The organism is Bounagaea algeriensis, assembly GCF_054491375.1.
This window is the reverse complement of sequence record NZ_CM137102.1, coordinates 2,915,713-2,971,483: the sequence shown is the minus strand read 5'-3', so window position 1 is coordinate 2,971,483 and position 55,771 is coordinate 2,915,713. Positions and strand designations below refer to the sequence as shown.

The window sequence follows — 55,771 nt, the reverse complement described above, 5'->3', positions numbered from 1 at the left end:
CACCGGCCCTCGCAGATGGATCCGGGGGGCGGCGATTCGGTGAACGACCGCTCCAACAACGTTTGACCTTCACCCACCCGCCCGGAAGGCCCGCTCGTCGGCCTTCCGGGCGGGTGACCCCACCGACGCGCGGGGGGCGTGCTGCGCAGCCCAGCAGGTGCGACGCGGTCCGCGCGGATATGAAAGCCTGGGGGACGTGGCAAGCCGCCGTACTGTTAGCGATGAACCCTCCCCGGCCGAGGCGTACGCGGCGCACCGCACGCGCCAGAGCCATCCGCGGCTCGCCGAGTTCGCCGGGGAGATGTCCTTCCCGTTCGACCCCTTCCAGCGCACCGCCTGCCAGGGTTTGGAGGACGGTCGGGGCGTGCTGGTGTGCGCGCCCACCGGCGCGGGCAAGACCGTCGTCGGTGAGTTCGCCGTGCACCTGGCGCTGAGCGAGGGGCGCAAGTGCTTCTACACCACCCCGATCAAGGCGCTGTCCAACCAGAAGTACACCGACCTGTGCGAACGCTACGGCGAGGACGCGGTCGGGCTGCTCACCGGCGACACGTCGATAAACGGCGAGGCCCAGGTGGTCGTGATGACCACCGAGGTCCTGCGCAACATGCTCTACGCCGGCTCGCACAGCCTGGACCTGCTCGGCTACGTGGTCATGGACGAGGTGCACTACCTCGCCGACCGTTTCCGCGGGGCCGTGTGGGAAGAGGTCATCCTGCACCTGCCCGAGTACGTGCGCGTGGCGAGCCTGTCGGCCACGGTCAGCAACGCCGAGGAGTTCGGCGAGTGGCTGCAGGAGGTGCGCGGGGAGACCACGGTCGTCGTCGACGAGCACCGCCCGGTGCCGCTGTGGCAGCACGTGCTCGTCGGCGGCCGGATGTTCGACCTGTTCGCCGGGGAGAAGGGTGACCACGAGCTGCGCGTCAACCCGAAGCTGCTGCGGCACACGCAGGAGCTCGTCCGCGCGCACACACCCCAGCGCGGCCGGGGCGGCCCGCCGGACAAGTACCGCAAGCCCCGCCCGCGCCGGTTCCAGCCGCCGTCGCGGGTGGACGTGCTGCGGCGGCTGCACGACCGGGAACTGCTGCCCGCGATCGTGTTCATCTTCAGCCGCGCCGGCTGCGACGCGGCCGTGTCGCAGTGCGTGCGCTCCGGGCTGCGGTTGACCACGCGGGAGGAGATCGACGAGATCCGCGAGGTCATCGACGAGTACACCTCGTCGCTGCCGGAGGCGGACCTGGAAGTCCTCGGCTACTGGGAGTGGCGCGAGGCCCTCGAACGCGGTGTGGCCGCACACCACGCCGGGCTGCTGCCCGCGTTCAAGGAGACCGTGGAGGAGCTGTTCGTCCGCGGTCTGGTCAAGGCGGTCTTCGCCACCGAAACCCTGGCGCTGGGCATCAACATGCCCGCCAAGACCGTCGTGCTGGAACGCCTGGTCAAGTTCAACGGCGAGGCGCACGTGGATCTCAGCCCGGGCGAGTACACCCAGCTGACCGGCCGTGCCGGGCGGCGCGGCATCGACGTGGAAGGCCACGCCGTCGTGCTCTGGCAGCCCGGTGTCGACCCGAAGCACGTCGCCGGACTGGCCTCGACGCGGACCTACCCGCTGCGTTCGTCGTTCCGCCCCGGCTACAACATGGCCGTCAACCTGATCGGCCGCGTGGGCCGCCAGGCGGCGCGGGACCTGCTCGAGCAGTCCTTCGCCCAATACCAGGCGGACCGCTCGGTGGTGGGCCAGTCGCGCAAGGTCGAGCGCAACGCCGAGGCGCTCAGCGGCTACGCCGAGTCCATGCACTGCGAGCAAGGCGACTTCGACGAGTACTTCCAGCTGCGCAAGCGCATCAACGAGCGCGAGAAGCAGTTGGCCAAGCGCAAGCGGGCCGACGACCGCGCGGAGACGGCGAAGTCGCTGGAGAAGCTGCGCAAGGGCGATGTCATCGAGGTGCGCTCCGGCCGCCGGTCCGGTCTGGCCGTGGTGCTCGATCCGGGTGTGGACAGCATGCAGGAGCCGCGTCCGCTCGTGGTCACCGAGGACCGGTGGGCCGGCAGGCTCAACGTCGCCGACTTCCCCGCTCCGGTGGAGGCGCTGGGGCGGATCACGGTGCCGAAGTTCGTCGACACCCGCTCGCCGAAGGCCAAGCGCAACGTGGCCGGCACGTTGCGCGAGTCGGGCATCGTCGCGCCGGCCAAGCGCAACCGGCGGCGCAAGTCGGAGGCCACCGACGACGAGGAGTTGCAGGACTTGCGGCGGCGGATGCGGGCGCATCCGTGCCACGGCTGTCCCGAGCGGGAAACGCACGCCCGGTGGGCGGAGCGCTACGACCGGCTGAACCAGGAGACCGAGCAGCTGCGCCGGAAGGTCTCGGCCACGACGCATTCGCTGGCACGTTCGTTCGACCGGATCCTCGGGCTGCTGTCCGAGCGGGACTACGTGCGCCCGGACGAGGTCGAGGAGCCGGTCACGCCGCACGGCAGGCGGCTCGCGCGGCTGTACAGCGAATCGGACCTGCTGGCCGCCGAGTGCCTGCGCGAGGGCGTGTGGAACGGGCTGGACCCGGCCGAGCTGGCCTCGGTGGTCTCCGCGTTGGTGTACGAGTCGCGGCGGGAGGCGGTGAGCGCCCCGCGGCCGCCGAACAACGCCGTGCACGACGCGCTGCAGGCGACCTACCGGGTGTGGGCGCAGCTGGAGGAGGACGAGCAGCGGCACAAGATCGAGCGCACCCGGGAACCCGATGCGGGCTTCGCCACTGCTGTGTACGCCTGGGCCAGCGGTGCCGAGCTGGAGACGGTGCTCACCGACGAGGCGGGCGAGCTCTCCGCCGGCGACTTCGTGCGGTGGTGCCGGCAGGTGGTGGACCTGCTGGACCAGATCCGCGTGGTCTGCGGTACCGAGGATCCGGTCGGGGAGAAGGCGCGGTACGCGGTCAACGCGGTGCGCCGCGGCGTCGTGGCCGCCGGATCGGTGTGACCGGCCGGTGCCCGCTGCTGCCGGTGTGGTTTGATCACCTCCGCGTCGCGTGCCGCGCCGACGTCTCCGCGCGCGTGACGCGGTCGGGCGAGCTCCAGCGAGCATCCGGAGGTGCAGCATGTCCAGCCCGTACGGCCCGCCTTCCGGGCAGCCGGTCTGGCAGGGTGGACCGCCGTCCCGGTCACCGCAGCAGTCTCCGGCCCAGCAGTCCTATCCGCAGCAGCCGTACCCCCAGCAGTACCCACCGCAGCAGCCCGGATCCGGGCAGCAGCCCGCGCAGCAGCAGCCGGTGCCGCAGGGACAGCCCCCGCCGCATCAGCAACCGCCGCATCAGCAACCGCCGCACCCCCAACAACCGCCGCAACCCCAGCAACCGCCGCAGTGGGGTCCGCAGTGGCAACCGCCGCAGCACCGCCCCGTGCCGGCCGCCCCGCCCGGGGAGGACCCGGATCCCGGGGCCTTCGCGGGGCCGGGAGGCGCCCCCGCGGGACCGGGCCCGGAACCCCCGCGGCGTCGGCGCGGGCGGCTGCCGTGGCTGCTGGGCGGCGGTGCTGCCCTCGTGGTGCTGGGCGTCGTGGCGGTGCTGGGCTTCGTCACCCCGGGCTGGTTCGTCCGCCCGGTGTTCGACGCGACCGGCGTGCAGAAGGGGATCGCGCAGACGCTGCGCGACTCCTACCGGATCGGCGACGTCGAGCAGGTGCGCTGCCCGGACGGGCAGCGCGTCGCCGCGGGCAGCCGGTTCGACTGCCGGGTGCGCATCGGCGGGGAGGCGAGAGTGGTGACGATCTCGGTCAAGAACGAGCGCGGGGTCTACGAGGTCGGGCATCCGAAGTGAGCTCGCGGACCCGTCGTGGACACCGGTGCCCGCTGCGGGCAGGATCGACCGCGTGACGAACGTCGAGGTGCAGGCGCTGGAGGAACGACGCTTCCGCGAGGCCAACGGGCTGTTCATGCGGACGCTGCACATGGCCGCGCCGAACGATGCGCAGTGGGAGCGCGTGCGGCCGCTGCACGAGCAGGACCGCGTGCTGGGCGGATTCCTCGACGGGGAGCTGGCCGGCACCGCGCGGTCGACCCGGGAGGAACTGACCGTTCCCGGCGGCACGCTCGCGGCCGCGGCGATCACCGGGGTCGGCGTGCGCCCGGACCGCACGCGGCGCGGGGTGCTGCGCGCACTGATGCGGCGCCAGCTGGAGGACGCCCGGCGCGCCGGGGAACCGGTTGCGATGCTGCACGCTTCGGAAACCGGGATCTACGAACGCTTCGGTTACGGCCTGGCCACGCGGAGCCGTCGCGTGCAGGTGGATGCGCGCACCGCGCGCACGGCCGCCACCGCCCCGGTCGGCGGGCGCGTGGACCTGGTGCCGCCGGACGAGGTGGCGAAGGTCCTGCCCGAGGCCTACCGCCGGATCGCAGGCGAGCGCCCCGGCATGATCGAGCGCTCCGCGGCCTGGTGGAACCGCGCGCTCGGCCACCGGAGCGAGGCCGCGGTGACCGCGGTGCACCGGGACGACTCGGGCGCCGCGGACGGCTTCGCGGCCTACGAACCGGCCGCGGCCGATCACCGGTTCGACAACGGTGAGACCACGCTGCGCGTGCTCGACTTCCAGGCTCCGCAGGCCGGCGCCGCGGCCGGCCTGTGGAGCTTCCTGCTCGGCGTGGACCTGTCCGATGTCGTGCTCGCGGCGGCGCGCCCGATCGACGAGCCGCTGGAGTGGTGGTTGACCGACCACCGTGAGTGCCGCACCACCCGCCTCGACGACGACCTGTGGCTGCGGCTGGTGGATGTGGAAACCGCGCTGCGCGCCCGGTCGTACGCGTCGGGCGATCCGGTGGTGCTCGCGATCGACGACCCGTTCCTGCCGGACAACAGCGGCTGCTACCGGATCGGCCCGGACGGTGTCCGCCGGTGCGCCGATGTTCCGCAGCTGCGGTGCGATGTGTCCACTCTGGGCGCGCTCTACTTGGGTGACCAGTCGATGACGCGGATGGCCGATGCGGGGCGCGTCACCGTCGACGACCCCGACGCGGTGCCCACTGTGGACTACTTGTTCCGCACCCGTCGAGTTCCCTGGTGCGGCACGAGCTTCTAGTTCTCGTGCTCCAGCGGTAGTTCGTGACAGCACCGCCTGGTGAACCGTCGGATCCCCGGGGCGCGACAGCTGTGGACGACCGGGAAACCGCTGCACCTCCGCTGGACGGCTACGCGAGCAGACCCCTGGCGCTCTCGCGCGCCTCGGCCAGCAGCCCCGTGCCGTGGATGCCGTGGTGGGCGAACGCCCCCTCCAGCAGCAGGAAGAGGTGCCTGGCCAGGCGTTCCGGTTCTGCTGCCGTGGGCTGGTCTTCGGCGATGAGTTCGCCGAGCCGCTCTTCGATGGACCGCTTGTGGTAGCAGATGATGGCGTGGGCGGGGTGATCCGCCAACAGTTCGGCCGCCGCGTTGAGGAACGCGCACCCGCGCGTGATGGTGCGCGCGTCTTCGGCGTAGACGTCGAAGAACGTCAGGGCGCGGGGTGGTTCGGCAGCGGCGAGGCGCTCTTCCAGGTCCTGCCACCATCCCGAGTGGCGGTTCTTCAGGTAGGTGGCGACCAGGGCGTCTTTGGAGCCGAAGTTGTTGTAGAGGGTGCGCTTGGTCACGCCCGACTCGGCGGCGATCGTGTCGACCCCCACCGCGTGAATGCCGCGGCTGTAGAAGAGTTCGGAGGAGACGTCGAGTATCCGCCGCGCCCTCGGGGTCAGATCGTGGATGTTCGCTCCGCCATGCTCCACGCCACAGCACCTTGACTTTCACAGATCTGTGTAAATAAGTTGGGGTCCACTTACACAGACCAGTATAGGAGGTGTCATGTCGCGGCGACTCGGACGCGCGCTCGGAGTCCTTCGCGAGATAGCCCTGGCAGTCGATGCCAGCAGCGCGATACGCCACGGCTTGCCGGTTTCCGAACGCGCGTATCGCTACTGCGCTCGCCGCGAGCGTCTGGTCGGTCCCTCGTTCCTGGTCTGATGACGAGCTCGGCGACAGTCTACGCACGCCGTTGCACGCGGGACGAGGCGCCGGAGGCGCAGCATTGTCCGGATGCGAAAACGCGTTTAGCTCGCCCGGCTGCGCTCGCCGCACGCGGTTCGGGACGCGTTGCCCGGCAGTGCGGCCGGCAGGCCGCTCGTTCTGGCGGTGCTGCTGACGGCGTCCCGGTGGCCGCTGGTCACCGGGACGCCGCTCCGACCGGCTCGTCGCGCCGACCGGCGTCGTGTGACTGATCGCCACCTTGCACCCGGAGATAGGAGTATTCGTGGCTTCTCGAGCAGAAGCGGAGCGCGAGGCGAATCTCTTGACAGCAGCCTGGCGCAGTCTCTCCAAGCCGGTGTTCGTCCCAGCTCTGGTGATCATCATCGCCGCGTTGGCCTTCGCCTCGTGGTACGGGGCCGCCTACGGCGCGGACGCCGCGACCGCGTTCACGAACCTGCGAAACAGCATCGGTGAGACGGTCGGTTGGTGGTACGTCCTGGTCGTGACGACGCTGCTGGTCTTCGCGTTCTGGGTGGCGCTGTCGAAGGCCGGCACCATCCGGCTCGGTCGTGACGCCGAGCGCCCGGAGTTCTCGCGGTTCTCCTGGTTCGCCATGCTGTTGTCCGCGGGCATGGGGATCGGCCTGGTCTTCTGGGGCGTGGCCGAGCCGCTCAACCACCTGATCTCCCCGCCGGAGGTCGCCGGCGTTGAACCCGGCACCGCGGAAGCCGGCCGGGACGCCATCGGACAGGCCCTGTTCCACTGGGGCTTGCACGCCTGGGGCATCTACGCCGTCGTCGGCCTCGGGCTGGCCTACATGTCGTTCCGCCGGGGCCGCCCGCTGTCGGTCCGGTGGCTGCTGGAGCCGATCTTCGGGCGCAGGCTCATCGAATCCTGGGTCGGCCACGCCATCGACGTCTTCGCCATCGTCGGCACGATCTTCGGCGTCGCCACCTCGCTGGGGCAGGGGGCGCTGCAGATCCAGGCGGGGCTGGCCCACCTCGGCTGGTTCGAGCCCTCCAGCGGCCTCCTGGTCGGGCTGGTCGCGCTGATCACCGCGGTGGGCACGCTCTCGGTGGTCAGCGGGTTGCACAAGGGCCTGCGCTGGCTCTCCAACGCCAACATGGCGCTGGCAGGCGTGCTGGCGGTCTGCGTGCTGCTGATCGGCCCGACGGTGTTCCTGCTGCAGTCGGTGGTGCAGAACACCGGCGAGTACGTCCAGGCGATACCGCAGCTGGCGTTCGTCACCGGCGCCGGGACCAGCGACGGGTGGACACTGGACTGGACCCTGTTCAACCAGGCCTGGTTCCTCAGCTGGGCACCGTTCGTGGGCATGTTCATCGCCCGCATCTCCCGCGGCCGCACCATCCGCGAGTTCATCCTCGGCGTCATGCTGGCGCCGACGGTCATCACGATCCTGTGGTTCACCGTCTTCGGCAGCAGCGGGGTTCTCTACCAGCTGCGGGGCGGCGCGATGGTCGGTGCGGACGGTTCCATCGACACCGACACCTCGCTGTTCGTGTTCTTCGAGAACCTGCCCGTGAGCGGGGGAGTTGTTGCCGCGCTGTCCGTGGTCGCGATCCTGGTGATCACGCTGTTCTTCGTCACCTCCTCGGACTCCTGTTCGCTGGTGGTCGACGTCCTCTCGCACGGCGGCCGCACGGAGACCCCGCGGGTGACCCGCCTGTTCTGGGCGGTGATGATCGGCGTCGCCGGGGGGCTGCTGCTGTTCGCCGGCGGCGAGGCCGCGCTCACCGTGCTGCAGGTCAGTTCGATCGCCGGTGCGGCACCGCTGTCCGTCATCTACGCACTCGCCGTGATCGCACTGGTGCGGACGTTGCGCTGCGAAACGGCGGCCATGCCCCGCTACGTGCGCATCCGCCCGCAAGCCAGCCCGTCAGCGCTCGTCTCGACCGCCCGCGAGCAGGCCGACGACGAGGAAGAGCTGCAGCGCGGTCTCCGCGAGCTGCTCAAGGCGCAGAGCAACGGCACGTCCTCCCGCGGTGACCTCCCGCGCGCTTCGGCGGCGCTCGGTGGACTCGAGGCGGCCGCAGCCGAGAGGTCGTCCGGTTCGACGACGAACGGCACGGATTCCGGTGTGCTGGCCATCTACGACGTCCCGGAGCATGCCACCGCAGTGGACGCGGAAACCGGCGCCATCGAGTGGGACGGGGATTCCGCGCTCCAGGACCCCATCGCGGGTGAAGTCTTCGACACCCCGGAGTTCACCGCATCCGCCGCCGGGGCCGAGCACGAGACCGAGAGGATCCTGCAGAAGTACGCCTCCGACGGCGGTCGCTGACGACGTCGGAGCAGCCGATCGACGAAAGGGCTCCGCATGAGCGCAGCGCGGGTTCGCCAGCATCGCACGGGTGCTGGCGAACCCGCGTGCAGCACGGGCCGGATCGGTTCGATCCCGGAAACGTCCGGGAACACGAGGCCTTTTCGCTGGGAGCGCAGCTGTTCGGGGACGAGTGGTGGTCGCTCTCGTCCGCGGACCGCTCACCGCCAGCACCGATCATGCAGCGGTCCGGAGCACGGGAGGTGGCGGCTCAGGCGTAGGCGTGCAGCGCCTCGCGCAACCGGTCGATGCTGCCGCCCAGCCCCCACTGCCGCTTGAGCTCCTCGAGGCGCTCGTTATCCACAGTGGACGCCCTCAGCGCGTCGTCGCGGTCGACGACCACGTCGGTCTCGCGCACCACCCGCACCACCGGGGGAGCGGCGGCCAGGTACTCGGCGGCCTCGGCGATCTTCGCCCGCAGCCGCGGCGTGAGCGCGCTCTTGCCCGCGCCCGCCGGTTGCTGTTCGCCGGCCGCGGCCAGCAACGCCTCCAGCGAGCCGAACTCGGTGATCAGCCGCGCCGCGGTCTTCTCCCCGATGCCGGCCACGCCCGGCAGGCCGTCGGAGGGGTCGCCGCGCAGCACCGCCATGTCCGCGTAGTCCGCCCCGGCCCGGGCGGTGGTCAACCCGTAGCGCTCGGCCAGCTCCGCCGGCCCGTAGTCCTGGGCTTTGGACAGCCCCGCGCCGACGTAGCGCACCCGCACCGGCGAGGGTTCGGCGCGCACCAGCTGGAACAGGTCGCGGTCCCCGGTGACCACTTCGACGGGCCCGGTCCGCTCCCGCTCGGCGAGCGTGCCGATCACGTCGTCGGCCTCGTAGCCCGCGGCCTCGGCGGTGGCGATGCCCGCCGCGGCCAGCACGTCGAGAATCACCGGGATCTGCGGACTGAGCGTGTCCGGCACCTCCTCGGCACGGGTGTCCTCCTCGGAAATCTCCTCGGCGACCTCCTCGGCGACGCGGTGGGCCTTGTACGAGGGCAGCGCCGCCACGCGGAAGGCGGGCCGCCAGTCGTTGTCCAAGCAGGCCACCGCACGCGCCGGGCGCTGCTCGGTCAGCAGCTTGCCCAGCATGTCGCAGAACCCGCGCACCGCGTTCACCGGCGTGTCGTCCGGCGCCGCCAGCGAGTCCGGCAGCGCGTAGTACGAGCGGAACCACAACCCGGCCGAGTCGACGAGCATCAGCGCACCTGTCATGGCCGCTCAGCGTGCCACGACACGCGCGCGGCCGCCGAGGCACCCGTGCTCGGAAGACGCGTGCCTGCGGCTACGCTGGCGAGCATGGCCAGCACGCACAACAGCCCGAACTCGTCGAGCGCGCTGTCGGCGCGCCTGAACCGGGCGGCCGAGGCCGCCGCGCACGCCGATCTGGACGCGCTGCTGATCACCCCCGGCTCGGACCTGCGCTACCTGCTCGGCGCGGCCGGCGAGTCGTTCGAACGGCTCAGCTGCCTGGTGCTGCCGGCCGCGGGTGCCGAGGCCGCGCCGACGCTGGTGGTGCCCAAGCTGGAAGAGCTCGGCTACGCCGACGTGCCCGCCCAGCAGCTCGGCGTGGAGATGGTGACCTGGGTGGACGGTCAGGATCCGCACGGCATCGTCACCGATCTGCTGCACCGCGGCGGCAACGCCCCGCGGCGGGTGGCGGTGGCCGACGGCATGCCCGCACTGCACGCCCTGCCGCTGCGCTCGGCGCTGCCGGGGGCCGAGCAGGTGCTGGCCGGGCCGGTGCTGCGCCACCTGCGCATGCGCAAGGACCCAGCTGAGCTGGAAGCCCTGCGCACCGCCGGTGCCGCCATCGACCGGGTGCACGCGCGCATGGGCGAGTTCCTGCGCCCGGGGCGCACCGAGGCGCAGGCCGGCGCGGCCATCACCGCGGCGATCGAGGAGGAGGGCCACCGCGAGGCCGATTTCGTCATCGTCGGATCCGGGCCGAACGGGGCCAGTCCGCACCACGCGCTGTCCGAGCGGGTGCTCGAACGCGGCGACGTGGTCGTCGTCGACATCGGCGGGCCCACGCCCGAGGGGTACAACTCGGACTGCACGCGCACCTACGCGCTCGGCGAGCCCGCGCGGCAGGACGTGCGCGGGACCTACGCGGTGCTCGAAGCCGCCCAGCGGGCCGCGGTGCAGGCGGTGCGTCCCGGCGCTACTGCCGAGGCCGTCGACGAGGCCGCCCGCCGGCCGATCGCCGACGCGGGATTCGGTGATCACTTCGTGCACCGCACCGGCCACGGCATCGGGTTGGACGTGCACGAGGAGCCCTACATCGTCGGGGGCAACGACCTCGCCCTCGAACCGGGCATGGCCTTCAGCATCGAACCGGGCATCTACCAGCAGGGCGGCTGGGGCGCCCGCATCGAGGACATCGTGCTGGTCACCGAGGACGGTGTGGAGAGCGTGAACAACCAGCCGCACGAGTTGGTGGTGCTGGACACATGAGCGACAAGACGCAGCACGCGTCCGGCGAGCTGGAGCCGACCGACCGGGCGATCCTGCGGGAACTGGCCCACGACGGTCGGTGCAGCTTCACCGATCTCGCCGAGCGGGTCGGGCTCAGCGTCTCGGCGGTGCACCAGCGCGTCCGGCGGTTGGAGCAGCGCGGGGCGCTGCGCGGGTACGCGGCCGAAGTGGACGGCGAGCACATCGGTCTGCCGCTGACGGCGTTCATCTCGCTCACCCCGACCGACCCGGCGGCCCCGGACGACTACCCGGACCGGCTGCGGCACCTGCCGCAGATCGAGTCGTGCTATTCGGTCGCCGGCGACGAGTCCTACATCCTGCGGGTGCGCGTGCCCTCGCCGCAGGGGTTGGAGGAGCTGCTGCGCCAGATCCGGGAGGCCGCGAAGGTCTCCACCCGCACGACCGTGGTGCTGTCCACCCCGTTCGAGAACCGCCCGCCCGACATCTGAACGGCATCGTCGATGCCACTGCACGAGCACAACTCGCACAGCAGCGGCCCGTGCTCGGTGCCGTCCTGCTAGAAGTCGTGGGCGGCGTCGGCGGTGCCGGGCGTGCGCGGGTGGAACCGCGCCAGGTGCACCCGGCGGACGAAGCGGATCGTGGGCCGGATCAGCATTTCGATGCTGCCGAGCACGAAAAGCCAGGTCCCGGCGGTCATCAGGGCTTCGGAGAAGAAGAAAAAGCTGCCGATGAGAAACCACGTTCCGATCAGCAGATCGTTGATGATGCTGACGACTTCGTAGCGCTGGCGGATCACCAGTTCGCCGTGCCCGATGTGCAACACCGCGGTTCCGGTTCCGCCGCCCTTGCCCGAAGCGGATGAGGTGGACATGAGCTCCCTCCTTCCATGACGGCCCAGAGCGCTCGGGGCCCTCTCGCGCTGAGCCGAGCGTAGGAGACTTGGCACGTCACAGCCTCGTGTACGTGTCGATGTCCTGTTCGAACTCGGTGATGGCCTGCGGTGGCAGCACCCCGTGGCGCTCGGCCTGCTCGGGATGCGAGATCGGCAGCACGACACGACGTTCGATGACGCCCTTCTCCCGCTTCATGCCCGCGAGCGCGTCCCACCGCCCCGCGGGGGCACCGGGCTGTCTGCGTCGCACGACGTCAGTGCTCGCGGTGGGTGATGAGCTGTGCCAGCGCGTCGAGTTCGGCGGTTCGCGAGCGGAGGCGGCCTGCGTGCAGGTGGTGCTGCGCCTCGGCGAGCAACTGGTCGGCTTGGGCCCGGCTCCAGGCGCGGCCGCCTGCGGATTCGACGAGTGCGGCGGATTCGACCAGTTCGGCGTGTTCGAGCGCGTCTTGCGCGTACCGCGCGGCCAGTTCGCTTCCGGCGGGGGTCTGCGACTGCAGGGCTGCTACGACGGGCAGGGTCTTCTTGCGGCCGTGCAGGTCGGAATAGGCGGGTTTGCCGGTGACGGCGGGATCGCCCCAGATCCCCAGGAGGTCGTCGACGTGCTGGAACGCCAGTCCGAGGTTCGCGCCGAACGCGCGCAGGTGCTGGGCCTGTTCGGAGGTGCCGCTGCCGAACAGGGCGCCGAGCTCGCACGCGGTGGCCAGCAGGGTTCCGGTCTTCGCCTGGGCCATGCGTTGACATTCGGGCAGGTCGACGTCGCTGCGCTGTTCGAAGGCGATATCCATGATCTGGCCCTCGATGAGGTCCTGCACTGCGGTGTTGAGCACCCGGATGCCGCGCAGCGCGGTGGGGTGCTCGCTGTCGGCGAGCACCCCGGTGGCCAGGCTCACCAGCGCGTCGCCGGCGAGGATGGCCGCGCTGGTGCCGAACACGCTCCACGCGCTCGGCCGGTGGCGCCGCGTGGTGTCGCGGTCGATGACGTCGTCGTGCAGCAGCGAGAAGCCGTGCACGAGTTCCACGGCCACCGCGGCGGGCAGGGCTGGCGTCGCTTCCGCCCTCGCCGCCTCGGCGGAGAGCAGCACCAGGGTGGCCCGCAGTGCTTTGCCCCCGTTCGCATCGGTGGATCGCCCGTGCTCGTCCCACCAACCGAAGTGGTAGCCGGCGATGTGGCGCATGTCTTCGGGCAGCGTGTCCACGGCGTTGCGCAACGCGGGGGTGACGAGCTGGCGGCCGCGGTCGAGCACCTCGTGCGCGGTGACGTCGGCGGGCCTGGCTCCGGTGGTGGTCATACCGGTCTCCTCACTCAACGGGCGATTTCGACGTTTTCCAGCACACCGAGCGCGTCGGGGGTGAGCACGGCCGCGGAGTAGTACGCGCTGACGAGGTACGAGGTGACGGCCTTGTCGCTGATGCCCATGAAGCGCACGTTCAGGCTCGGCGCGTACTCGTCGGGCAGGCCGGTCTGGTGCAGGCCGATCACACCCTGGTGTTCCTCCCCGGTGCGCAGCGCCAGGATCGAGCTGGTGCCCCGCTCGGTGACGGGGATCTTGTTGCAGGGCAGCAGCGGCACGCCGCGCCAGCCCTGCAGTGCGGTGCCCTCCACGTCGATGCTGTCGGGGTAGAGCCCCAGCCGGTTGCACTCGCGTCCGAAGGCGGCGATCGCGCGCGGGTGGGCCAGGAAGAACTCGGTCCTGCGGCGGCGGGAGAGCAGTTCGTCGAGATCGCCCGGGCTCGGCGGCCCGCCGGTGGTCTGGAGACGCTGCCGCAGGTCGGCGTTGTGCAGCAGGCCGAACGTGCGGTTGTTGACCAGCTCGTGCTCCTGCTGCTCGCGCAGTTCCTCGACGGTCAGCCGCAGCTGTTGCTCGAGCTGGTCCATCGGCTGGTTGTAGAGGTCGCTCACGCGTGTGCGCACGCGCAGGATCGTCTGGGCAACGCTGAGCTCGTATTCCCGCGGGGCGAGGTCGTACTCGGCGAAGGTGCCGGGCAGCTCGGGTTCTCCGGTGTGCCCGGAAACCAGTGCCATGGCGGCCTCGCCGTGCTTGTTCTGCGCGGGTCTGGCGCTGGTGGCCACTCGTTGCAGGTGGGTGCGCAGCGCCTCGGACCGGCCGGTCACCTCCTCGAGCGCTTGCCGCGGCAGGCTCAGCACGATGCAGGGGGTCAGCGCCTTGACCGTCACGTGCCAGGACTGCTGCGTTCCGGTCAGGACCTGGTCACCGAAGAACGCCCCGTCTGCGAGCACGTCCAGCGCGGCCTGCCCGTCGTACTCGCTGGTGGTGAACGTGCCCACTTTGCCGTGGGCCAGCAGCACGACCTCGTCGGCGGGTCGGCCCGCCGTGGCGAGGACTTCGCCCGGGGCGCAGTCGCGCCGGGCGAACCGCTCGGCCAGCGCGCTCAGCACGTCCTCGTCGTCGAACTCGCGCAGCGCGGGAAGTTCGCGCAGCTCCGGGGGGACGACGCGCACCTGGTCACCGGTGTTGGAAAACGTCACCCGACCGTCGCCGAGCTGATAGGTCAGCCGTCGGTTGACGCGGTAGGAGCCGGCCGAGGTCTGCACCCACGGCAGGGTGCGCAGCAGCCACCGCGGGCTGATCGCCCGCATCTGCGGCGGGGTCTTGGTCGTAGTCGCGAGATTCCGCGCCGCCGCGGTGCTCAGGCTGAGCTGGCCCGCACCGTCCTGTTCGGACGCCGGGGCGGAGTGGGGTTGCGTCATGTGCGTGCACCAATCGCGTGTCGTGCGGGCGAGAGCTTCTGCGGGCGGGCGTTACGGCCTGCGGCCCACGTCGGGTGAGGTGATGCGTGCGGCTGCGGTGCCGATCCCGGTGGGACCGGACAGGCGGTGGCGCACGGCGGAGTCTCGGGTCCCGGCGGCGTCGGGCAGGTGCGCAACACTTCCTGCCCGGGTGCGCCGGAGTTCGGTCTCGGTGTAGCGCGCGCACCGGCGATGCCACTCCAGGATCCCCGCCATCCAGTCCTTGAGCTCGTCGGCGTGGCGGGTCAGCACCTGGCGCGCCGGGGCGTCCAGCGAGAACTCGTCGAACAGCACCGGCAGCTCGTGGGCGACGGCGTGCTCGAACTGCCGCATGCGCGCGGCCATCAGGTCGGCCACGATGTCCCGGGCGCTCCACCGGTCGGTGCCCAGGAAGTTCTCCACGACCAGGACGATGTTGTGCACCTCGCCCTCGAACTCGATCTCCTTCTGGTACGAGAACAGGTCGTTGGTGAAGCAGGCGTAGTCCTGCGCCGCGGCTTCCATCTCGCGGATGACGCGGGTGCGGTAGATCTCCGCGGGAACGGCGTCGAGGTGCGCCAACCGCGACAGGCTCATCGTCATGTCCGAGCCGAAGGTCTTGCGGCGCATCTCGATGTAGTCCACCGGGTCCGGGATGCGGTGCTGCGCCTGGTTGTCCAGTTCCCACAACCAGCTGGCGGTCATCTCCTCCACCGCCGTGCGGAACTGCTGGCGAGCCGAGTGCGACATGGGGCCGGCGGTGCGCCGCCACAGGTCGGCCAGGCCCCGCTCGAGCGGATTCGCGGGCTCCGGGGCTGAACCGGCGTCCAGGGGCATGAATTCCGACAGCCGCTCGTTGCAGGCCTTCGCGGCGACCAGGTTGCGGCCGGCCCCGAACACCACCGGGAAGTAGTCATCGCCGTAGGTGCCCCACGCCAGCCAGTCCGCGGAGAGGTCGAGCGCCTCGGCGCTCGCGTCCGCGTGGATCATGGCCGCGCAGTGGGCGAAGTCGAAGCCGAGGAAGCGCCGCTCGTCCCACACCCCGCCGCGTTCCACGCCGGGAACGGAGTCGAACATGCCCGTCCGCCGGGCCCAGTCGACCGCGCGGCGCCGCGCGGCGTCCAGGTGCGGACTCGTGCGGAACGGGTAGGGCATGTGCAGCTCCGGCAGCGTCAGGTGCCCCACCGCTTGGCACGGCTCGTGGGAGTGCTGCTGCGTTCGGCGCCGCAGACCGGGCCGCAGCCGCGAGAACGCCCGGGCCGCGGAGGTGCCCAGCCCGGTCGGTCCGACCAGCACCCCGGCGGCGGGCGGCGTGGTGGTACCGGCGTTCATGTAGCGGCTGGACTGGGTGTGCCACTCGTGCCCGCCGGCTTGCCAGTCCTGCAGTCCCTTGACGTAGGTCAGCACGTTCGCGCGGGCCTCGGGGTCGAGCCCGTGCTCCTCGCACAGCCGCGGAACCTCGGCCAGCGCGGTGTTCTCGAACTGCTCCAGCCGCGAGGTGAGCAGGTCGTTGGTCAACTCGGCGGCCTGCTGCGGAGTGGAGCCGAAGAACGTCTCGACGACGAGCACCCCGTTGTTGAGCTCGCCCTCCTCCTCGGTCTCGCGCTGGTAGGAGAACAGGTCGTTGCGCAGGTGCACCCCGTCGGCGAAGGTGTCCTTGAGCACCCGCATCGGCCGGGTTGCGGCGATGCTCTCCGGAATCTCCGCCCGCGCGGCGAGCTCGACGAGGTCGGCCGACCACGGCGCACCGCCGACCTTGCGCCGCATCTCGACGTAGTCGATCGGGTTGGGCACCCGGTCCGCGGTGATGTTGGCCAGCTCCCACACGCAGTCCTCGAGCAGGTTGCGGGTGCTCTCGGAGAACCGCCGCAACCAGTCGGCGGACATGATCGACGCGGTGCGCGCCCACAGGTCCGCCAGCCCCCGCTCCACGGGATTGGTCGCAGCCGGCGGAGTCCGGCCCGGTTCCGCCGGCATGAACGCCGCCAGGCCGGTGAGGTACTCGCGCGCCCCGGCCAGGTCTCCCGTGCGCTTGTAGTGCTCGAGGAAGTGGTCGTCGAAGTAGAACACCCACACGTACCAGTCGGTGACCAGGTTCAGGTCCTCCGCGGCGGCATCCGGGTGGGTGTAGGCGCACAGCAGGGGGTAGTCGGCCGAGTCGAACGCGACCTCGTCCCAGACGAACGTGCCACCGCGACTGCTCGCGGCCTCGGCCGGGGCGACCATCTCCCTCTCGCGCGCCCACGCCTTGCTGTGCTCCCGCGCGGCGTGCAGGTGCGGATTCAGCCGCGCGGGCCACGGCAGGTAGCACTCCGGCAGCGAAAACGGTTGCTTGCCCATGGGGTTCGGTCAGCTCTCCCGGCCGGTCTCGACGTTCTCCAGCACACCCACCGCGTCGCCGGCGAGGATGGCCGCGGAGTAGTAGGTGCTGACCAGGTACGAGATGAGCGCCTTCTCGTTGATGCCCATGAACCGCACCGACAGACCGGCCTCGTACTCGTCCGGGATCCCCGTCTGGTGCAGCCCCACCACGCCCTGGTTCTGCTCACCGGCGCGCACCAGCAGGATCGAGCTGGTGCGGCGCGAGTTGATCGGCAGCTTGTTGCTCGGGAACAGCGGGACTCCCCGCCACGCGGGCACTTGGTGCCCGGCGACGTCCACGTTCTGCGGGTACAGCCCCTGCCGGCTGCACTCCCGCCCGAACGCGGCGATCGCTCGCGGGTGCGCCAGGAAGAAGCTGGGTTCCTTCCACACCAGCGACAGCAGGTCGTCCATGTCGTCCGGGCTCGGCGCCCCGCCGCGCGTGTGCAGGCGCTGCCGCAGGTCGGCGTTGTGCAGCAGGCCGAAATCGCGGTTGTTGACCAGCTCGTTCTCCTGCTGCTCGCGCAGTTCCTGGATCGTCAGCCGCAACTGCTGTTCGACCTGGTCCATCGGCTGGTTGTACAGATCCGCCACCCGCGTGTGCACCCGCAGGACGGTCTGGGCGACGCTGAGCTCGTACTCGCGGGGCTTGAGGTCGTAGTCGACGAACGTGCCCGGCAGTTCCGGTTCGCCCGCGTGCCCGGCGGCCACCTTGATCGCGGCCTCGCCGTCGGCGTTGTGCTCGGCGGGAGCGGCGGCCGCGGCCTGGTCGAGGTGGGTGCGCAGCGCTTCGGAGCGGTCCCGGAGTTCCAGCAACGACTCGCGGGGCAGCGTCAGCACCGTGCACGCGGTGACCGCCTCGGCCGTGAACTCCCACGTCCCCTCGGCACCGATCAGGACCGAGGAGCCGAAGAACGCCCCGTCGGCCAACACTCCCAGCGCTGTCCGGTCGCCGTACTCGCCGGTGCCGAACCGGTTGACCTTGCCGCGCGCGATGAGCACCACCGCGTCGGCGGGATCGCCCTCGGCAGCGATGACATCGCCCGGTTCGTACTCGCGCTGGCTGAAGCGCTCCGCCAGCGCGTCCAGCGCACCGGTGTCGTCGAAGCCCCGCAGCGGTGGCAGCTCGCGCAACTCCGCCGGAACCACCCGCACGTCGGCACCGGTGTTGGAAAAGGTCACCCGCCCGTCACCGAGCGTGTAGGTCAACCGGCGGTTCACCCGGTACGCACCGCCCGCGGCCTGCACCCACGGCAGCAGGCGCAACAGCCACCGCGAGGTGACCGACTGCATCTGCGGTGGCGTCTTCGTCGTCGTCGCCAAGTTCCGCGCTGCCGCGGTCCCCAGGCTCAGCGGATCGCTGTCCGCGCTCGCGTCCGACTGCTCCGACCCAATAGCCGTCATCGCACCTGTACCAATCGCCCGTCCGATCAAGATCATCTTGTGCTGCGAGCGCAGTCTTTCAGCGGTCGAACGAGCGGCAAAGCTGCAAACGAGTGATCACCCCCGGATGAACCGATGACACTTGGTGATCAACGCACGCGAGCCCTCCGGGCGGAGCGGGACGCGCACGAGGGGAGGCCGGCCTCGGAAGCAGGTCGCTGGGCTGATGCAGGATCGCTGCATCACAGTTCCACGACGTAGTGCGATATGCTCCACAGTGGAGTGAAGCCAACGTGCGCACCGGCGGCCTTGGCCGCGGTTTGCTGATCATCGCAGGCCATGCGGATGCGGCGGCATCCTTCCTTCTCCAGGAAGGAGACCGTGGTCTGCAGCAGGGTCGTGCCCAGTCCCTGGCCGCGGTAGGCACGGTGCACTCCGAATCCTGCGATGGACCCGGTCTCGAAGTCGTCGTTGGATGATGCGCTTGCCAGGACGTAGCCGACCAGCCACTGGGCGGTGTGGTCGACGTCCACCACGGCGACCCAGCACGCGGTCGGCGATGCAGCCAGCAGCGCTGCCACGTCGTCCGCGGAGGCCGGGGTGCCGTCATCGGGGGACCCGGCGCGACATCCTCGTTTCAATTGGTGCACTGCAGGGACATCGATCTCATCCATCGGGCGGATGTGGGGCTGTTTCACGACGATTCCTCACTTCTGTTCCGCTGCTCCGGGGGTCACGTGAAGGTGGTCCGGTCATCTGCTGGCGTCGCATCGAGGTGTTCCGGGACGTGCAGCACGTCGATGAGGTTCGATCCACCGTGCGGGGACGGGCACCACACCCCCGACGAGAGCACATTCGAGTTCAGATCACCGGGCAGACAGGTGCGGTTTCGCTCCGATCGGGTGAACTGACCACCGGGCGACGACGGGACGTCGCCGAAGGGGAACGTGCTGCAGCTGGTGCGGTGGGAGCGCTTCCAGTGCGGCACGGGTGTTTCGCGAACGTTGGAAACCTGCTTCGTGCGGGGGTTGGGTTGAACAGCCGGGGGTGCGGAAGTAGTGCTCTCAGCGAGTTCTTCGTCGTGCGGCGTTCGAGGTAGATCCACAGTGGATGTGCACCGAGGACGCATTCGGGCAGCGCCAAGGCACCCGCGGCGGCGGGGACGCGGATCGGATGCCGGGTGACGGCGTTCGGTCCATGGTGGATACCGCGACCTGATCCGCCCGATTCCTGGCTGGGACCGGCGCCGTCCTGCTCGCGGGCTGCCAAAGCGGGAACGGCCCGCGCCGTTCCCTCAGCGAGACGGGCCGGTGGTGGGAGAATCGGGATCGGGTTCGACGGTGATGTCTTGAGCGCGTGCGGCTCGGGCCAGGGTGTCGTCGAAGGTGGCCAGGACGGACTCGGTGGCCAGGGCAGTGTCCAGTGCGCAGCAGTCGGGTAGTTTGAGCCCGCACGTCACGCGCAAACGGGCGAGCCGTAGAGGCTCCCCTTCGGCGCGGTCGGCGACGCGAACGCCGAGGGCGTGCAGGTCGGAGAGCATCTCCTGGCCCCGTCCCGCTCGCACCCCGCCGATCAACACCTCGGCAAGGTTCAACGAGTGGATGCACAAGGGCTCGCCCGCCGAATCTCGCAGATAGGTGGTGGCCGCCTGGTGATGGGCATCGTAGGGGTTCAGGTGCGCGATCACCAGGCCGGCATCGAGGGTGATCATTCCGGCCAGTCCTGCCGCAGCTCGGCCAGGTGGTTCTCGCCGAACGCATCGGCGTACTTACCGCTGGAGGCCTCGATCGCCTCCAGCCGGCCACGGCTCACCTCGCTCCGTTCCTGTTCCAGAGCCGCGCAGCCGGTGCGGAGCAGGCGCAGCAGCAGCTTGGAACGGGACTCGCGAGGCCATCGCCGCGCCGCGAGCTCCAGGGCGCGTGCCACCTCGGGCGTCTCGGTGATCTGATGGCGGGGCCGTGCGGTCGGCATAGCGAAAGTGTACCACTTCGCGGTGAAGTGATGCACCCAGCGGGTTCGCCCAACTCCACGGGCGTGCGGATGCGAACGTGGCCTCCGATCCGTACCGCCTCGGGGGCGAACCTCGGCAGCGGACCTGGCGTGGCCGGTTCCGGACCGCACCGGCTCGCGACGTGGAGCGCGCGTCACGCTCCTCCTGCTTCGGCGTGCCAGGCGGGTTCGACACGTCCGTGCGCCCGGATCTGCTCGGAGCCCACGAACGCGAGCGCATCCAGGAACGCAGGCGCGAAGGTCCCCGGCCCGCGACAGGACCCCTCGGCCAGCTCCGCGGCGACGGCGTAGTGCACGTGCGCTGCTACCACAGCGGTCAGCCGATCGGGCTCGGCCGCGAGGTACGCGGCGCACAACGCTCCCAGCGCGCAGCCGGTGGCGGACACGCGTGCGAGCAACTCGCTGCCACCGCGCACGCGGAGCATGCCGATGCCGCCGGAGGGCGTGCTGCCGAGGACCCGGTCCACGGGGCCGGAGGCGGAGACGGCCCCCGCCTCCGCGAGCAGTGCCCGCATCGCCGGTTCGGCCGCTGCGGAGTCCTCGGAGCTGTCCACGCCTCGCCCACGCGCTCCCGAGCCGGCCAAGGCGTTGATCTCCGAAGGGTTGGCCCGGACCGCGGCGGGGCCCAGCTGCACGAGTTCGGTGGCGGTGCGGGTGCGCCACGGCAACCCTCCCACGCCCACCGGATCCAACACCCAGGGCCGAGCGGACGCTCGCGCGGAACGCACTGCTTCCGGGAACGCCGCGACGCGGTCCTCGGTGGGGGTGCCGAGGTTGATCAGCACGGCGTCGGCACCCTCGGCGGCCACGCCCGCCTCGTGCGGGTTGTCCACGAGCACCGTCGTCGCACCTGCGGCCAGCAGCACGTTCGGCAGCAGGCCCGCCGACGGTGCGTTGGTCAGGGCGTGCACCAGCGGCACACGGGCGCGCAGCCGCTCCAGCGCGCGGGCGGCCGCATCCACCCCGGGCAGGGCGGATCGGCCACGGACGTCGTCGCCTCCGCGAGAAGTCATCATCGATGTTCGCACGTCCGCGCCCAGCGCTCTTCAGAGCCGGGAGCTCGGAGCGAACGATGCCGGGGCGGGGAGCAGCCGATCCCTCAACTGACCCGCAGCGTCACCTTGCCGCCGCTGTGCCCGGTGGCAACTTCCTGCTGGGCCCGTGCGGCATCGGCGAGGGGGTAGCTGTTGGCGTGCCGCAGCGGCAGGCTCCCGTTGCGCGCGCTCTTGGCCAGCTCGGTGAGCACGTCGGCGTTCTTGTCCCCGGCATTGCCGCTGGAGAACGTGATGCCCAGGTCGAACGCCGCCGGATCGGCGATGGTCACGATCCGTTCCGCGGTTTCGCCGCGCAGGCTGACCGAGTCGGGCAAGGCGCCGCCACCGGCCGCGTCGAACACGGCGTCCACACCGGAGCTGACTGCCCGCACGCGTTCCACGAGCCCCTGGCCGTAGCGGACGGGCGTCGCACCGAGGGAAGCGATGTATTCCGCGTTCGCCTCGCCACCGGTGCCGATCACGGTCACGCCGCGCTGCACCGCGAAACTCGTCGCGATCGCCCCGGCGACCCCGCTCGCCCCGTGCACGAGCAGCACCTCGCCGGGCTGCGGCTGCAGCAGGCGCAGGCCGCGCAGGGCTGCTTCCCCGGCCACGGGCAATGCCGCGGCGTCGCGCCAGTCCAGGTCCCCGGGTTTCGACACCAGCACGCTGCCCAGCGCGCAATCGGCGTAGGAACCGCCCTGCGCCCAGCCGAAAACCTCGTCACCCACGGAGAACGCGGCGTCCGGGCCGACCGCGTCCACCACTCCGGACATCTCCAGCCCGGGGCGGTGGGGCAGTGCGGGCTCGCCCATCTCGCCGGCGCGGATCTTGCAGTCGGCCGGGTTGACGCCTGCCACGCGCACTGCCACGCGCACCTGCCCGGAGGTCGGTTCCGGCTGCTCGACCTCGTCGAGCCGCAACACGTCAGGACCACCGAACTCGCCGAACTGGATGGCACGCATGGTTTTCCTTCCTCGCACGCGCTGTTTCAGCGGCGAACCGCCCTTACCACAACTCCATCATCGCACCATGACGTGCAACAACATCCCCGCGGCCTACCCGCAACGGCACTCGTGCACCGATCGGGGAAGTGCGGCACGCACACCGTCCACGAGCGACTCGACGTGTTCCCGCTCGAGCGGGCACGTCACCTGGCCCGCTGCCGAAGGGCTGGGACCGCTCGTTGCCAGGCCCGGTCCCGGTTCCTGGAACGGAAAGCACGTCATCGCGGCGGTAACGGATAAAACGGAGGGCTCTCCTCCGGTTATTCTGTTAGCCTGCGGATGCAAGTGGAGATACCTGCTCCGGATACCTGCCACGGTCCGCGTTGCCGGACCGGCGATCAGAAAGGACACGACGCATGCCGGAGACCACCAGCGCCGTATCTCCTGCCGGCGCAGGTGACCCGCTCGAAGCGCTGTTCCCCGTCCTCGTCCACCTGCACTCCGGTTATCTGATTCAGACGCTGTTCGAACTGGAACTCGCCGACCAGGTGGAGCCCACGGGCACCGCGGTGGCCACGCTTGCCGAGCGCGTCCAGGCCGAACCCCGCGGCCTGCGCAAGTTGCTGCACGCGTTGTCCAGCATCGGGATCTTCCAGCCCAGCGGGCAGGACTGCTTCGCGCACAATGCCGCCTCCACCATGCTGCGTTCCGAAAACGGGGGCAGCGCCATGCTGGAGGCGTTCGCCCGCAACGAGTGGGCGGCACGGACGTGGGAGCACCTGCCGGAGGCGGTGCGCTCCGGACAGGCCGCATTCCCGAAGGCGATGGGCAAGCCGTTCTACGACTACCTTGACCAGGACGACCCGGACTCGGCTGCGGCTTTCAACGCGGCGATGACGCAAGGCATCGGATCCACCAACGAAGCCGTGGTCGAGGCGTTGGACCTGAGCTCGACGGCCGAAATCGTCGACGTCGGCGGCGGGCAGGGCACGCTGCTGCGCGACATCCTGCACGCGAACCCCCAGCTGCGCGGCACGTTGTTCGACATCGGGCACGCACTGACCGACGTCGATCAGCAGCTGCGATCCGGCGCGCTCGCGGAGCGGTGCGAGATCGAGGAAGGGGACGCTCGGGTCGCCGTGCCGTCGGGAGCGGACGCGTACGTGTTCCGGATGATCCTGCACAACTGGGACGACGACAGTTGCGTGCGGCTGTTGCGCAGTTGCGCGCACAACGCCAAGCCCGGCGCTCGGGTGCTGATCGCCGAAATGATTCTGCCGCAGGACGGCGCGGTTTCGGACTTCACCGCCATGTTCGACATGCAGATGTTCGTGCTGTTCGGCAGCAACGAGCGCACGGCCTCCGAATACGCCGCGCTGTGCGAGCGGGCCGGCCTCGACTACGTCGGAGCCACCGAAACCTCCTCCGTGCTGGGTATCGTCGAGGCCAGGGTGCGCTGACGTCGACGGCGGAGTTCGATCCGGAGCGCGGCCGGGAGTGCGGGAGGTATCAGGAGCGTTTCGAGCTCCAGGTCTGCATGGCCTCGTCGAGCTGATCCTCGTCCAGCGCTTCCGGCAGGGCAGCCCCGTCCTCCCGGGCGCGCAACCCATCGACGATCAGCGCGAGGTAGCGGCGCCAGGCCTCCGGCTGCAGGGAGTTGGTGTAGTCGACGACCGATCCGATCATCAGGTCGATGATGGGCACGTCGACCTGCCGCAGATCCGGTCGCACGTAGCCGTCCTCCTGCGCCCGGCGTAGCAGTTGCCGCACCGCGGGAGCGAGCCGCTCGCGCGCCTGCGAGATTTTCGATCCTTCGGCGGTGTTGCCGAGCACGACATCGCGGAGGCCGTGGTCGGCGGCCAGCAGCGCGCAGGAGCGTTCCAGGAAGCCGACGAAGCCGCCCCAGGAGTCCTGTTCGGTCATGGCCGCCTCGGCCAGAGCCACCAGTTCATCGATCCGGTCCTCGAACAGGGCCTCCACCAAGCGCTCCTTGTCCGTGAAACGCCGGTAGACCGTGCCGACCCCGAGCCCCGCGTGCTGGGCGACGTCGTCGAGCGTGGCGGTAAGCCCGCGTTCGGCGAAGACCTCCCGCGCCGCCGCGAGAATGCGCTGGCGGTTTCGTTCGGCGTCCCGACGCAGTGGCCGCTCGTCGGAGCCACGATCGGTGGGCCCAGCACTCATCGTGCCGGATATTACCAACGCGGAATCGGCGTCCGATGCGTTCGGGACGGTGCACACGGTGCTGCGCCAGGGGGAAGGCCGGTCAGCACGCTGCCGCGACCGCATTGGTGGTAGGAACGCCGCAGCGGCACAGCCCTCCGGGGGCTGCGCAAGGGGACCGCGTTCCAGCACGGGGCCGGCCGGCAGGGCCGCGGCGGGCAACAGCGCAGCAGTCCGCGGGATCAGTTCACGGGCGGTCGAGGGTGTTTAGCGGTGTGCTCGGCCGGGGTATTCCCCGTGTGCCGGCGGGGACGGGGAGCGTTGGCAGATGCCGGGGTGATTCGGCACGACACTTCGCCGAACCGGCCCGCACCCGCGCCGCTGCGCGGCAGATGGAAACCTACGCCGATGGCGCGGAGAAGCAGAGTGATGCTGAGCTCGCCGAGTGGTTCCGCAGGAGTCAGCACAGTGGACAGCAGGCCGGTGATCGGTCCGAGGAGCTGCTGCAGAACCGCTTGACGGTCGGCGTTGGTTGAATCCGAGGTGCGAGCAGCGCGGGCAGCGCCTCGGACACCTGTTATCGCTGTCCGCGCTGTGCGGGGCGCGTGCCGCGAGCCGCTGAGGGGTAACCCAGCGCGTGCACGGGCCGCTGCGCTCCGAGCGGGTCGTTCAGCCGTGAAGCCGTGCCGATCGATCCGGGACGTCTCGGCCGGTGAAGTGGCACCAACGGGCCGCACGTGGAAATCAGCGGAGGTTAGGTGAAATTGAGTACGTACAAGACGATCAATCCCGCCACCGGTGAACTCGTCAAGGAGTTCGCCACCGCGACCGACGCGGAAATCGAAGAAGCGGTCAACTCCTCCCACAAGGCTTTCGGGTCGTGGCAGCGCACCCCCGTCGACCAGCGAGCAGCGACCATGGAGCGGGCCGGTGAGCTCATGCTCGAGCGCAAGGAGGAGCTGGCCGGACTCATCACGCTGGAGATGGGCAAGCTCCCTTCCGAGGCCGGGGGCGAAATCGAGATCTCGGCCAGCATCCTCAAGTATTACGGCCAGCAGGGACCGCGCATTCTCGCTGACGAGAAGCTGCAACCGGACAGCGGCGGCGACGCCGTAGTCGTCAACGAGCCCATCGGTCCGCTGCTGGGCATCATGCCGTGGAATTTCCCCCAGTACCAGATCGCCCGGTTCGCCGGTCCGAATTTGGTGGCGGGCAACACCGTTCTGCTCAAGCACGCGCAGGACTGCCCGCAGTCCGCCCTCGCTTTCGAGCGACTCATGGCCGATGCGGGGTTCCCGGCCGGTACCTACATCAACCTCTTCGCCACCAACGAGCAGGTCCAGGGCATGATCGCCGATGATCGAGTCGCGGCCGCCTCGGTGACCGGATCCGAGCGGGCCGGCTCCGCGGTGGCTGAGACCGCCGGCAAACATCTCAAGAAGGTCGTCCTCGAGATGGGCGGCAGCGACCCCTTCATCGTGCTCGACAGCGGCGACGTGGACGCCACCGTCACCGAAGCCGTGCGAGGCCGGATGACGAACTCGGGGCAGAGCTGCATCGCCTCCAAACGGCTGATCGTGCCCCAGGGGCGCTACGAGGAGTTCGTCGGCAAGCTCACCGAGCAGATGGCCGCGCTGCAACCCGGTGACCCCACCGACGAGGACACGGACGTAGCCCCGCTGCACGACGAGGAAGCAGCGCAGAAGCTCATGGAACAGGTCGACGACGCCGTGGAGAAGGGCGCCACCGTCAGGACCGGTGGTCACCGGGTGGACCGCTCCGGGGCCTTCGTGGAGCCCACGGTGCTTACCGGTGTGACCCGCGAGATGCGCGCCTTCGGCGAGGAGCTCTTCGGTCCCGTAGCCGTCGTCTACCCGGTGGCCGATGAGGACGAAGCCATCGACCTCGCCAACGAATCGAGCTTCGGGCTCGGCGGAAGCGTCATGAGCGACGACGTCGAGCACGCGCAGCAGGTCGCTCGCCGCGTCGACACCGGCATGGTGTGGATCAACAAGGCGACCTGGACCGAACCCGACCTGCCCTTCGGCGGCACGAAGCGGTCCGGCCTCGGCACTGAACTCGGTGAGGACGGCATCCAGCAGTTCCTCAACAAGAAGCTCATCCGCAGTTGACGGTGTGGTCCATGGTGGACCGGAGCTTTGCGATACGTCTGTGATACCTCCCGGGCGTCCGCTGGGCGCCCGGGTAGCGGAGCCGTGCGAACGTCTCGGGGAGCTGGTGCGTCAAGCGGCGCGCGGCCAGTCGTCCGAGCACCCAGCCCAGGACACCACCGTTGAGCAGGGCGACGACGAGCGTAGCGACCGGGAACCAGGCGGGAACCGGCGCGAACGCGAGCGGGACCGCCATGCCGAGCGTCGGCAGCACGAGCACGATCGTCGAGCCCGCGGTGATCTGGAGCGCGACGTTGTTCTCGCCCGCATCCGTCGGGTTGACGCGGCGATGCGGGTCGACGCCCGGGGTCGCACCGAGCACGGAGGCGAGTACGGCGACTCCGCTGCCCGCCCCGAGCACCGCGTACACCGCGCGCGAAGCTGAGATGACGAGGACCAGGAACGGCGCCGCAGCCAGCAGAGCGGCCAGAACCGTCCACAGTGGTCCGATGAGCAGAGCGTACGCGGCGAGCGCGAGGACCCACCCCGCGAAGCACGCCCCAGTAGGTGAGCAGTTCGGCACCGGTGAGACGTTCCGGCAAAGCGAGCCCCTCGGGCAGCACGCCGAGCATCATCTTGGCGCGCGTGGGATCCGCCCACACGTCAACGCCGTGCACGAAAGCCGTACCGGTGTCAGGCCGCAGCAGGCCGACCGCCATCGCCAGCGAGGTCGTCTTGCCCGCCCCGTTCGGCCCGACGAGGCCTATCAGCGAACCGCGTGGGACGTCGAGGCTCGCGGCGTCCGCCGCTCGCGTTCCGGAGGAGTCCTTCGTCGAACCGTCCAGCCGGAAGGCCGCGGGACCGGTCATGGTCGTGCCTCCTTCGCGGTCACGCTTTCCCGATGGCCCGTTCGGCGAAGTCGGCCACGTGCGCGGCGAAGCGCTCGACGTCCAGATCCGGGTTCGCGAACAACTCCCGTGGCACGCCCGCCAACAGCGCATGCCGGCAAAGCGCGACGGTGCGCAGGTCGAAATCGCGGAACTCGCCCGCCTGCTGGCCCTCGCGGAGGAATTCCTCCCACTCCGCGATGGCGTGTTCCTGGTTGAGGACCGCCGCTGCTTCCCGATCCGATGGACTGGAGCCGACGGTCAGCTGCAACATCGCGAGCATCTGGTTGCGATTGCGGTCCGCGTAGCGCACGAAGCCCTCGACCATGCAGCGCGCGGCAGCCAGGTACGAATCCGCACCCTCGGTGGTCTGCTCGAGCGCCGCGTCCAGGTCCGCGTTCAAGACGTTCGCCACCGCCGCCACCAGTTCCGCCCGGGACGCGAAGTGGTACGAGATCAGGCTCGGGCTGATCCCGATGCGAGTGGCGATCTTCGAGAAGGATGCATTGGCCGCTCCGTGCTCGGCAATCGTGTCGATCGCGGCATCGACGATCTGTCGACGCCGCTGCTCCTCGATGAACGACCCCTTGACCACGAACCTTCTCCTCGTCGGGCAACCAGATTACTGAATAGCTTGACAGTATCCTGTTCGGCCGACCAGTACGGCGCCAAAACGGAGCGGGGCCGGGTATGCCGGAAAGGGACTGCGAGGCCCTGGGGAGGACCGTGCGAAGGTTGAGCAACGCCAGGCGTTGATCGAGGGAGGTGCTCGCCGGTGTTGCGCTGGAGGGTTCGGTGCGGGGTGACCCGGGAGGCGGTGACGACCGCGGCGAGGTTGGCGGTGTGCCATCTGCTGACCCCCATTACCGTGTTGGTGGCTCCGATCTTGGAGCTCCTGGTCGCTCGGTGTGGCATGACTGGTGCCCCCTGTCGCTCGCATGATCCGGGGGGGTGGTGTCACCACACCGGGAGGCGCCTGTGGACCGCTGAATAGGGACGTGCCCACCGGTTTATCCGGGTGGTCTGGTCGTAATGTGGGTGTCGGCTGCCGGCGTCGGATCAGCGACCGGGAACATACAACAGCACATCGGGAGACGCTGCGATGACCAGTGGGTTCGACGTGTTCTGCGGTCTGGACGTGGGCAAGGAGCACCATCACGCCACCGGCCTGACGGCTGAGGGCGTGCGCGTGCACGATGCTGCCCTGCCTAACACCGAAGCCGGGCTGCGCGACGTCTTCGACCGGCTGGGCCAGCATGGCCGGGTGCTCGTGGTCGTGGATCAGCCCGCCTCGATCGGCGCGCTGCCGGTGGCGGTGGCCCGCGACAGTGGCTGCGAGGTGGCCTACCTGCCCGGGCTGGCGATGCGCCGCATCGCCGACCTGCACCCGGGCCAGGCCAAGACCGACGCCCGCGACGCGGCCGTCATCGCCGAAGCCGCCCGCAGCATGCCGCACACCCTGCGCCGGGTCGATGTCGGTGACGAAGCCCTGGCCGAGCTGGAAGTGCTCGTCGGCTTCGACGACGACCTCGCCAGTGAGGCCACCCGCGTGGGCAACCGGATCCGCGGGCTGCTCACCCAGATCCACCCCAGCCTGGAACGGGTATTGGGCCCGAAAATCCAGCACACGGCCGTGCTGGAGATCTTGACCCGCCTGGGCGGGCCCGACGGCATCCGCACCGCCGGGCCCCGCAAGCTGCGCAACCTGGCCAGCAAACACGCACCCCGCAAGGGCGCCGAGTGGGCCGAGCAGATCTGGCAGGCCCTGGGCGAGCAGACCGTCACCGTGCCCGGCACGGCCACCGCCGAGACCGTCCTGTCGAAACTGGCCGCCTCGCTGAAAACCGTTCTCACGCAACGCAATGACGTCGCCGACCAGGTCGAGAAAGTGCTCGATGCGCACCCTCTTGCCGGCGTCCTGACCTCGATGCCCGGCATCGGCGTCAGGACCGCCGCCCGCATCCTGCTCGACGTCGGCGACGGCTCCGCCTTTCCCACCCCAGGGCACCTGGCCGCCTACGCCGGGCTGGCCCCAGTCACCCGCCGATCCGGCTCCAGCATCCGCGGCGAACGTCCACCCAAAGGCGGCAACAAACAGCTCAAACGGGCCTTCTTCCTCGCCGCCTTCGCCGCCCTGTCCGACCCCACCAGTCGGGCCTACTACGACCGCAAACGCGCCCAAGGCAAGCGCCACAACGCCGCCCTCATCTGCCTGGCCCGCCGCCGCTGCGACGTCCTCTTCGCCATGCTCCGAGACGGAACCTACTACCAACCACCCACCCCACAACCGGCTTGACCCAACCCATAGGGACACCCCCCGGGGAGTGCGGAGGTGCGGCGATGACCGGTGCGCACGTCGCGATCCTGTTCGGTGTCTTCGTCGGCGGTGCGACGCCGTGGCTGGAGGCCATCGTCGTGATTCCCGGTGGCATCCTCGCCGGCGGGCACGCGATGCCGGTTGCCATCGCCGGGATCGTGGGCAACTTGGCGACCGTTGCGGTGGCGGCGTGGTTCGGCGAGCGCATCCGGACGTGGTGGATCAAGCGGCGGCTGGCGCGGAGGGGAGACGAGGAGCCGGCGGGGCACGAGGGGCGGAGGGCCCAGCGGGGGCAGCGAGCGGAACGCATCGCGCGTCGATGGGGGCTCCCGGCACTCGCCGCGCTCGGGCCGCTGGGGCTGGGAACGCAGCTGTCCGCGCTCGTCGCCGTCAGCATCGGCACCACAGCACGGGCCGCATTCGCCTGGATCGGCGCCGGCACGGTCGTGTGGAGCGCGATCGCTGCCGTTCTCGCCATCACGGGCGTGTCGATCGCTGGAATCGGCGCCTGAGTCGGTGGCCAGTGCGTCCGGTGATCGAGCAGGGCCCCGCGGAGAGGCTCAACGCAGGTTTGAGCGATCGCCAGCCAACGATCACGTCTGCCCGGTGGTCTGCGGCAGACCGGCGCATCCAGGCGCCCTTTCCGGTGCGCCCCGTGCCGACCGGCTGCTGAGGCGCGCTGTTCGCCGCTGGTCGGTTGGGCCGCTCCGGGGACGGGTACCCGTGGGCTGACCAGCCTTCTGCGCACCGGGAAGGAGCATTGAACGATGTCACCTCGGACGTCAGGGTACGAGCCGGCAGGGCCTCCCGATCCGCGTACGCTGCCCGATGACGGACTGGGCCAGGGGCCTGCCGTTACCGACCTCTCGTCGTGGGGTTCCATCGTGGCGCTCACGGGCGTGCTGCACGGAGCGCAACCCCCGCCTCGCAGCGCCGCCGAGCCCGACGACATCCCCGGTCAGAAATCGACCGGGACGACTGTTCCGGGCACAACGACCCGTTCGGGTAGCACGCCAGCCGGGTAGTGAGTGGTGCCCCGGCGCAACGGCCCCGGCGCAACACCCGCAGCCCGCGCACGTGCTGCGCGCGTGCCGCACGCTCGCCAGCCAGGGGGTTGGTCAAGCTTGCAGCTGCGCTCCCGCGGGCAACGGTCATCCTGCGCGCCGGCGTCGGCGCATCATCCGGCAACCACCGACCTCCTGGCGGCGAGCAGCTCACGGCCGGTGCAGGGCGGCGGCTTCCTCCGCGGTCACGGCGCGCAGGTCGCCGTGCTCGTTCGGCAGGCACTCGGCCTGCTGCGCGCGCCCCGCCAGGAACTGGCCGAGGCACCGGGCGATCTGCGCGTGACCGGCGGCGTTGGTGTGGAACGACTCCTGCATCGCGTGGCCGGCGCGGGCCTCGTCCTCGAGGCTGCGCCAGTCGACGGTCAGGCGCGTGAACCACTCGCCCTCACCCGTCTGCGGATCACCGGTGCAGGCCTCGCGGCCCGTGCCGGCGCGGGAGAGGTCGAGGAACCGGGCGTCGGCCTGCTCGGCGACCTCCCGCAGCGCCTCGTTGAGCTGCGGCACGGCGCGGTCGCGGATCCACCGCAGGTCCGCGGGCAGGAACGGGCAGCCGGACAGGTCCTGCAGCGAGTCGGGCACGCCCGGGCCCACGGGGGAGGGGTAGGACTGCACCACGAGCGAGTAGCCGCGGGGGGTGTAGCCGGCCGCGGTCATGGCCGCGCGCACGTCGCGCAGCGCGTCGGTGACCTTCGGCTGCATCCGGTCCACCCGCTGCGGCCAGAGTTCGCGCAGCTCGGCCGAGCAGCCCTCGGGAGCGTGCCGGCCCCACGCTTCGACGCACCGGTTGACGGTGTCCACGAAGCTCGGGTCGTCGTTGGCCCCGACCTGCACGATCACGTTGGTGATGCGGTAGTGCCGGGCGATCTCGGCCAGCTGCTGCGACTGCGGCTTCTCGGGGTAGGCGGCCTTCGGCGAGTCGCCGACGGCGCCGGCCTGCGCGCCGGAGCAGGCCAGGTTGATCGTGGTCACGCCCTGCGGCACGGGCAGCTGGTGCACGGTGGCGGTGCGTGAGCGGTGGCACCAGTTGCCGTCGGCGCCGTCGGTGCCGGCCACGTATTGCCCCGAGCCTTCGCCGGAGACCATGCTGTCCCCGAGGGTCACCACGGCAGGTGGCAGCCGTTCCGGCTGTTCCGGAACCGTCGGCAGGTAGCGGTCGCTGGTGAGTACGCTGACCACAAGTACACCGCACAGTGCCAACACGAGAAGCGTGGTCGTCCTGGTCGCCCGCACGCCACGCAGTCTAGGGGCTGCGGCGCCGGGCGACGCGCCGCCCGTGCGTGATCCCGTGCGGAATCGGTGCATTTCGGCACAGGCGGGATCACGCGGGCGTGCTGTGTCGTTGTCCCGGTGACTGCCCCGCGACCCCGGAGGTTCCCGCCGCCGTGCCCATCTTCCCCGTGCTCCTGATCGGCGCCGCCGCCGAGATCGCGGTGCTCGTGCTCGTCGCCCAGACCATCGGCGTGCTGCCCACCCTGGGGCTGCTGCTCGCCGGCGCACTGCTGGGCACGTGGCTGGTCAAGCGCGAGGGTCGCCGCATGCTCGCCCAGGCCCGCGAGGCGGCCACGGCCCGCCGGTCCGCCGACCGCGAGGTCTCCGACGGGGTGCTCATCGCCGGCGGCGGGCTGCTGTTCCTCGTGCCGGGCTTCCTCAGCGACGTCGCGGCCTTGGCGTGCGTGCTCCCGCCGACGCGCTCGCTGCTGCGCCGGCGCATGCAGCGCTCCGCCGAGCGGCGTGCGCAGGCCATGCGCGAACAGGTGCGCTGGTCGTTCCCGGGCGGTTCTGCCGGCGCGGGTCCGTTCGGCAACGCCCCCTCCGGCAGCGGGCCCGCGGGGCGCCGCGGCACCTCCGAGGGTGACGTGATCGACGGTGAAGTGGTGTCGGTCTCCGAGGACGACGCGGAGTCGCCGCAGCAGCGGTCGGACTCCGAGGACGACGGCCCGGACCCGGACGCGCTGCCGCCGCGCCGCGGCCCCAGCACGGCCTGACCTGCGAGTGAACACCGGGCAACGGGCACGGTGGCACGGCTGCGCCCCGTCGACGGGCGAGCGGCAGCGGCCGTTCCGCGCGCTAAGGTCTCCGTCTCGTCGGTTGCTGAATCGACCCCGGTAAGCTCGCGTGAGCGATCGTGGCCGGGGCCGCCTCTCGGCCGCTACCGACCCGTGCAGTGGAGACCCGGAACACGGAAATAGCGAAGGACATGTCCGACACCACGTTGTTGCTCGGCGGCCGAATTCACTCGCCCGCCGACGCCGATGCCACCGCGATGGCCGTGACGAACGGCGTCATCTCGTGGATCGGCGGCGACGAGGTCGGCAGGGCGTTGCATCCCGGTGCCGAAATCGTCGACCTCCAGGGCGCGTTCGTGGCGCCCGCCTTCGTCGACGCGCACGTGCACGCGACGTCCGCGGGGTTACTGCTCAACGGGCTGGATCTCACCGGTTGCGCGTCGTTGACCGAGTTCCTCCACGCGCTGCGGGATCACGTCGCGGAGTACCCGGACACGCTCGTCTGGGGGCACGGCTGGGACGAGACCTGGTGGCCCGAGCAGCGCCCGCCGACCCGCGCCGAGATCGACGAGGCGTGCGGCGGGGCAGCGGTGTACCTCTCGCGGATCGACGTGCACTCGGCACTGGTGTCGAGCGCGCTCGTCCGGCAGATACCGCTGGCGCAGGACGCCGAGGGGTGGAGCAGCACCGGGCCGCTGACCCGCGTGGCGCACCACCACGTGCGTCGAGCCGCCCGCGAATCGCTCGGCCCGGAGCAGCGCCGCGAGGCGCAGCGCGCGTTCCTGCGCCACGCGGCCGAGCAGGGCATCGCCTGCGTGCACGAGTGCGCCGGCCCGGACATCTCCGGTGAGGACGACCTGCGCGACCTGATGGCGATCTCCCGGCAGGGCGGGGTGCCGGAAGTGATCGGCTACTGGGGCGAGCTCGGCGCGGTCGAGCGCGCGCGGGAGCTCGGCGCCCGCGGGCTGGCGGGGGACCTGTTCGTCGACGGCGCGGTCGGTTCGCGCACCGCGGCGCTGCGCGAGCCCTACGTGGACGACCCGAGCACGTCCGGCGTGCTCTACCTCGACGCGGAGGCGATCGCCGAACACCTCGTCGACTGCACGCGCAACGGGATGCAGGCCGGGTTCCACGTGATCGGTGACGCCGGGGTGGCCGAGGTCTGCGCCGGGTTCCGCAAGGCCGCCGAGACCATCGGCGTGCCGGCGCTGGCGAGCATGCGCCACCGCCTCGAGCACCTGGAGATGGTGGGCGAGGACCAGGCGGCGGAACTCGCGGGCTACGGCGTGGTCGCCTCGGTGCAGCCCGCGTTCGACGCGGCCTGGGGCGGGTCCACGGCGATGTACGCGCGGCGGCTCGGCGCGCAGCGCGGCACGCGGATGAACCCGTTCTCCCGGCTGGCCGCCGACGGGGTGCTGCTGGCGTTCGGTTCCGATGCCCCGGTCACCCCGTGCGCCCCGTGGGATGCGGTCGCTGCGGCGGTCAACCACCGCACCGACGGCTACGGCGTGTCGCCGCGGGCGGCGTTCATGGCGCACACCCGCGGCGGCTGGCGCGCGGCCGGTGTCGAGGACGGCCGCACCGGCACGCTGGTGCCGGGAGCACCGGCGACCTACGCGGTGTGGAACGCGGGGGAACTGGTCACCGCCGCGCCGGACTCGCGGGTGCAGCGGTGGTCGACGGATCCGCGGGCCGGGGTGCCCGGGTTGCCGGACCTGGGGCCGCACGCTCCGCGGCCGCGGTGCCTGCGCACCGTGCTGCGGGGCGAGACGCTCTACGAACGCGACACCGAGGACGACGACCTGTACGCCGTGTGATCTCCGCCCGCTCGGGCGGAGCGGGGCGGTCCCCGGCAGCGCGGCGGCGCGTACATTGACCGGGGTGGCGCCACGCGTGCTCGCGACCGCGTGCCGCGCCCCGCGATGTCCCAGGTTTCGCGCGCATCCCGGCAGCATCGGTGAAAGGTTGAACGGTGGTGGCCACCACGAGTCCGTGGCAGGACGAGCGCACGCGCGGCCAGCGCGGGGGGCGGCGTCCCGGGACGTGGTGGCTGCGGCCGCCGGTGGCCGCAGCGGGCGGGTTCGCGCTGTACCTCGCTTCGCCGCCGAGCGACCGGTGGTGGCTGGCTCCGCTGGCCGTGGCGGTGCTGCTGCTCGTCCTCTGGCGGCAGCGGATGCGTGCCGGGTTCGCGCTCGGATTCGTCTTCGGCGCGAGCTACCTGCTGCCGCTTCTGGGGTGGCTGCAGGACTTCCTGTCGGCCCAGTTCGGTCCGTGGCCGTGGCTGGGCGTGGCGCTGCTGCAGGCGGTGTTCTTCGGCGTGGGCGGGCTGGCAGCCGCGCGGGTGAGCGCGCTGCCCGGCAGCGTGGTGTGGGCGCCGGCCGTGCTCGTCACCGCGGAGGAACTGCGCGGGCACATCCCCTTCGGGGGCTTTCCGTGGGGCAAGGTGGCGTTCACCCAGACCGGTGGGCCGTACATGGCGCTGGCCTCGGTCGGCGGCAGCGTGCTCGTGGGTTTCGCGGTCGTGGTGACCGCGGCGGGGCTGGCCCGCGTGGTGCTGTTGGGCCGCGGGGTATTGCCGGGCCGCGGGGTATTGCCGGGTCGGCGGCGGTGTCCGCGCCCGGGCGCGTGGGCCGCACCGGTCGGCGCCGTGCTCGTGCCCGTGCTGGCGGGACTGGCGGTGTGGCCCACCGTGGGCGCCGGGGCCGACGCGGGGAGCGCGCGGGTGGCCGCGGTGCAGGGCAACGCGCCCAATCTCGGTCTCGGGCTGCTCCACGCCGACGACGTGCTGCACGACAACCACGTGCGGCAGGCCCAGCGCCTGGCCGACCGGGTCGATGCGGGCGAGGTGCCGCGGCCCGACGTGGTGCTGCTTCCCGAACAGGTCGGTAGCTGGGGGCCGGGCCACGTCGACCCGGAGCTCGACGCGCTCACCGACCGGTTCGGCGTGCCGGTGTTCGTCGGCGGACTCGCCGACGGCGCCGACGGGAAGCTGCGCAACCAGGTGGTGCGCTGGGATCCGGGCAGCGGACCGGGCGATGCCTACACCAAGCAGCACCTCGTGCCGTTCTCCGAGACGATCCCGATGCGGTCGGTGGCCCGGGCGGTCACGCCGTTCGTCGACCGCTTCCAGCAGGACATGACGCCGGGTGACGAGCCGGGGGTGCTGCCGGCGGGGCCGGTGCGGCTGGGGGTCGGCATCTGCTACGACGTCGCCTACGACGACGTGTTCACCGGAGCAGCCCGGCAGGGGGCGAACCTGCTGGCGGTGCCGACGAACAACGCCTGGTTCGGGCGTTCCGGGATGAGCTACCAGCAGTTGGCGATGTCGCAGCTGCGCGCGGTGCAGCACGACCGCGCCGTGGTCGTCGCGGCCACCAGCGGCGTCAGCGCCATCGTCGAACCGGACGGAACCGTGGCGCGAAGCACGGAGCTGTTCACCGCGGACGCGCTCGTCGACGAGGTGCCGCTGCGTTCCGCGGACACGCTGGCCACGCGGCTCGGCGCGGTGCCCGCGTGGATCATCGCGGCGGTGGCCGCCGCCGCGTTCGCCGCGGCGCTGTGGCGCTGCCGCCGCAGCGCCGGGTGATCGCGGGATGAGGCCGCTCGGGCGGCGGTAGCAGGGGAAATGGCCCGCGTGAGCGGGACGCGCAAGTCGGGGACCGGGGGTGCGCTCCCGGGTAGGAAGGACGTGCATGGCCCAGGGGCGGGAGTCCGCGGACTCCACCGCAGCAGTCGCATCGCTCGTGGTGGTGGTTCCCACCTACAACGAACGGGACACGCTGCAGCCGCTCACGACTCGGCTGTTCGATGCCGTGCCCGCCGCGCACGTCCTCGTGGTCGACGACGCCAGCCCGGACGGCACCGGGCGGGTCGCCGAGGACCTCGCGGCCGCCGACAGCCGGGTGTCGGTGCTGCACCGCACCGGCAAGGCCGGGTTGGGCGCGGCCTACGTGGCCGGGTTCCGGTGGGCGCTGCAGCGCGGTTATCGGGAGGTCGTGGAGATGGACGCGGACGGTTCGCACCCGCCGGAGGACTTGCCGCGGTTGGTGCGGCTGCTCGGCGACGAGCCGGGTTCGGCGGACGTGGTCATCGGCTCGCGGTACGTCTCCGGCGGCAGGGTGGTGAACTGGCCGTGGTACCGGCAGCTGCTGTCCCGCGGCGCGAACGTCTACTCGCGGATCGCGCTCGGTGTGGGGGTGCACGACATCACCGCCGGCTACCGCGCCTACCGCGCGGAGGTGCTGCGGGCGCTCGCGCTGGACTCGGTGACGTCGCAGGGCTACTGCTTCCAGGTCGACCTGACGCGGCGCGCGGTGGATGCGGGCTTCAGCGTGGTGGAAGCGCCGATCACGTTCGTCGAACGCGCCGTGGGCCAGTCGAAGATGAGCGGGGCGATCGTGCGCGAGGCGCTGGTGCGGGTGACGTGCTGGGGCCTGCACCGGCGGATGGGGCAGCTGGCCGGCGTGCTGCGCGCGGTGGGCGGGAATCGCCGGCGGTGACGGCGTCGTGGCTGGTGGGCCCGCCCTGTTGTGGAGCCGTTCCGCGGCAGCAGCGCCGGCTGGAGTGGCGGACGGGACCCGAGACACGAACGAGGGGCGCCCGGTGGACGCCCCTCGTCGCTGGTCCCGAAGCACTCAGTCCGTTTCCCCGCGGCGGTTGCGCAGGACCTGCAACCGTTCGTTGAGCAGTTCCTCGAGCTCGGGGATGGTGCGCCGTTCCAGCAGCATGTCCCAGTGGGTGCGCGGTGGCTTGGCCTTCTTCTGTTCCGGCTGGTTGCCGTCGACGATCTTCGACTCGGTGCCGTGCAGTCGGCACTCCCAGGTCGAAGGCACCTCCGCGTCGTCGGAGAACGGCACCTCGAACTCGTGGCCCTTGGAGCAGGCGTAGCGCACCGTCCGGCGCGGAGCGAGGTCGTGGTTGCGGTCGGTCTCGTAGCTGACTGCTCCGAGCCGGCTGCCACGCAGAACGCGATCGGCCATGACGGGTCCTTTCACGTCGGCCCGGGTGTTTCCCCGGGCGGTTGTGCTCACCGAGTGCAACGACGTGTCGTTGCCGTGTGTTCCCGGTTCGGGGGTACTGGTTGCCCTCGGTGACGTCGTTCACTCGTCAACGAGGTTTCTCTCTGGAGATGCAGTCGGTCCGTGTTCGTGACGCGTTGGTCGGCTGTCGAGCACAGCTTCACTCGGATGAGTGATACTGCCAGAGGCGGCGTCGTGCTCGCCAAACAGGATCCTGGAACGGTTGCGGACTGCGGGGAAGATCACGGGGTCGTGCCGACAGCGCGACGAGCGTGATCACGGATCGTGACGATGCTGCGCCCTTCCCCTTACGACAGTACGTGTTGGCATATTCCGCAGATGAAGGCCTCCGAACCCTGCACGATCAGCAGCGCGGCGAACAGCGGCTCCCGCGCCAGCCGCAGCTCCACGGCCCCGTACTGGGCCGCCCCCTGCGTCACCGTCGCGATCCCGTCGGTGTAGATCCAGTAGGCGCACAGGAACAGCACCGTCACGAGGCGAACCCGTGCGGCCGCACACATCACTGCGCGCCACGGCGCGCCGTGCGTGTGCTCACCCCGCCACGGCGGATACGCTTCGCTGCTCGTGGACACCGATGCCAACGACACCCGACGCGAACGGTCTCGCCGAGCGCGCTACTGCTCCTGGTGCGGCCAGCGGGTCGCGACAGGCGGCAAGCAGGGGCGGCCGAAGCAGTATTGCACGCGCTCGTGTCGGCAGCGCGCCTACGAGCGGCGCACCGCGGTGCAGCGCGGCGGGCTGCCGGAGGACGCCGTCGTGCTCTCCGCCGGGGAACTGGCCGACCTGCAGGACCGGGTGTTCCAAGTGCGCTGCGCCGCCGAGGACATCGTCACGGCCGTCGACGACGGGGCCGGCAACGGCGAGGTGCGCAAGCTCGCCGAGCAGGTCGCCGCGCTGTCGGCGGACCTGGAACGCCTGCGCTGACCCGATCTCCCGCGCTGACCCGATCTCCTGCGCTGACCGTCTCCCGCGCGCCGGCAGCTCCGCCGCGGCGGTGACCCCGCTTCAGTGACTCGTCGCTTCAGTGACCCGCTACCCCGGTGACCCGCTGCCCCGGTCGCCGACCGTGCCGGCTGTCCGCCGTGCCGCTCGTCCGCCGGCCGCCCACCCGACGCTGCGACGAACGGTGCAATCCCGGCGGCCGTTCGCCGCGCCGCAGCAGCGTCCAAGATCACCCCGGAACGGGTACCGAGGCATGATCAACAGCACTAGGGTGGCCGCGCACGACGTGCTTCCCCACGAAACGGATCGGAGCCCATGCGCGATTCCGGCGCCACACTCCAGGAGTTCACATGCGCACAGCTGCGCGGACTCTGCCGGAGCTACGACATCCCGCCGCACGAACCGGAACGACTGGTGACGCGATTGCTCGGCCCCGTCGCCGACCGGCCGGTGCAGCAGCCACCCGCCTGGCCCTCCGACGTCGCCGACGACGCCACCCCGCTGGAGTTCTCCGTCGCCTTCGACGGCGGCGGCCGGCGCAAGCTCCGCGTGCTCGGGGAAACCATCGCCGAGGCCCCCTCGGTCACGGCCAACACGCGCGCCGCCGAACAGTTCATCGACACCATCCACGAACGCGACGGCGTCGCGCTCGACAAACTGCACGCCGTGCAGGACCTGTTCCGCACCGACCAGCCGCAGGGCGCCTTCAGCTGGTGGTACTCCATGATCTTCTCCCCCGGCGGGCCGCCGAAGTTCAAGGTGTACTTCAACCCCGCGGTGCACGGCGCGGAGAAGGCGCCGGCACTGGTCGAGGAAGCGCTGGCGCGCCTGGGCCTGCCGCAGGCCCACACCACGGTGCACAAGCACGCGCTGCGCCGGTTCGGTTCGGACGTCATCGCGTTCTTCGCCGTCGACCTGGACTCCGACCCGCAGGCCCGCGTCAAGCTCTACGTCTCCCACCTGTCCGGAACCGCCGAGGACGCCGCACGCGCCGCCGAAGCCGTGCCCGGCATCGAGCACGAGCGCGTGCACGAGTTCTGCGCCGCCCTCGGCGAGGACACCGCCGTCTTCGACGGCCGCCCCCTCGTGTCCAGCTACTCCTTCGTGGACGGTGACACGAGCGCACCGAGCAACTACAGCCTCTACGTGCCCGTGCGCGACTACGTGCCCGACGACGCCGTCGCCCGCCGGCGCGTCATCCGCGCCTTGGCCCCGCACGGCGTCGACACCGCCGAGATCGACGACGTCATCAGCGCCGTTGCGACCCGGCCGCTGACCGACAACCGCGGGCTGCTCGCCCACGTCTCGCTGCGGATGAGCCCCGGCGACACCGGCACCACGCTCTACGTCTCCTCCGAGGCGTACGGCGGAACCCGTTGAACCCGCCGGCGGCGACGTCCCCCGCAGAACGCCCCGATCACCCCGAAACAGCACCGAGGAGGCAGACGTGCCCCACCTGCGTCCCTACGTCTCCGCCGTGGTCCGCCCCATCCCGGTGACCACGCGGGACGAACGCACCGCCGAACTCGACCGGGCCGGGCACAACCCGTTCAACCTGCCCGCGGACAAGGTCAGCATCGACCTGCTGTCCGACTCCGGAACCGGCGCCATCTCCATCGACCAGCACGGCGCCTCCGCCCGCGCCGACGAGCGCTACGCGGGAGCCGAGTCGTACTACCGCTTCCAGGACGCCGTCCGCGAAATCGTCCCCTACCCGCACATCTTCCCCGTGCACCAGGGACGTGCCGCCGAACGCGTGCTGTTCTCAGCGCTGCTGCGGCCCGGCTCGGTGAGCATCAGCAACACCCACTTCGACACCACGCGCGCCAACGTCGAACTGCTCGGCGCCGAAGCCCGGGACCTGCCGTGCGCCGAATCCGCGGACCTCGACAGCGCGGAACCGTTCAAGGGCAACATCGACATCCCGCGGCTGCGCGAAGTTCTCGAAGGCCCCGACGCCCAGCGCATCGGCCAGGTCCTCGTCACCATCACCAACAACGGCGGTGGGGGACAGCCGGTCTCGATGGCGAACCTGGAGCAGGCCGCCGCGCTCGCCGCCGAACACGGGGTCCCGTTCATCCTCGACGCGGCCCGGTTCGCCGAGAACGCCTGGCTGGTCACCCGCCGCGACCCCGCCTACGCCGAACACGCGCCGATCGACGTGGCACGCCGCGCTTTCGAACTGGCCGACGGGTGCGTGGCCAGCCTGAAGAAGGACGGACTCGCTCCCGAAGGCGCCATCATCGGGCTGCGCGACGAGGCCGTGGCCGACCGGTGCGAAGTGGACATCATCGCCACCGAAGGCTTCCGCACCTACGGCGGCCTCACCGGGCACACGCTCGACGTCCTCGCGCGCGGACTGCGCGAAGTCCTCGATCCGCACTACTTGGCCGACCGCGAGCACGAGGCCGCGTTCCTCGCCGAGCAGTCCCAACTGGCCGGTGTGGACACGGTTCGGCCGGCGGGGCTGCACGGCATCTACCTCAACGCCGGGCGGCTGCTGCCGCACCTGCCGCCGCACCGGTTCCCCGGCCACGCCCTGGCCTGCCACCTCTACCGGGAAGGTGGTGTGCGCTGCGCCGAACTCGGATCGCTGTACCTCGGCGAACTCGACGAGCACGCGGAACTGGCAACGCCGGCACCGTTCGAGCTCGTGCGTCTGGCCCTGCCGCGGCGGGTCTACGACCACAGCCACCTGGAGTACGTGGCCGAGCTGCTCGCCGACATCGCCAAGGACCCCGAGCAGGTGCCGGGCTACCGCTTCACGCACGCACCGGCGACGCTGCGGCACTTCCGCTGCCGCACCGCGCCGCTGGCCGGCTGAACGACCCGCGGACGACGCGGAAGGGGTTCGGTCGCGCCGGCCGAACCCCTTCCGCGCGCATCGCCGTGCGGGGGGCTGCGTCAGTTCGCAGCGGTACTGCTGCGTCCCGCAGCCGCCCTGCTCAACCGGCAGCGGTCCTGCTCAGCTGGCGGTCGTGCTGCTCAGCTGGCGGTCGTGCTGCTCAGCTGGCGGTCGTGCTGGGCAACCTGCTGATCGCGTGCTGCACCAGCGTCGTCAACGCCTCCTTGCACGAGCCCCGCTGCCGAGCGTCTCCCAGCAGCACCGGGGTTTCCGGTGACAGCGCCGCCGCTTCGCGGATCTCCGCGGGTTCGTAGTGGTAACCGTCGTCGAAGCAGTTCACCAACACGACGAACGGAATCCCGCGCCGCTCGAAGAAGTCCACCGAGGCGAACCCGTCGTCGAGTTTGCGCGTGTCCATCAGCACCACACCGCCGACGGCTCCGAGCACCAGGTCGTTCCACAGCGTCCAGAACCGGTTCTGCCCCGGAGCGCCGAACAGGTACAGCACCAGCTCGTCCGAGATCGTGATGCGCCCGAAGTCGAGCGCGACCGTGGTCGTGCCCTTGCGCTCCACCCCGGTGAGGTCGTCCACACCGGTGCTGGCGACCGTCATCTCCTCCTCGGTGCTCAGCGGAGCGATCTCGCTCACCGCACCGACGAAGGTCGTCTTGCCCACGCCGAATCCGCCCGCGACGACGAACTTCAACGGCAGCGGAGCCGCGGAGGTCGCGTCGGACTTCGGCTCAGAGCCTGCAAAGCCCATGGTAAACCTGCTCCAGGATCTGTCTGCTGACTTGGGTCCGAGGTGAGCGCACGACGACGGCCTCGTGCTCGAGCAAATCGCCGCACAGCACGCGCACCACGCCCAGCGGACGGCCCATCATCGCCGCGAGCTCGGCGACCGCGGCCGGTTTGCGGCACGACTCCAGGATCGCGCGGTGCTCCGGAGTCAGCTCCAGCCGCGGGGTCTGCGGCCACGGTTGCACCGTGACCACCTGGCTCGCGCGATCCACCTGCGTCGTCCCGCCCGGTGTGCGGCCCCGCGTGATCAGGTACGGCCGGACGATCGGCCCGGCCTCCTCGTCGAACCACGCCTCGCCCATGCTCAGGCCCTCTCCGAGGTCACGTCGGCCGCCTCGCGCGGAGCTGCCGTGAGGAACGAACCGACCTGCGTGATCAGGCGCCCCATCTGGTAGGCCACCTCCTCCACATTCGGTTCCGCCGAGGTCAGCACCGCCAGCGAGGCGCCGTTGCCCGCCGCGGAGACGAACAGCAGGCCGTGCTCCATCTCGACGTGGTTCTGCCGCACCGTGCCCAGTTCGAAATCCCGGCTCACACCCTTGGCGATGCTGCGCAGGCTGGAAGCGGCGGCGGCGAGCTTGTCCGAGGCGTCCCGGTCCAAACCGGTGGACCGGGCGATGACGAGTCCGTCGTTCGACAGCACCACGGCGTTGTGCGCATCGTGCACGTCGGAGACGAAACCGTCCAGCAGCCAACTCAGCTTCGTGTCACCGTTGGTCTCGGTCATGCGTTTCACCCTCGTCGTTCTGCTCGCGGGAACTGTGCTGACTGGAAACGCCGCTGCGGAACGCGCGTCCGAACGACGCCAGCCGGCTCGGCTGGGCAATGGCGGTGTCGCTGTGCTCCTCCGGCTCGTCCCGCAGTCCCTCCACCAAGTGGCTCTGCGGCACGCGCCGCGGCAGTGCCGGACGGTCATCATCGCTGGCCCCGGTGGGCGCGGCTTCCTCGCCCGAGGAGTCCGAACTCGACGGAACCGCGGCGGTGCCGCCGCCCGGAAGCGGCAGCGATCCGCGCGTGGAGAACGACGCGCCCGAGATCGCGGGCCACTGCTGCGCACCGTCCCCGCCGCGCGCCGCCTCGTCAGCCTGCTCGGCGCTCGGCCAGGTGTGCCCGCCGGCACCGGATTCCTGCTCGGTCGCGGCCGCACCGGCCGCGACCTCGTCGAACGGGTCCTCCGTCGCAGCACCGGTCGAAAGCACCCCGTCTTCGGGCAGGGCGGTCCGCTCGGTCTCCGCCTCGGAACCGTCCTTTGTGGACTTAGTGCTGCCCTCGGCCGGCTGCGCCGGCACGGTTACCGCGGCAGTGGGCACGTCCTCGGAATTGCGGGAGGCGAGCAGGTGCTGACCCAGCAGCACCGTCGCGCGCGTACCGCCGTAGGCGGACACGCCGAACTCCACCGAGATCGACCGCCGCTCGGCCAACCGGGCCGCGGTGAACAGCCCCAACTGCTCGGCGCGGTTGTTGTCCAGCACGAGCTGGTCGAAACGCGGCGCGCTGGACATCATCTCGTTGGCCCAGTTCCGCGAGCGCTCGTCCATCCCCAGGCCCTGGTCGGCCACGTCGATGGCCACACCGCGGGCGACCAGCGAAGCGCTCAGCTGCACCTGGGTCTCCGGCGGGGAGAACGCCGCAGCGTTGTCCACCAGCTCGGAAACCAGGTGGATCGTGTCGCCCACCGCGGCGCCCGCGACCGAGGTGTCCGGCACGTGCCCGATCGTCACCCGCGCGTACTGGTCGATCTCCGAAACCGCGGCGCGCAGCACGTCGAGCAGGTTCACCGGCTTGGTCCAACGCCGGCCCGGCTGCTGATCACCGAGCACGAGCAGGTTCTCCACCTTCCGCCGCGCGCGGGTGGTGGAGTTGTCCAACTCGTACAGCCGGCTCAGCTGCGCGGAGTTCTCCTCGTAGCGCTCCAGATCGTCGATCGTGCCGTGCATCGTGCGCAACAGCTGCTGCACCCGGTAGGACATGCCGACGAACACGGCCCGCGCGCCGCGGCGCGCCTTCGTCTCGCGCACGGCGGCGGTGACCGCTTCCTCGTGGAAGACCTGGATCGCGTTGGCGACCTGGCCGACCTCGTCGTCGCCGTACTGGCGCAGCCGCGTCAACTCGGCGTTCGGATCGATCTGCTGCCCGTCCCGGATGCGGCGGACCAGATCGGGCAGCCGCTTGGCCAGTTCCAGCGACTCGGTGCGCAGATCCTGCAGCCGCGTCAGCAGCGCCTCGTCGACGACCGCGCGGTAGACGCGGCGCGCGATGAAGAACGACGCGACGGCCACCGCGAGCGCGATGGCGCTGCCGATCGCCACGGCGCGCAGCGCCTCGTTGCCCTTGTCCACGGCCTGCTGGGACACGCCGTCGGCCTGCAGCCGCACCATGTCCGACAGCGCCCCCACCACGGAGCCGGTCGTCTCGGCCCAGACCTGCTCGTCGACCGGTGCGTCGTCGCCGCTGAACACGCCGCCTTCGACGATGCGGTTCTCCAAGTCGTGCAACCGCTGCCACGCCGGGTCGGCCCGCAGCTCGTCGAAGCGCTGACGCGTTTGCGGCCGCATGTCGTCGACGGCGTTGCGCAGTTCGGCGCGGCTGGTGTTGATGTAGGAGACCAGCTGCCGGTACTGCTCCGCGGAGAGGTCGCCGGAGCGCAGGGCCACGGACACGGTCGAGGCCTCGCGCGCGGCGAGGTCGGAGGCGCGGAACAACGCCGCCGCGGACTGCGCGCCCTGCAGCGTGTCGGTGTCCGGCACGATGCGCGCCTGGGTGGAGAACAGCTGCGATGCGGTGTCGAACACGCCGTCGTAGTAGCCGCGGATGCCCTCGACCGAAGTGCTGCCGCTGGTGATGCCGGAGCGGACCTCGGACAACCTGTCCAGGTCCTCGGTCAGCTGCTGCAGCGGTGCGCGCACCTGCTGCGGTGCCGACTCCAGCAGCGAGTCCGCTTCGCGCTGCATCCGCGTGGCGGCGTCGTCGGTGCGCTGCCGCGCCTCGTCCAGCTGCGCGGGATCGGCGTTCGAGCGACTGGCGAACTGCAAGCTCGCCTGCCGCTCCTGCTGCAGCGCTTCCATCGTCGACACCGCGGGCAGCGACAGCTGCCGCACGCCCGCACCGATCCGTTGGGTGTACATCGCGTCGTAGGCGAACAGCGAACACCCGATGGTCCAGAGCACGCCCACCACGATCCACGGGATGATCATCGTCCAGGTCAGGCGCGACTTGATCGATCTGTCACGCCTGTTCGCCCGTTTCGAACGGCGCGGGGGGAGTGGGGAGGACTCGTCTTGGGTTACCACTTCTTCTCGTACTTCCTCCGTTGCGTCCAGCGCCGCACGAGCGGGGACGTGCCGTGCGCACACGTGCCGACGCGGCGCCGCTCCCGCGACCGGCGCGCGGATCAGCGCTGGCAGTGCAGCCTCGCGCTGGGTGTCGCGTGCGCGGTGCCGCGTGTTACTTCCGGGTGTTACTTCCGGCCGGGTTCGAGCCGGCAGCGCCGCGCGGGAGCGGGCGCGTCATGTCCGAGTACTGCTGGAAGCCGCCCCTTTCCGCGCTCGACCGGTAACCGTTTCGCACTGCCCTCCGTCCGCGGTGGCCCCGCCCGTGGACGCCACGATGCGGGAACTGTATCGGACATGATCTTGCTCGGGGTACGTGCGTCGGGAGGCGGCACGGGTGCAGCGGTGCCGTCCGGGCACCCGGTTGCGCCCACCGGTGGCGCCGGTGGGCGCCGCGGTGGAGTCGCAGCTGTACGGGACGCTGATGTCCTGCAATGATGGCCGTATGACCGAGCGCAAGCCGCCGCACCTCGATTTCGAGTCGTGGATCGACCGCCAGGTCCGGGAGGCGGCCGAACGCGGCGAGTTCGACGACCTCCCCGGCGCCGGGCGACCGCTGAGCGGGTTGCACAGGACCGGCGAGGCGTGGTGGATCAAGGAACGCGTGCAGCGCGAGGGGATGTCCGCCGAGGAACTGCTGCCGGCCCCGCTGCGGCTGCGCAAGGAGATCGAGCGGCTGCCGGAAACCGTCCGCGACCTGCCCGACGAGCAGGCCGTGCGCGAGACCGCCACCGCGCTCAACCGGCGCATCGCGGCGGAGCTGCGCGCGCCCACCGGTCCGCGGGTGCGGCTGGCTCCCGTCGACGTGGAGGAACTCGTGCGGCAGTGGCGCGAGCAGCGGAGGCAGGCCCGGTCCGCGCAGCAGGCGGGAGGACCAACGGCAGGTGAGCGGCCAGCGGGGCAGTCTCGACTGGAGCAGGCGGCGCAGCAGGCGGAGCCGCGCGGGACAGCGGGGCCGTCCCGGCAGGAGCAGGCGACGCAGCAGGCGGAGCCGCACCGGACGGCCGAACGGCCCCGGCAGGAGCAGTCCGGACTCGTGGAGCACGCGGCCGAGCCGGACGCGGGCGCCCGTGCGCCCTGGTGGCGGCGGGCGCTGCGACTCGGCCCGCGCCGGCGGGCGGCGCGGCGGGCCGGTCGTTGACCGCGGTGAGGTGGAGTTGCCTCGGTTCCGGTTGGCCCACCGGTCGCGAGATACGTGTCGTACTCGTGTGCGAATGAGCCCTCGTTGACGCGTGCGCTGCAGCTCATTCTCCTGCGTTTCTGCAGGTCATGGTTCGGATCATTGGTGTGGTCCACACGCGGAGGGGGGTGTGCGTGGCTCGGCTGACCATGGGTTAAGCTGTAGGCACAACACAGCGGGGCGGACGAACACGCCTCGAGGCGTCGGAGTGGCGGAACGGCAGACGCGCTAGCTTGAGGTGCTAGTGCCCTATTGACAGGGCGTGGGGGTTCAAGTCCCCCCTCCGACACGCTCGTTCACCACACGCGGTGCGATCGTTACTTCCACGATCCTCGCGTGTGGTTCGTATGTGAGGCCCAGCTGGAGGCTCTCGTAGAGTCGACCCAGGCGTTCCGGGGCGGCGTCGGTGAGCGCTGCGCCCACGTCTCCCAGCGAGTCGATCATCGCGGAGACCTCGTCCTCGCTGAGGGTCTTCGAGTCCGGGGTGTTGTCGAGTTCCGCTTGCGCGGCGACGCGTTCGGCTTGGGCGTCGTTGATCGCGTCCACCAGTGCGCCCGTGTCGGCGCCGGCCCTGACGGCGTCTTGGAGGCGCCGCAGTTGGGTCTGGGCTCGGGACAGTCGCTCTTTCGCCGCTTTCCGTGCGCTGCTGCGGATCCTCTTGGGCACCGACGAGCGCGGCAACGGTGCGGTCGCGGTGCTGCGGTGCGAACAGCTGGCCGATCCACCTGTTCACCGGCTCCGCCACGTCGCTCTCGCGGAGGTTCACGGTCCGCGCCGTGGGCGGCGAGTTTCGGGGCCACCAGCGAGAACTGGTTGCCGAACCAGTACCGGGTCCCTTCGCCGAAGACCACGGCCGTCCAACCGCGGTTCGGATCCTTCAGTGCGGTGAGCAGCCGGTTCGCTTCGCGGCGGCGTTCCCACGGGACGGAGCGCGACTGGCCGACGTCGAAGTACTCGGCGACGATGGATCTGCCCAGGGGTTCGACGAACTTCTGCGCGTTGCCCAGCTGCCAATCGTGCGACGTCTCCGGATCCTGGTTGTCCTCGGTCGAGCACCGCCCGTAGAAGGCCACTGCCCCGAGCTCGGCGTCGGTGTGGTCCTCGACCTCGACGCCGAGGACTTCGTCCAGTTTCGCCCACGGATTGCGCTGATTTCATCCGTCATCGGGCACCTCCTCGGAAGTCCCCTCAGCTTGTTGTTTAACCTCTGCTGTTGCTGTAGCGACCCCGATTGATCATGAACGCAGCCCTTGGGTGATCATTCCTGTTGCGACACAAGGACGATCGACACCAAGGGCTGCAATGATCAGTGTGCATGATGTCGACCGCCAGTCGGCACTGGGGGAGCTGGCTCGGTTCCGGCAGGAGTTCTCCGAGTGCCTGCCGGCGCGGGGCGGATGCGTTGTTCGAACTGTCCGAGGCCGTGTTGTGCACCGACGGGCCGGTGCGCACCCTGGTGGACTTGTCGTTGGCGCCGGAGCATCGCCGGGGGCATGGTGCCCTTTACGACGCGGTCAACTGCGGCGATATCGAGGTGGACAGTCTCCGGGCAGTGCTGGCCGCGCAGCCGCTACCGCGCTCAGCGGAGGGACGTGTGGTGCTGGGCGTGGATGTGTCGCCATGGCTACGGCCGGACGCCGCAGGGTGTCCCGACCGCTCGTTTTGTCATACCTATGGGCGTGCGAGTGGGTCGGCGCAGATGATTCCCGGCTGGCCGTATTCGATCATCGCCGCGTTGGAAACCGGGCGCACGTCGTGGACGGCGGTGCTGGATGCCCTGCGGCTCGAGCCCGGTGCCGATGTCGCGGCCGTGACCGCCGCACAGGTTCGCGAGGTCGTCGAACGCCTCATCGCGGCGGGCCAGTGGACTGATGGGGATCCGGAGATCCTCGTGGTGTTCGACGCGGGCTACGACGCCCCACGCATCGCGTATCTGTTGGAGGACCTGTCGGTGCAGGTCCTCGGTCGCATGCGGTCGGACCGCGTGCTGCGCCGTTCAACCCCGCCCCGCACCTACCACCCACTCGGCGGACGACCTGCCAAGCACGGCGGCGAGTTCGCCTTCGCCGACCCCGACAGCTGGGGCAGTGAGCAGGTCGTGACCACCACCGCCACCCGCCTCTACGGGCAGGCTACCGCCCGAGCCTGGGACCGGCTGCACCCGAGACTGACCCGCCGATCAGCCTGGGCGGCCCACGCCCGGCCACTACCGATCATCGCCGGCACCGTCATCCGCCTGCAGGTGGACCACCTGCCCAGCGGCGGAGTCAACAAACCGGTCTGGCTGTGGTACTCCGGCGTCGACGCCACCGACGCCGACATCGACCGCTGCTGGCAGGCCTTCCTGCGCCGCTTCGACCTGGAGCACACCTTCCGGCTGTTCAAGCAGACCCTGGGCTGGACCGCTCCCAAGATCCGTGACCCCGAAGCCGCCGACCGCTGGACCTGGCTGATCCTGGCCTGCCACACCCAACTCCGACTCGCCCGCGGCCTGGCGGCCGACCTCCGACGACCCTGGGAACGCCCCGTTGCACCGGCCAGACTCACCCCAGCCCGCGTGCGACGCGGGTTTCGCAACATCCGCACGAAGACCCCGTGCCCAGCACAAGCACCAAAACCCACCCGAGCCGGCCCCGGACGACCACCCGGCACGCGCAACCACCGCCGAGCACCCCGCTACGACGTCGGAAAAGCCCTCAACACCAACCAGACCCACACCACCAAACCCCAACAAACGGGTTAAACAACAAGATGAGCGCGTGGGGCCGATTCCGGGCCGCCGAGATCGCGGCGAACCGGAGTGCGGAGAGGGCGTCGAACCTGGCCAAGGCGTACCCGAACCGGATCGCGGTCGGGATCGAGAAGTACGTGCCCGACCGCTTCGCGCAGTACTTGGATACGCGGGTCATTCCGCACAAGGTTCCAACCCCGACGAACACGATCCTGAAAGGGGCGACCAAGGTCGGAAAGAGCGTGCCGGTCGTCGGGCTGTGGCGACTGGAGCCGGGGTGATGTACGACATCGAGAACGGCAAGGATCCGACCCAGGCAGTCGTCTCCGGCGGGGCGTCCTTGGCGGGTGCGACGCTCACCGGCGCTGCCATCGGCGGCCCCATCGGTGCTGGAGTGGGCGCTCTCGTTGGAATCGGGGTCGGGCTCGCCGTGGACGAGACCTGGAACTTCTTCGACTGATGGGCGGGGAGGACGTCGTGCCACAGATCGCGCCGCAGCCGGACGTCGCCACTGGTGAACCGAGGCCTCCTCGCGCACCGTTGAACGTCGCGCCCAAGGGCAAAGGTCGGGGGCTGTCACGGCGGCAGCCTCTGCCTACGCCTACGGGTGAGGGGCCGATGTTGGAGTGGTACCAGGAACATCGATGGGATTCCGTGGTGACGGGGATGTTCGGCTCGTTGTTCATCGCCGGGTTCCTGACCCTCAAGGATTGGGGCATCGACTGGGCCTCCTCGTGGTCCCTTTGGCTGTTCGTGCTCGCACCCCTGGTGATCTTCTACTTGCGTGGCCAGGGGGATGGTTTCGCGGCGGGGGCGGACTGGTTCGCCACCAGCAAGAAGCGCTACGTCAAGCTCTACGAGCTCACCGAGGTGACGGTGACCAACCCGCCGGGCCTTCAGGCGTGGGGACTGGAGCTGCGCGACCAGCACGGGGGCTTCGCCGGGGTGTCCCTGCGCGAGATCCAGCAGCACCAGGCCCTGTGGGACCTCGTGTACAACGGCATCGCCCACTCCGTGCTGCGCGGCTCGGCGCAAGCCAACGACCGCGCGCAGGAGATGCTGCAGCTATCACGGTGAGTGGATGCTTGTGTCTCCCTGCGAGATGCAATCCGCTCCGACGTCTCTCCAGGCGGGAGCAAGTGATTGCTGCAGGTCAATCGGGGTGTACCCGTACACGCGTCCCGCGGAACCGCCTATCAAGACGCCCTCTGACGCTTTCAGAGAGCGCATCGGGGACGACGGAGAACCAAACCGACCGCGAGCGCCTCATCGATGATGCGCTGGGAACGTTCCTCCTCCACTGGCCCAGCGGCGATACCTGCACGAGATCGACGCCACCCCGACAGAACTGGACGGCGGGAAAGCGACCAGTGAAGAGCGCAACCGGGTCTGTCGGCCTTGTGTGCAGTGTGCCTGCGAGCCGTCGGTGGTCACCGCTACGTTCCCATCCCACGATGGCGAACGGAGGACCGGACTAGATGGCTTCAACTACGACTCGCTGGTGGGCGGGCGACCCCATCTGCGTTCCTGAAGGTTTCATGCCGATTCTTAGTCTCGTCTGCTGCGGACGTTGCTACCTCGTTGGCGAGGACTGCATCGCCTCGCTCCTTCACGTGGTCCTTCGAGGCACCGCGTGCTCGGTGTGCGATCACGGAGAAGCTGAGGAGATCTGCCATCAGTGCGCGGCGCAGGTGTTTGCTGTTGCTGAACGATGCCGCAACAGCGTCTGGTGGGATCCGCTTGATGAAGCATCGGAAGCACACCAGGCACTGCGCATCGCAGCGACCTGCGGCCTCGTCGACAAGGTAGCCTTTGACAGCTTGTCCGCATCTTTCGATCTCGATGAGTGGCTCGCCCAGGGCGGTCCCGTATACCTGGCTACTCACCTGGAGCCTCTAGTGGGAAAGATGACCATCGCGAAAGCCAACGAGGTCATCGACGTACTGCAAGAGGAGGCACCTGTACTCGACTGGCCGCGCACCCAACCGCGCATCGGAGACTCGAACGTCCCGCCCAGAGCTAACTACCACCGAGGCGAGATGGAGCTTGCTCGTCGGCGCGGCTTCGACGAACCGCTTCGATACATCGTGGAACGGCAGGTCCGAGACGCAGCGGTCCGGGCGCTGACCGAAGCCGACTTCGTCCGGCTCGCACACGAGCGAGGCGTGCGCCTGATCCCGTTCATCTCACCGTCCGGTGACGGTGTATTGGCCTACAGCGCCGTGCTGACCACATTGCCCGAAGATCTCCAGTACGAGTACGGCGGCAAGAAGCTTGCACGTGACCTCACCCTGGGCGCTCTTCGCGCAACCTGGGGCTCAGAACCTGACGAGGCCGCGGGCTCTCAGGCGTGGTTCACGTGGCTGCGCTACACGGGTATTCAGGCTGCGCTGGAACCTCCGCAGGCTCGAAAGGACGGCGTCTGGCGTTGGCTCCATCCGGAGGCCCAGCTCACCGAACCGGTCGCGGTGCTCAACGACGTGCCTGCGACACCGCACGCACGGAGAGAAACCGCCCGCGAGATCCTCACTGCCGGGCAAGCCGGCTTGTGTGCGATGTGCTCCATCCGCCGTCGGCATTGGCGCACGATCCGCGCGGGAACACCAGCCGAGGAACTTCCGGTCATCGCGCCCGGTACTCACCTCGACCACGACCACGACACGGGATTGATTCGCGGGATGCTGTGCGCCGCGTGTAACGGTTACAGGGAGCCGACGGGCGCCAAATCGGACGAGGCGGTATGGCGTGCCTATGTCACCAACACCCCAGCGAGCGAGCTCGGGTGCGCCTGGCTGTACGACTAACCCAACGACCGGGAATCAGATTTGCCTCCGGCAGGGCGCATCCCGGCCTTGGCCGCCGCTGGAGCCAGCGTCGGTGCGGTGAAGTAGGAGGCCACGCTGAGGGAGATCAGCAGGAAAAACAGGCCGCCGCCGTGGGCGCGGCGATCGGAAGCGGTTCGACGACGGTGACGTCCAACCGCAGCCCTGTGACGAGCAGCGCGATAAAGGAGGTCACGTTGCTGGTCAGCACCGGGTTGCCCAGCGCGCCGACGACGGCGGCGAGGAAGGTCCCGGAACTGATCGCCGTTTCACACGGTTCCGGCAAGGTCGTGGACGGAGACGGATGTGCCGGGCAACTGCCGGGCCGCGTTGGCAACCGCGGCATGGTGAGTCAAGACGATGATTTGAATCGGCGGTGAAGCCAATGATCGCGTCGTGCTGCCAGCCCATCAGCAGGGCGGGGCATCGTCGTCTCGGATGAGAGTGTCGTGCCCTGCTTCTACGATGCTCCCGACATCCCACTCGGGCCGTAGCGACGTACATCCTGACCGCACGTGACAGGAGGACTGTGAGCGACATAGCCGGCGAGCTTGCTCGTGTTCGCGGCGCCTACGAGCAGCCCACGCTGACACTGCTGCACCAGCGGTTGGCGCCGGTCATCATCGCCATCTTTCGCAGCTCGTTCGGCCGCGATGTCCGTACCATCCCGGCACCGCGGCTCCACGATCAAGTCGACACCTACCTCGATGAGCTGAGACTGGCAGGCGTCCCAGAACTGCCGACCGGGTCGGGGCGCGACTTGTGCTTGAAGTGGATGCGCGGCCAGTGGCTGGTGCGGAGCACCAACGACGACGGCACCGAGGTCTACTCCCTGACGTCGCACGCCCAGGATGCCCTTGCCCTGGTCACCAGCCTGACCCGGGAGCGCGCCAGCCTCTCTGAGCACCGCATCGCCACGATCGTCAACGCCGTTCGCCGTTTCAACACCGACGTCAACCCCGACCGTGCGGCCCGCGTGGACATCCTCGACAGCGAGATCGCGCGCATGACGGCAGAACGCGACCGTCTCCTCGAAGGTGGGGAACTTCCCCAGGTATCAACCGACTACATGCTGGAGGGCTTCGGCGAACTCATCCAGCTCATCGCCGCGCTCCCGAGCGACTTCGCCCGAGTGGAAGAGGCGTTCACCAGACTGCGCGGCGACATCCTCGCGTCCTTCCGCGCCGAGCAGCGGGCCGCCGGCGAGGTGATCGATGACTACCTCGCCCGCGCCGACTCGCTGATGACCGCGACCGCCGAAGGGCGCGCGTTCGAGGGCGCGTTCGCCCTGCTCAGCGACGATGAGCTGTTGCTGCAATTGCGCCAGGACCTCTCGGCGCTGCTCGCGCACCCGCTGGCCGATGAGATCTTGCTCGATGCCGACCGTCGCGAGCTGCGCGGCACCGTCGCCTTGATCCGCAGTGGCATGGAACAGGTGCTGACGCGGCGAAATCGAGTCACTGCGACCTTACGCGAGTACATCGTGACCCACGACATCACGCGCAACCGCGAGCTGGACGCCACCCTGCGCCAGCTCGACGCCGAGCTGGCCACCTGGATGACGACCGCGGGCCCCCGCGCCGCAGTACCACTGGAACTGCTCCCCTCCCGTATCGAGATCACCCACCTACGGGAACGGTTCCACAACACCGACACCGACCCCGACCCCCCGCCACTGAACGACGTCAGCGGGCACCGGCCAGACGCGGTTTCCCTGACCGACCTGCTCGCACAAGGCGGCCCGTCACTGGACTCATTACGCCGCGAGCTCGACCGGGCACTGACCGGTCCCCAACCACTGACCTCGCTTGGCGCGCTGTTCGACAAGCTCGAACCCGATCTGCGACGCCCTGTGGAAATCTTCGGGCTGCTGCACTTGGCGACCAACCTGATGCAGTGGGATCGGCACGACGACACCGAGCCCTACCGTGCGATCCGGCCCAATGGCTCCACCCGTGAGCTGACCGTGCCGCGTGTGGCGCCCCATGACGCCACCCACAACTCACCACTTACCGGCGCCACCACCCAGGCCAGCACTGCTGAGGAGGCTCCATGACCGCGCCCGAGTCGATCGGTGGCGTTCCGGACGTCCCTGGCTTCGCCGACGTTGCCGACGTGGATGACCCGGAACGGGAGAACACCTCCACGGTAGCCCTGTTCGAGGGTGATGAGAGTGGCCTGGAACTCGACCAGCGCCGGGCACTTGTCGTCTTGCTCAAGCAGCGGTTTATCAGCGGACGGACCCATCCGAAGGAATGGCGAGCACTCACCCGCAACCCGCGGCCCATCCGCGCCCGCCTCAACGACCTTTTCCTCCATCTTCACGTGGACACCGAGCGCGAGGTGGCCTACAAGCGGCAGGTCGCTCCGGAAGGCGGCGGCCGACCATTTCCCACCCTGCTCTACGACGCGCCGTGGGGACGTGAGGACACAATTCTGCTTGTCTTCCTGCGCACCCAGTTCCGCAGCGAACAGGCCACCGGCGCCAACCGGGTATTCGTCGACCGCGACGACATGCTCGACTTCATCGACCAGCACCGGCCCGAGCACGCCACCGACCAGGCGGGCGACGCCAAACGCGCCGTCAAGGCCATCGAGGCGCTGTGCACGGCCGGCCTGCTCATCGGACCCCGCACCGCCGACCGCTTCGAGGTCAGCGCTGCGATCGAAGTCCTGCTGCCGATGGAGAAGCTGACTGAACTGCTGACCTGGCTGCGCGACCAGAACCGCTCCGAAGATGCCCCGGCCGAACCCGACGCCCGCTCCGGTGCCTCGGTCGTCGACGAGAACGGGAGCTGAGTGATGACCACGAGCGACTACCGTGACGTGCTCGGCATCGACCCGACTCTCAACGCCGACCCGCAACCGCATCGGTCTCCGAACCCGGGGCTCTGTTTCACATCGAGGGCGCCACCGAGGGGACCCTGCAGTGGAAGGCCGAGACTTTCCAACTTGTGAACTGGGGTGGATTCGAAGGCCGCGTTCGGTTCGACTTCCACCCAGGTTCGACGCTGCTCTCGGGGGCCTCGGGAACCGGGAAGAGCACGCTGCTGGACGCCTACATCGCGCTGATGATGCCGTCGGACACGCCGTTCAACGGAGCCTCCAACGACGCGATCGGTGGCCGCGCCCGCAGTGCCGAGCAACGCAACCTGCTCAGCTACCTGCGCGGCCAGACCGACACCACCGCCGGTGCCGACGGCCACGAAAAGCCGAAGGTGCTCCGCGGAGATCGGAGCACCACCTGGGGCGCAGTTGGCATGACCTTCGTCGACGACCACGGACGACGCTTCACCGCTCTCAGGGTGTATTACGTGCCCGCCCGCACCCGGCGCAGCAGCGAACTCACCATGCGCATGGCCACCTTCGACGGTGTTCTTGACCTCGCCGACCTGGCCGGGCACGCAGACCAGGCCTTCGCGCCGAAAGCGCTCAAAGCCGCATTTCCAGGAC

53 protein-coding genes, 1 tRNA gene and 2 pseudogenes (2 of these 56 running past the window's edge) are annotated in these 55,771 nt (G+C 70.2%); 29 read left to right on the top strand and 27 right to left on the bottom strand.

Annotated features, from left to right (window positions below):
* Both tatC and ACVGV2_RS13390 read left to right on the top strand, forming a co-directional pair.
* Nucleotides 1-66 carry the 3' end of a twin-arginine translocase subunit TatC gene (gene tatC / locus ACVGV2_RS13395; protein WP_459165985.1) on the top strand. Its footprint begins 795 nt before the window's first position, so only the last 66 of its 861 coding nucleotides appear in the window; its start codon lies off the left edge, out of view; the stop codon is at nt 64-66.
* 130 nt (nt 67-196) lie between these two features.
* Nucleotides 197-2,965 (top strand): DEAD/DEAH box helicase, encoded by a 2,769-nt coding sequence (locus tag ACVGV2_RS13390; protein WP_459162701.1) that lies wholly within the window; start codon nt 197-199, stop codon nt 2,963-2,965.
* Nucleotides 2,966-3,146: 181 nt separating this feature from the next.
* On the opposite strand, the gene ACVGV2_RS13385 is transcribed toward ACVGV2_RS13390, so the two are convergent.
* Nucleotides 3,147-3,365 carry a hypothetical protein gene (locus tag ACVGV2_RS13385; protein ID WP_459162700.1) on the bottom strand — a complete coding sequence of 73 codons (219 nt, stop codon included), beginning with the start codon at nt 3,363-3,365 and terminating at the stop codon, nt 3,147-3,149.
* Nucleotides 3,366-3,383: 18 nt separating this feature from the next.
* Here ACVGV2_RS13385 and ACVGV2_RS13380 point away from each other — a divergent pair, with 18 nt between their 5' ends.
* Both ACVGV2_RS13380 and ACVGV2_RS13375 read left to right on the top strand, forming a co-directional pair.
* A complete protein-coding gene (locus tag ACVGV2_RS13380) occupies nt 3,384-3,800 on the top strand; it encodes a DUF4333 domain-containing protein (RefSeq protein WP_459162699.1) in 417 nt (138 codons plus the stop codon).
* 52 nt (nt 3,801-3,852) lie between these two features.
* Complete coding sequence (locus ACVGV2_RS13375; RefSeq protein ID WP_459162698.1) at nt 3,853-5,058, top strand: GNAT family N-acetyltransferase; 1,206 nt, start codon at nt 3,853-3,855, stop codon at nt 5,056-5,058.
* A 109-nt stretch (nt 5,059-5,167) separates the two neighbouring features.
* Here ACVGV2_RS13375 and ACVGV2_RS13370 read toward each other — a convergent pair whose 3' ends face one another.
* Nucleotides 5,168-5,734 carry a TetR/AcrR family transcriptional regulator gene (locus ACVGV2_RS13370; RefSeq protein ID WP_459162697.1) on the bottom strand — a complete coding sequence of 189 codons (567 nt, stop codon included), beginning with the start codon at nt 5,732-5,734 and terminating at the stop codon, nt 5,168-5,170.
* 521 nt (nt 5,735-6,255) lie between these two features.
* Here ACVGV2_RS13370 and ACVGV2_RS13365 point away from each other — a divergent pair.
* Nucleotides 6,256-8,274 (top strand): BCCT family transporter, encoded by a 2,019-nt coding sequence (locus ACVGV2_RS13365; protein ID WP_459162696.1) that lies wholly within the window; start codon nt 6,256-6,258, stop codon nt 8,272-8,274.
* A gap of 250 nt (nt 8,275-8,524) precedes the next feature.
* Here the strand turns inward: ACVGV2_RS13365 and ACVGV2_RS13360 are convergent, their stop codons facing one another.
* Nucleotides 8,525-9,505, bottom strand: coding sequence for a 5'-3' exonuclease (locus ACVGV2_RS13360; protein WP_459162695.1), 981 nt, complete (start codon nt 9,503-9,505; stop codon nt 8,525-8,527).
* Nucleotides 9,506-9,589: 84 nt separating this feature from the next.
* Here ACVGV2_RS13360 and ACVGV2_RS13355 point away from each other — a divergent pair, with 84 nt between their 5' ends.
* Together ACVGV2_RS13355 and ACVGV2_RS13350 are read left to right on the top strand one after the other, a co-directional pair.
* Nucleotides 9,590-10,747, top strand: coding sequence for a M24 family metallopeptidase (locus ACVGV2_RS13355; RefSeq protein ID WP_459162694.1), 1,158 nt, complete (start codon nt 9,590-9,592; stop codon nt 10,745-10,747).
* Nucleotides 10,744-11,217, top strand: coding sequence for an Lrp/AsnC family transcriptional regulator (locus ACVGV2_RS13350; RefSeq protein WP_459162693.1), 474 nt, complete (start codon nt 10,744-10,746; stop codon nt 11,215-11,217). The genes ACVGV2_RS13355 and ACVGV2_RS13350 overlap by 4 nt, the downstream gene beginning before the upstream one ends.
* A gap of 68 nt (nt 11,218-11,285) precedes the next feature.
* On the opposite strand, the gene ACVGV2_RS13345 is transcribed toward ACVGV2_RS13350, so the two are convergent.
* The 11 genes from ACVGV2_RS13345 to ACVGV2_RS13295 form a co-directional block, all read right to left on the bottom strand.
* Nucleotides 11,286-11,600 (bottom strand): YrhK family protein, encoded by a 315-nt coding sequence (locus tag ACVGV2_RS13345; protein WP_459162692.1) that lies wholly within the window; start codon nt 11,598-11,600, stop codon nt 11,286-11,288.
* A 76-nt stretch (nt 11,601-11,676) separates the two neighbouring features.
* Nucleotides 11,677-11,871, bottom strand: coding sequence for a hypothetical protein (locus ACVGV2_RS13340; RefSeq protein WP_459162691.1), 195 nt, complete (start codon nt 11,869-11,871; stop codon nt 11,677-11,679).
* Nucleotides 11,872-11,875: 4 nt separating this feature from the next.
* Entirely contained in the window at nt 11,876-12,910 is a 1,035-nt protein-coding gene (locus tag ACVGV2_RS13335; RefSeq protein ID WP_459162690.1) for a family 2 encapsulin nanocompartment cargo protein polyprenyl transferase, read from the bottom strand.
* 14 nt (nt 12,911-12,924) lie between these two features.
* The gene (locus ACVGV2_RS13330; protein ID WP_459162689.1) at nt 12,925-14,331 is read right to left on the bottom strand and encodes a family 2B encapsulin nanocompartment shell protein; all 1,407 of its coding nucleotides are present in this window, start codon (nt 14,329-14,331) and stop codon (nt 12,925-12,927) included.
* 51 nt (nt 14,332-14,382) lie between these two features.
* Nucleotides 14,383-16,689: a family 2 encapsulin nanocompartment cargo protein terpene cyclase gene (locus tag ACVGV2_RS13325; RefSeq protein ID WP_459162688.1), complete on the bottom strand. Its 2,307-nt coding sequence runs from the start codon at nt 16,687-16,689 to the stop codon at nt 14,383-14,385.
* A 9-nt stretch (nt 16,690-16,698) separates the two neighbouring features.
* Nucleotides 16,699-18,114, bottom strand: coding sequence for a family 2B encapsulin nanocompartment shell protein (locus tag ACVGV2_RS13320; RefSeq protein WP_459162687.1), 1,416 nt, complete (start codon nt 18,112-18,114; stop codon nt 16,699-16,701).
* 221 nt (nt 18,115-18,335) lie between these two features.
* Nucleotides 18,336-18,767, bottom strand: coding sequence for a GNAT family N-acetyltransferase (locus tag ACVGV2_RS13315; protein ID WP_459165984.1), 432 nt, complete (start codon nt 18,765-18,767; stop codon nt 18,336-18,338).
* Nucleotides 18,768-19,387: 620 nt separating this feature from the next.
* A complete protein-coding gene (locus ACVGV2_RS13310; RefSeq protein ID WP_459162686.1) occupies nt 19,388-19,804 on the bottom strand; it encodes a type II toxin-antitoxin system VapC family toxin in 417 nt (138 codons plus the stop codon).
* Nucleotides 19,801-20,064, bottom strand: coding sequence for a hypothetical protein (locus tag ACVGV2_RS13305; RefSeq protein WP_459162685.1), 264 nt, complete (start codon nt 20,062-20,064; stop codon nt 19,801-19,803). The genes ACVGV2_RS13310 and ACVGV2_RS13305 overlap by 4 nt, the downstream gene beginning before the upstream one ends.
* Before the next feature lie 173 nt (nt 20,065-20,237).
* Nucleotides 20,238-21,116 (bottom strand): hydroxyethylthiazole kinase, encoded by an 879-nt coding sequence (thiM, locus tag ACVGV2_RS13300; protein ID WP_459162684.1) that lies wholly within the window; start codon nt 21,114-21,116, stop codon nt 20,238-20,240.
* A gap of 86 nt (nt 21,117-21,202) precedes the next feature.
* Nucleotides 21,203-22,102 carry an NADP-dependent oxidoreductase gene (locus tag ACVGV2_RS13295; RefSeq protein WP_459162683.1) on the bottom strand — a complete coding sequence of 300 codons (900 nt, stop codon included), beginning with the start codon at nt 22,100-22,102 and terminating at the stop codon, nt 21,203-21,205.
* 398 nt (nt 22,103-22,500) lie between these two features.
* On the opposite strand from ACVGV2_RS13295, the gene ACVGV2_RS13290 reads away from it, so the two are divergent.
* Nucleotides 22,501-23,544 (top strand): methyltransferase, encoded by a 1,044-nt coding sequence (locus ACVGV2_RS13290; protein ID WP_459162682.1) that lies wholly within the window; start codon nt 22,501-22,503, stop codon nt 23,542-23,544.
* 49 nt (nt 23,545-23,593) lie between these two features.
* Here the strand turns inward: ACVGV2_RS13290 and ACVGV2_RS13285 are convergent, their stop codons facing one another.
* Nucleotides 23,594-24,322, bottom strand: coding sequence for a TetR/AcrR family transcriptional regulator (locus ACVGV2_RS13285; protein ID WP_459162681.1), 729 nt, complete (start codon nt 24,320-24,322; stop codon nt 23,594-23,596).
* A 686-nt stretch (nt 24,323-25,008) separates the two neighbouring features.
* Here ACVGV2_RS13285 and ACVGV2_RS13280 point away from each other — a divergent pair.
* Complete coding sequence (locus ACVGV2_RS13280; RefSeq protein WP_459165983.1) at nt 25,009-26,376, top strand: NAD-dependent succinate-semialdehyde dehydrogenase; 1,368 nt, start codon at nt 25,009-25,011, stop codon at nt 26,374-26,376.
* Here ACVGV2_RS13280 and ACVGV2_RS13275 read toward each other — a convergent pair.
* The 3 genes and pseudogenes from ACVGV2_RS13275 to ACVGV2_RS13265 form a co-directional block, all read right to left on the bottom strand.
* The gene (locus ACVGV2_RS13275; RefSeq protein WP_459162680.1) at nt 26,363-26,938 is read right to left on the bottom strand and encodes a hypothetical protein; all 576 of its coding nucleotides are present in this window, start codon (nt 26,936-26,938) and stop codon (nt 26,363-26,365) included. The genes ACVGV2_RS13280 and ACVGV2_RS13275 overlap by 14 nt on opposite strands.
* Nucleotides 26,892-27,224 (bottom strand): annotated as a pseudogene (locus ACVGV2_RS13270) (ATP-binding cassette domain-containing protein); the annotation flags it as partial. The gene ACVGV2_RS13275 and the pseudogene ACVGV2_RS13270, both read right to left, overlap by 47 nt.
* Before the next feature lie 19 nt (nt 27,225-27,243).
* Nucleotides 27,244-27,837: a TetR/AcrR family transcriptional regulator gene (locus ACVGV2_RS13265; RefSeq protein ID WP_459162679.1), complete on the bottom strand. Its 594-nt coding sequence runs from the start codon at nt 27,835-27,837 to the stop codon at nt 27,244-27,246.
* A gap of 507 nt (nt 27,838-28,344) precedes the next feature.
* Here ACVGV2_RS13265 and ACVGV2_RS13260 point away from each other — a divergent pair.
* Entirely contained in the window at nt 28,345-29,538 is a 1,194-nt protein-coding gene (locus tag ACVGV2_RS13260) for an IS110 family RNA-guided transposase (RefSeq protein ID WP_459162678.1), read from the top strand.
* A 44-nt stretch (nt 29,539-29,582) separates the two neighbouring features.
* Nucleotides 29,583-30,071 carry a small multi-drug export protein gene (locus ACVGV2_RS13255; RefSeq protein ID WP_459162677.1) on the top strand — a complete coding sequence of 163 codons (489 nt, stop codon included), beginning with the start codon at nt 29,583-29,585 and terminating at the stop codon, nt 30,069-30,071.
* 702 nt (nt 30,072-30,773) lie between these two features.
* Here the strand turns inward: ACVGV2_RS13255 and ACVGV2_RS13250 are convergent.
* On the bottom strand, nt 30,774-31,799 hold the full coding sequence (locus tag ACVGV2_RS13250; protein WP_459162676.1) for a GDSL-type esterase/lipase family protein: 1,026 nt from the start codon (nt 31,797-31,799) through the stop codon (nt 30,774-30,776).
* Between the two features lie 206 nt (nt 31,800-32,005).
* Here ACVGV2_RS13250 and ACVGV2_RS13245 point away from each other — a divergent pair, with 206 nt between their 5' ends.
* From ACVGV2_RS13245 to ACVGV2_RS13230, 4 genes are all read left to right on the top strand, one after another.
* The gene (locus tag ACVGV2_RS13245; protein WP_459162675.1) at nt 32,006-32,608 is read left to right on the top strand and encodes an FxsA family protein; all 603 of its coding nucleotides are present in this window, start codon (nt 32,006-32,008) and stop codon (nt 32,606-32,608) included.
* A gap of 212 nt (nt 32,609-32,820) precedes the next feature.
* Entirely contained in the window at nt 32,821-34,446 is a 1,626-nt protein-coding gene (locus ACVGV2_RS13240; protein WP_459162674.1) for an amidohydrolase, read from the top strand.
* Nucleotides 34,447-34,604: 158 nt separating this feature from the next.
* Nucleotides 34,605-36,215 (top strand): apolipoprotein N-acyltransferase, encoded by a 1,611-nt coding sequence (gene lnt / locus ACVGV2_RS13235; RefSeq protein WP_459162673.1) that lies wholly within the window; start codon nt 34,605-34,607, stop codon nt 36,213-36,215.
* A 106-nt stretch (nt 36,216-36,321) separates the two neighbouring features.
* Nucleotides 36,322-37,128, top strand: coding sequence for a polyprenol monophosphomannose synthase (locus tag ACVGV2_RS13230; protein WP_459162672.1), 807 nt, complete (start codon nt 36,322-36,324; stop codon nt 37,126-37,128).
* 135 nt (nt 37,129-37,263) lie between these two features.
* Here ACVGV2_RS13230 and ACVGV2_RS13225 read toward each other — a convergent pair whose 3' ends face one another.
* The gene (locus ACVGV2_RS13225; protein WP_459162671.1) at nt 37,264-37,608 is read right to left on the bottom strand and encodes an RNA polymerase-binding protein RbpA; all 345 of its coding nucleotides are present in this window, start codon (nt 37,606-37,608) and stop codon (nt 37,264-37,266) included.
* 347 nt (nt 37,609-37,955) lie between these two features.
* A complete protein-coding gene (locus ACVGV2_RS13220; RefSeq protein ID WP_459162670.1) occupies nt 37,956-38,240 on the bottom strand; it encodes an MFS transporter in 285 nt (94 codons plus the stop codon).
* Here ACVGV2_RS13220 and ACVGV2_RS13215 point away from each other — a divergent pair.
* The 3 genes from ACVGV2_RS13215 (at nt 38,233) to ACVGV2_RS13205 (ending at nt 41,434) form a co-directional block, all read left to right on the top strand.
* A complete protein-coding gene (locus ACVGV2_RS13215; protein ID WP_459162669.1) occupies nt 38,233-38,592 on the top strand; it encodes a hypothetical protein in 360 nt (119 codons plus the stop codon). The genes ACVGV2_RS13220 and ACVGV2_RS13215 overlap by 8 nt on opposite strands.
* Nucleotides 38,593-38,925: 333 nt before the next feature.
* The gene (locus ACVGV2_RS13210) at nt 38,926-39,990 is read left to right on the top strand and encodes a tryptophan dimethylallyltransferase family protein (RefSeq protein WP_459162668.1); all 1,065 of its coding nucleotides are present in this window, start codon (nt 38,926-38,928) and stop codon (nt 39,988-39,990) included.
* A 67-nt stretch (nt 39,991-40,057) separates the two neighbouring features.
* Nucleotides 40,058-41,434 carry a tryptophanase gene (locus ACVGV2_RS13205; RefSeq protein ID WP_459162667.1) on the top strand — a complete coding sequence of 459 codons (1,377 nt, stop codon included), beginning with the start codon at nt 40,058-40,060 and terminating at the stop codon, nt 41,432-41,434.
* Nucleotides 41,435-41,615: 181 nt separating this feature from the next.
* Here ACVGV2_RS13205 and ACVGV2_RS13200 read toward each other — a convergent pair whose 3' ends face one another.
* From ACVGV2_RS13200 to ACVGV2_RS13185, 4 genes are read right to left on the bottom strand one after another with little or no spacing between them, the layout of a single operon-like run.
* Nucleotides 41,616-42,218: a GTP-binding protein gene (locus tag ACVGV2_RS13200; protein WP_459162666.1), complete on the bottom strand. Its 603-nt coding sequence runs from the start codon at nt 42,216-42,218 to the stop codon at nt 41,616-41,618.
* Nucleotides 42,199-42,558, bottom strand: a complete 360-nt coding sequence (locus ACVGV2_RS13195; RefSeq protein ID WP_459162665.1) for a DUF742 domain-containing protein — start codon at nt 42,556-42,558, stop codon at nt 42,199-42,201. Before ACVGV2_RS13195 ends, ACVGV2_RS13200 begins: the two co-directional genes overlap by 20 nt.
* Before the next feature lie 2 nt (nt 42,559-42,560).
* The gene (locus ACVGV2_RS13190) at nt 42,561-42,983 is read right to left on the bottom strand and encodes a roadblock/LC7 domain-containing protein (RefSeq protein WP_459162664.1); all 423 of its coding nucleotides are present in this window, start codon (nt 42,981-42,983) and stop codon (nt 42,561-42,563) included.
* A complete protein-coding gene (locus ACVGV2_RS13185) occupies nt 42,964-45,450 on the bottom strand; it encodes a sensor histidine kinase (protein ID WP_459162663.1) in 2,487 nt (828 codons plus the stop codon). The genes ACVGV2_RS13190 and ACVGV2_RS13185 overlap by 20 nt, the downstream gene beginning before the upstream one ends.
* 580 nt (nt 45,451-46,030) lie before the next feature.
* On the opposite strand from ACVGV2_RS13185, the gene ACVGV2_RS13180 reads away from it, so the two are divergent.
* Nucleotides 46,031-46,726: a DnaJ family domain-containing protein gene (locus tag ACVGV2_RS13180; RefSeq protein ID WP_459162662.1), complete on the top strand. Its 696-nt coding sequence runs from the start codon at nt 46,031-46,033 to the stop codon at nt 46,724-46,726.
* A 241-nt stretch (nt 46,727-46,967) separates the two neighbouring features.
* Nucleotides 46,968-47,054 (top strand) — tRNA-Leu (locus ACVGV2_RS13175).
* Here the strand turns inward: ACVGV2_RS13175 and ACVGV2_RS13170 are convergent.
* Complete coding sequence (locus ACVGV2_RS13170) at nt 47,036-47,431, bottom strand: hypothetical protein (RefSeq protein WP_459162661.1); 396 nt, start codon at nt 47,429-47,431, stop codon at nt 47,036-47,038. The two genes, ACVGV2_RS13175 and ACVGV2_RS13170, sit on opposite strands and share 19 nt — an antisense overlap.
* A 219-nt stretch (nt 47,432-47,650) precedes the next feature.
* On the opposite strand from ACVGV2_RS13170, the gene ACVGV2_RS13165 reads away from it, so the two are divergent.
* The 6 genes and pseudogenes from ACVGV2_RS13165 to ACVGV2_RS13140 all read left to right on the top strand — a co-directional run bounded on the left by ACVGV2_RS13165 (nt 47,651) and on the right by ACVGV2_RS13140 (nt 52,300).
* Nucleotides 47,651-47,830 (top strand): hypothetical protein, encoded by a 180-nt coding sequence (locus tag ACVGV2_RS13165; protein WP_459162660.1) that lies wholly within the window; start codon nt 47,651-47,653, stop codon nt 47,828-47,830.
* Nucleotides 47,831-48,067: 237 nt separating this feature from the next.
* A pseudogene (locus tag ACVGV2_RS13160) lies at nt 48,068-49,508 on the top strand (NF041680 family putative transposase).
* A gap of 8 nt (nt 49,509-49,516) precedes the next feature.
* Nucleotides 49,517-49,777, top strand: a complete 261-nt coding sequence (locus ACVGV2_RS13155; protein WP_459162659.1) for a hypothetical protein — start codon at nt 49,517-49,519, stop codon at nt 49,775-49,777.
* Complete coding sequence (locus ACVGV2_RS13150) at nt 49,777-49,956, top strand: hypothetical protein (protein WP_459162658.1); 180 nt, start codon at nt 49,777-49,779, stop codon at nt 49,954-49,956. The genes ACVGV2_RS13155 and ACVGV2_RS13150 overlap by 1 nt, the downstream gene beginning before the upstream one ends.
* Nucleotides 49,957-50,114: 158 nt before the next feature.
* Complete coding sequence (locus ACVGV2_RS13145) at nt 50,115-50,573, top strand: hypothetical protein (RefSeq protein WP_459162657.1); 459 nt, start codon at nt 50,115-50,117, stop codon at nt 50,571-50,573.
* A 401-nt stretch (nt 50,574-50,974) separates the two neighbouring features.
* Nucleotides 50,975-52,300 carry an endonuclease domain-containing protein gene (locus tag ACVGV2_RS13140; RefSeq protein WP_459162656.1) on the top strand — a complete coding sequence of 442 codons (1,326 nt, stop codon included), beginning with the start codon at nt 50,975-50,977 and terminating at the stop codon, nt 52,298-52,300.
* Between the two features lie 106 nt (nt 52,301-52,406).
* On the opposite strand, the gene ACVGV2_RS13135 is transcribed toward ACVGV2_RS13140, so the two are convergent.
* Nucleotides 52,407-52,655: a hypothetical protein gene (locus ACVGV2_RS13135; RefSeq protein ID WP_459162655.1), complete on the bottom strand. Its 249-nt coding sequence runs from the start codon at nt 52,653-52,655 to the stop codon at nt 52,407-52,409.
* Between the two features lie 192 nt (nt 52,656-52,847).
* Here ACVGV2_RS13135 and ACVGV2_RS13130 point away from each other — a divergent pair, with 192 nt between their 5' ends.
* From ACVGV2_RS13130 to ACVGV2_RS13120, 3 genes are all read left to right on the top strand, one after another.
* The gene (locus ACVGV2_RS13130; RefSeq protein WP_459162654.1) at nt 52,848-54,374 is read left to right on the top strand and encodes a DUF3375 domain-containing protein; all 1,527 of its coding nucleotides are present in this window, start codon (nt 52,848-52,850) and stop codon (nt 54,372-54,374) included.
* A complete protein-coding gene (locus ACVGV2_RS13125; RefSeq protein WP_459162653.1) occupies nt 54,371-55,117 on the top strand; it encodes a DUF4194 domain-containing protein in 747 nt (248 codons plus the stop codon). The genes ACVGV2_RS13130 and ACVGV2_RS13125 overlap by 4 nt, the downstream gene beginning before the upstream one ends.
* 92 nt (nt 55,118-55,209) lie before the next feature.
* Nucleotides 55,210-55,771, top strand: the 5' end (the start) of a protein-coding gene (locus ACVGV2_RS13120; RefSeq protein ID WP_459165982.1) for an ATP-binding protein. The gene runs 2,822 nt beyond the window's last position; the window shows 562 of its 3,384 coding nt (coding positions 1-562); the start codon lies at nt 55,210-55,212; its stop codon lies beyond the right edge, outside the window.

What these genes read in the sequence shown, in the direction of transcription:
- ACVGV2_RS13360 (WP_459162695.1), bottom strand. Translation starts at nt 9,505, where the DNA reads ATGACAGGTGCGCTGATGCTCGTCGACTCGGCCGGGTTGTGGTTCCGC.
- ACVGV2_RS13355 (WP_459162694.1), top strand. Translation starts at nt 9,590, where the DNA reads ATGGCCAGCACGCACAACAGCCCGAACTCGTCGAGCGCGCTGTCGGCG.
- ACVGV2_RS13350 (WP_459162693.1), top strand. Translation starts at nt 10,744, where the DNA reads ATGAGCGACAAGACGCAGCACGCGTCCGGCGAGCTGGAGCCGACCGAC.
- ACVGV2_RS13345 (WP_459162692.1), bottom strand. Translation starts at nt 11,600, where the DNA reads ATGTCCACCTCATCCGCTTCGGGCAAGGGCGGCGGAACCGGAACCGCG.
- ACVGV2_RS13335 (WP_459162690.1), bottom strand. Translation starts at nt 12,910, where the DNA reads ATGACCACCACCGGAGCCAGGCCCGCCGACGTCACCGCGCACGAGGTG.
- ACVGV2_RS13330 (WP_459162689.1), bottom strand. Translation starts at nt 14,331, where the DNA reads ATGACGCAACCCCACTCCGCCCCGGCGTCCGAACAGGACGGTGCGGGC.
- ACVGV2_RS13325 (WP_459162688.1), bottom strand. Translation starts at nt 16,689, where the DNA reads ATGGGCAAGCAACCGTTTTCGCTGCCGGAGTGCTACCTGCCGTGGCCC.
- ACVGV2_RS13320 (WP_459162687.1), bottom strand. Translation starts at nt 18,114, where the DNA reads ATGACGGCTATTGGGTCGGAGCAGTCGGACGCGAGCGCGGACAGCGAT.
- ACVGV2_RS13315 (WP_459165984.1), bottom strand. Translation starts at nt 18,767, where the DNA reads ATGGATGAGATCGATGTCCCTGCAGTGCACCAATTGAAACGAGGATGT.
- ACVGV2_RS13310 (WP_459162686.1), bottom strand. Translation starts at nt 19,804, where the DNA reads ATGATCACCCTCGATGCCGGCCTGGTGATCGCGCACCTGAACCCCTAC.
- ACVGV2_RS13305 (WP_459162685.1), bottom strand. Translation starts at nt 20,064, where the DNA reads ATGCCGACCGCACGGCCCCGCCATCAGATCACCGAGACGCCCGAGGTG.
- thiM (WP_459162684.1), bottom strand. Translation starts at nt 21,116, where the DNA reads ATGACTTCTCGCGGAGGCGACGACGTCCGTGGCCGATCCGCCCTGCCC.
- ACVGV2_RS13295 (WP_459162683.1), bottom strand. Translation starts at nt 22,102, where the DNA reads ATGCGTGCCATCCAGTTCGGCGAGTTCGGTGGTCCTGACGTGTTGCGG.
- ACVGV2_RS13290 (WP_459162682.1), top strand. Translation starts at nt 22,501, where the DNA reads ATGCCGGAGACCACCAGCGCCGTATCTCCTGCCGGCGCAGGTGACCCG.
- ACVGV2_RS13260 (WP_459162678.1), top strand. Translation starts at nt 28,345, where the DNA reads ATGACCAGTGGGTTCGACGTGTTCTGCGGTCTGGACGTGGGCAAGGAG.
- ACVGV2_RS13255 (WP_459162677.1), top strand. Translation starts at nt 29,583, where the DNA reads ATGACCGGTGCGCACGTCGCGATCCTGTTCGGTGTCTTCGTCGGCGGT.
- ACVGV2_RS13240 (WP_459162674.1), top strand. Translation starts at nt 32,821, where the DNA reads ATGTCCGACACCACGTTGTTGCTCGGCGGCCGAATTCACTCGCCCGCC.
- ACVGV2_RS13230 (WP_459162672.1), top strand. Translation starts at nt 36,322, where the DNA reads ATGGCCCAGGGGCGGGAGTCCGCGGACTCCACCGCAGCAGTCGCATCG.
- ACVGV2_RS13225 (WP_459162671.1), bottom strand. Translation starts at nt 37,608, where the DNA reads ATGGCCGATCGCGTTCTGCGTGGCAGCCGGCTCGGAGCAGTCAGCTAC.
- ACVGV2_RS13210 (WP_459162668.1), top strand. Translation starts at nt 38,926, where the DNA reads ATGCGCGATTCCGGCGCCACACTCCAGGAGTTCACATGCGCACAGCTG.
- ACVGV2_RS13200 (WP_459162666.1), bottom strand. Translation starts at nt 42,218, where the DNA reads ATGGGCTTTGCAGGCTCTGAGCCGAAGTCCGACGCGACCTCCGCGGCT.
- ACVGV2_RS13195 (WP_459162665.1), bottom strand. Translation starts at nt 42,558, where the DNA reads ATGGGCGAGGCGTGGTTCGACGAGGAGGCCGGGCCGATCGTCCGGCCG.
- ACVGV2_RS13190 (WP_459162664.1), bottom strand. Translation starts at nt 42,983, where the DNA reads ATGACCGAGACCAACGGTGACACGAAGCTGAGTTGGCTGCTGGACGGT.
- ACVGV2_RS13185 (WP_459162663.1), bottom strand. Translation starts at nt 45,450, where the DNA reads ATGATCATCCCGTGGATCGTGGTGGGCGTGCTCTGGACCATCGGGTGT.
- ACVGV2_RS13180 (WP_459162662.1), top strand. Translation starts at nt 46,031, where the DNA reads ATGACCGAGCGCAAGCCGCCGCACCTCGATTTCGAGTCGTGGATCGAC.
- ACVGV2_RS13155 (WP_459162659.1), top strand. Translation starts at nt 49,517, where the DNA reads ATGAGCGCGTGGGGCCGATTCCGGGCCGCCGAGATCGCGGCGAACCGG.
- ACVGV2_RS13150 (WP_459162658.1), top strand. Translation starts at nt 49,777, where the DNA reads ATGTACGACATCGAGAACGGCAAGGATCCGACCCAGGCAGTCGTCTCC.
- ACVGV2_RS13145 (WP_459162657.1), top strand. Translation starts at nt 50,115, where the DNA reads ATGTTGGAGTGGTACCAGGAACATCGATGGGATTCCGTGGTGACGGGG.
- ACVGV2_RS13140 (WP_459162656.1), top strand. Translation starts at nt 50,975, where the DNA reads ATGGCTTCAACTACGACTCGCTGGTGGGCGGGCGACCCCATCTGCGTT.
- ACVGV2_RS13125 (WP_459162653.1), top strand. Translation starts at nt 54,371, where the DNA reads ATGACCGCGCCCGAGTCGATCGGTGGCGTTCCGGACGTCCCTGGCTTC.